34 protein-coding genes, 7 tRNA genes and 2 pseudogenes are annotated in these 40,921 nt (G+C 70.9%); 15 read left to right on the top strand and 28 right to left on the bottom strand.

Going from position 1 to position 40,921, the window contains the following annotated elements; all coding sequences use genetic code 11:
• The 4 genes and pseudogenes from B9S57_RS17475 to B9S57_RS17490 all read right to left on the bottom strand — a co-directional run.
• Positions 1-263, bottom strand: a pseudogene (locus tag B9S57_RS17475) (hypothetical protein); the annotation flags it as partial.
• Positions 264-379: 116 nt separating this feature from the next.
• Positions 380-763 (bottom strand): CrcB family protein, encoded by a 384-nt coding sequence (locus B9S57_RS17480; RefSeq protein WP_103516534.1) that lies wholly within the window; start codon positions 761-763, stop codon positions 380-382.
• Entirely contained in the window at positions 760-1,257 is a 498-nt protein-coding gene (crcB, locus tag B9S57_RS17485) for a fluoride efflux transporter CrcB (protein WP_103516509.1), read from the bottom strand. The genes B9S57_RS17480 and crcB overlap by 4 nt, the downstream gene beginning before the upstream one ends.
• Entirely contained in the window at positions 1,254-1,607 is a 354-nt protein-coding gene (locus B9S57_RS17490) for a metallopeptidase family protein (RefSeq protein ID WP_015578045.1), read from the bottom strand. The genes crcB and B9S57_RS17490 overlap by 4 nt, the downstream gene beginning before the upstream one ends.
• A 124-nt stretch (positions 1,608-1,731) precedes the next feature.
• Between B9S57_RS17490 and B9S57_RS17495 the strand changes: the two genes are divergently transcribed.
• From B9S57_RS17495 to B9S57_RS17510, 4 genes are all read left to right on the top strand, one after another.
• The gene (locus B9S57_RS17495; protein ID WP_103516510.1) at positions 1,732-3,261 is read left to right on the top strand and encodes a metallophosphoesterase; all 1,530 of its coding nucleotides are present in this window, start codon (positions 1,732-1,734) and stop codon (positions 3,259-3,261) included.
• An 80-nt stretch (positions 3,262-3,341) separates the two neighbouring features.
• Positions 3,342-3,414, top strand: a tRNA-Glu gene (locus B9S57_RS17500).
• 39 nt (positions 3,415-3,453) lie between these two features.
• A tRNA-Asp gene (locus tag B9S57_RS17505) sits at positions 3,454-3,528 on the top strand.
• Positions 3,529-3,550: 22 nt separating this feature from the next.
• A tRNA-Phe gene (locus B9S57_RS17510) sits at positions 3,551-3,627 on the top strand.
• A gap of 38 nt (positions 3,628-3,665) precedes the next feature.
• On the opposite strand, the gene B9S57_RS17515 is transcribed toward B9S57_RS17510, so the two are convergent.
• Both B9S57_RS17515 and B9S57_RS17520 read right to left on the bottom strand, forming a co-directional pair.
• On the bottom strand, positions 3,666-4,511 hold the full coding sequence (locus B9S57_RS17515; RefSeq protein WP_103516511.1) for a cytochrome c biogenesis CcdA family protein: 846 nt from the start codon (positions 4,509-4,511) through the stop codon (positions 3,666-3,668).
• Positions 4,508-5,284: a thioredoxin domain-containing protein gene (locus B9S57_RS17520; RefSeq protein ID WP_103516512.1), complete on the bottom strand. Its 777-nt coding sequence runs from the start codon at positions 5,282-5,284 to the stop codon at positions 4,508-4,510. Before B9S57_RS17520 ends, B9S57_RS17515 begins: the two co-directional genes overlap by 4 nt.
• 189 nt (positions 5,285-5,473) lie before the next feature.
• On the opposite strand from B9S57_RS17520, the gene hrpA reads away from it, so the two are divergent.
• The 3 genes from hrpA (at position 5,474) to B9S57_RS34490 (ending at position 10,121) form a co-directional block, all read left to right on the top strand.
• Positions 5,474-9,430, top strand: a complete 3,957-nt coding sequence (hrpA, locus tag B9S57_RS17525) for an ATP-dependent RNA helicase HrpA (protein ID WP_103516513.1) — start codon at positions 5,474-5,476, stop codon at positions 9,428-9,430.
• A gap of 116 nt (positions 9,431-9,546) precedes the next feature.
• Positions 9,547-9,621: transfer RNA gene (locus B9S57_RS17530), tRNA-Asp, on the top strand.
• Positions 9,622-9,761: 140 nt separating this feature from the next.
• A complete protein-coding gene (locus tag B9S57_RS34490; RefSeq protein ID WP_181011381.1) occupies positions 9,762-10,121 on the top strand; it encodes a DUF6274 family protein in 360 nt (119 codons plus the stop codon).
• 518 nt (positions 10,122-10,639) lie between these two features.
• Here the strand turns inward: B9S57_RS34490 and bldC are convergent.
• Both bldC and B9S57_RS17545 read right to left on the bottom strand, forming a co-directional pair.
• The gene (bldC, locus tag B9S57_RS17540) at positions 10,640-10,846 is read right to left on the bottom strand and encodes a developmental transcriptional regulator BldC (protein WP_003949541.1); all 207 of its coding nucleotides are present in this window, start codon (positions 10,844-10,846) and stop codon (positions 10,640-10,642) included.
• A 659-nt stretch (positions 10,847-11,505) separates the two neighbouring features.
• Complete coding sequence (locus B9S57_RS17545; protein ID WP_103516535.1) at positions 11,506-12,351, bottom strand: hypothetical protein; 846 nt, start codon at positions 12,349-12,351, stop codon at positions 11,506-11,508.
• Between the two features lie 177 nt (positions 12,352-12,528).
• Here B9S57_RS17545 and B9S57_RS17550 point away from each other — a divergent pair, with 177 nt between their 5' ends.
• Complete coding sequence (locus tag B9S57_RS17550) at positions 12,529-13,635, top strand: Glu/Leu/Phe/Val dehydrogenase dimerization domain-containing protein (RefSeq protein WP_103516514.1); 1,107 nt, start codon at positions 12,529-12,531, stop codon at positions 13,633-13,635.
• 350 nt (positions 13,636-13,985) lie between these two features.
• Positions 13,986-14,243, top strand: coding sequence for a DUF3073 domain-containing protein (locus B9S57_RS17555; protein WP_033296941.1), 258 nt, complete (start codon positions 13,986-13,988; stop codon positions 14,241-14,243).
• Positions 14,244-14,396: 153 nt separating this feature from the next.
• Here B9S57_RS17555 and purM read toward each other — a convergent pair whose 3' ends face one another.
• The 10 genes from purM to purS all read right to left on the bottom strand — a co-directional run bounded on the left by purM (position 14,397) and on the right by purS (position 25,298).
• The gene (gene purM, locus B9S57_RS17560) at positions 14,397-15,470 is read right to left on the bottom strand and encodes a phosphoribosylformylglycinamidine cyclo-ligase (protein WP_103516515.1); all 1,074 of its coding nucleotides are present in this window, start codon (positions 15,468-15,470) and stop codon (positions 14,397-14,399) included.
• A 60-nt stretch (positions 15,471-15,530) separates the two neighbouring features.
• Positions 15,531-17,057 carry an amidophosphoribosyltransferase gene (gene purF, locus B9S57_RS17565; RefSeq protein WP_103516516.1) on the bottom strand — a complete coding sequence of 509 codons (1,527 nt, stop codon included), beginning with the start codon at positions 17,055-17,057 and terminating at the stop codon, positions 15,531-15,533.
• Positions 17,058-17,601: 544 nt separating this feature from the next.
• Positions 17,602-18,456, bottom strand: coding sequence for an META domain-containing protein (locus B9S57_RS17575; protein ID WP_103516518.1), 855 nt, complete (start codon positions 18,454-18,456; stop codon positions 17,602-17,604).
• 38 nt (positions 18,457-18,494) lie between these two features.
• Positions 18,495-19,292, bottom strand: coding sequence for a maleylpyruvate isomerase family mycothiol-dependent enzyme (locus B9S57_RS17580; protein ID WP_103516519.1), 798 nt, complete (start codon positions 19,290-19,292; stop codon positions 18,495-18,497).
• 37 nt (positions 19,293-19,329) lie between these two features.
• The gene (locus tag B9S57_RS35545; RefSeq protein ID WP_258036422.1) at positions 19,330-20,592 is read right to left on the bottom strand and encodes a hypothetical protein; all 1,263 of its coding nucleotides are present in this window, start codon (positions 20,590-20,592) and stop codon (positions 19,330-19,332) included.
• Positions 20,593-20,633: 41 nt separating this feature from the next.
• Complete coding sequence (locus B9S57_RS17590; protein WP_103516520.1) at positions 20,634-21,461, bottom strand: M23 family metallopeptidase; 828 nt, start codon at positions 21,459-21,461, stop codon at positions 20,634-20,636.
• A gap of 30 nt (positions 21,462-21,491) precedes the next feature.
• Entirely contained in the window at positions 21,492-22,019 is a 528-nt protein-coding gene (locus tag B9S57_RS17595) for a helix-turn-helix transcriptional regulator (protein ID WP_103516521.1), read from the bottom strand.
• Between the two features lie 104 nt (positions 22,020-22,123).
• Positions 22,124-24,373, bottom strand: a complete 2,250-nt coding sequence (gene purL, locus B9S57_RS17600) for a phosphoribosylformylglycinamidine synthase subunit PurL (RefSeq protein ID WP_103516522.1) — start codon at positions 24,371-24,373, stop codon at positions 22,124-22,126.
• Entirely contained in the window at positions 24,370-25,050 is a 681-nt protein-coding gene (gene purQ, locus B9S57_RS17605; RefSeq protein WP_103516523.1) for a phosphoribosylformylglycinamidine synthase subunit PurQ, read from the bottom strand. Before purQ ends, purL begins: the two co-directional genes overlap by 4 nt.
• Positions 25,047-25,298 (bottom strand): phosphoribosylformylglycinamidine synthase subunit PurS, encoded by a 252-nt coding sequence (purS, locus tag B9S57_RS17610; protein ID WP_033296931.1) that lies wholly within the window; start codon positions 25,296-25,298, stop codon positions 25,047-25,049. The genes purQ and purS overlap by 4 nt, the downstream gene beginning before the upstream one ends.
• A 387-nt stretch (positions 25,299-25,685) precedes the next feature.
• Here purS and B9S57_RS17615 point away from each other — a divergent pair, with 387 nt between their 5' ends.
• The 6 genes from B9S57_RS17615 (at position 25,686) to B9S57_RS17640 (ending at position 28,689) form a co-directional block, all read left to right on the top strand.
• Positions 25,686-26,021: an Lsr2 family protein gene (locus tag B9S57_RS17615; protein ID WP_103516524.1), complete on the top strand. Its 336-nt coding sequence runs from the start codon at positions 25,686-25,688 to the stop codon at positions 26,019-26,021.
• A 152-nt stretch (positions 26,022-26,173) separates the two neighbouring features.
• Positions 26,174-26,245: transfer RNA gene (locus tag B9S57_RS17620), tRNA-Gly, on the top strand.
• A gap of 79 nt (positions 26,246-26,324) precedes the next feature.
• A tRNA-Gly gene (locus B9S57_RS17625) sits at positions 26,325-26,397 on the top strand.
• Between the two features lie 281 nt (positions 26,398-26,678).
• Positions 26,679-27,971 carry a sensor histidine kinase gene (locus B9S57_RS17630; RefSeq protein ID WP_258036423.1) on the top strand — a complete coding sequence of 431 codons (1,293 nt, stop codon included), beginning with the start codon at positions 26,679-26,681 and terminating at the stop codon, positions 27,969-27,971.
• Positions 27,968-28,591 (top strand): DNA-binding response regulator, encoded by a 624-nt coding sequence (locus B9S57_RS17635; RefSeq protein ID WP_103516526.1) that lies wholly within the window; start codon positions 27,968-27,970, stop codon positions 28,589-28,591. Before B9S57_RS17630 ends, B9S57_RS17635 begins: the two co-directional genes overlap by 4 nt.
• A 22-nt stretch (positions 28,592-28,613) precedes the next feature.
• Positions 28,614-28,689 (top strand) — tRNA-Gly (locus B9S57_RS17640).
• 41 nt (positions 28,690-28,730) lie between these two features.
• Here the strand turns inward: B9S57_RS17640 and B9S57_RS17645 are convergent.
• The 10 genes and pseudogenes from B9S57_RS17645 to B9S57_RS17690 all read right to left on the bottom strand — a co-directional run.
• Positions 28,731-29,657, bottom strand: a complete 927-nt coding sequence (locus B9S57_RS17645; protein WP_103516527.1) for a phosphoribosylaminoimidazolesuccinocarboxamide synthase — start codon at positions 29,655-29,657, stop codon at positions 28,731-28,733.
• Between the two features lie 117 nt (positions 29,658-29,774).
• Complete coding sequence (locus tag B9S57_RS17650) at positions 29,775-30,983, bottom strand: ABC transporter permease (protein WP_374935952.1); 1,209 nt, start codon at positions 30,981-30,983, stop codon at positions 29,775-29,777.
• A gap of 62 nt (positions 30,984-31,045) precedes the next feature.
• Positions 31,046-31,768 carry an ABC transporter ATP-binding protein gene (locus B9S57_RS17655; RefSeq protein WP_103516528.1) on the bottom strand — a complete coding sequence of 241 codons (723 nt, stop codon included), beginning with the start codon at positions 31,766-31,768 and terminating at the stop codon, positions 31,046-31,048.
• Positions 31,765-33,171 carry a peptidoglycan-binding protein gene (locus B9S57_RS17660; protein ID WP_258036424.1) on the bottom strand — a complete coding sequence of 469 codons (1,407 nt, stop codon included), beginning with the start codon at positions 33,169-33,171 and terminating at the stop codon, positions 31,765-31,767. Before B9S57_RS17660 ends, B9S57_RS17655 begins: the two co-directional genes overlap by 4 nt.
• A gap of 16 nt (positions 33,172-33,187) precedes the next feature.
• The gene (locus B9S57_RS17665) at positions 33,188-34,045 is read right to left on the bottom strand and encodes a hypothetical protein (protein WP_103516529.1); all 858 of its coding nucleotides are present in this window, start codon (positions 34,043-34,045) and stop codon (positions 33,188-33,190) included.
• Positions 34,046-34,155: 110 nt separating this feature from the next.
• Positions 34,156-34,485, bottom strand: a complete 330-nt coding sequence (locus tag B9S57_RS17670) for a hypothetical protein (RefSeq protein ID WP_103516530.1) — start codon at positions 34,483-34,485, stop codon at positions 34,156-34,158.
• Positions 34,486-34,762: 277 nt separating this feature from the next.
• Entirely contained in the window at positions 34,763-36,226 is a 1,464-nt protein-coding gene (locus tag B9S57_RS17675; protein ID WP_103516531.1) for a N,N-dimethylformamidase beta subunit family domain-containing protein, read from the bottom strand.
• A gap of 234 nt (positions 36,227-36,460) precedes the next feature.
• On the bottom strand, positions 36,461-38,188 hold the full coding sequence (locus B9S57_RS17680; RefSeq protein WP_103516532.1) for a hypothetical protein: 1,728 nt from the start codon (positions 38,186-38,188) through the stop codon (positions 36,461-36,463).
• Between the two features lie 610 nt (positions 38,189-38,798).
• Positions 38,799-40,052, bottom strand: a complete 1,254-nt coding sequence (gene purD / locus B9S57_RS17685) for a phosphoribosylamine--glycine ligase (protein ID WP_103516533.1) — start codon at positions 40,050-40,052, stop codon at positions 38,799-38,801.
• Between the two features lie 224 nt (positions 40,053-40,276).
• A pseudogene (locus B9S57_RS17690) lies at positions 40,277-40,921 on the bottom strand (DNA polymerase III subunit gamma and tau); the annotation flags it as partial.

Below are 40,921 nucleotides of genomic sequence, written 5' to 3' on the forward strand. Positions count from 1 at the left end.
GGAGCACGCCCCGGGGCCTTGGCGTCGGGCTTGCCGGAGGGGCCCCGGTCGGACTGCGCCTCGGCACGGCCGCCGCCGGAGCGGGACCCGCCGGTGCCGGACGCGGTGCCGCCGTCCGGCTGGGCCGGCGCACCCTTCCGGTCCGCGGCACGCGAGGGAGACGGCTTCCCGGCGTCGTCGCCGACACTCACACAGCCTGTGGACGCGGCGATCGTCAGCGCGGTGACGGCTGCCCAGCGGACGCGGGCGGACAACTGGCGCACGGGATGGCACCTCCGGGGAGGGGGACGGCGGGAGGGAGAGCGATGTGTTCAACTCCCCCGCACCCGCCGGGGACACGCCCGGACACACGTCCCGCACACCCACCGGCCCGGCGGACTCACCCGCCGGCGCCCCCGAAGCCTCCGGCCAGCTCCGCCCCCAGGAGCACCGCCCCGAGCCCCACCAGCAGGGACACCAGCACATTGGCCCCGGCCAGGAAGGAGCGGCCCGCCTCGGCCAGCCGCAGGGACTCGTACGAGAACGTCGAATACGTCGTCAGCGCCCCGCACAGGCCCGTGGCCAGCAGGGCGTGGACGGGTGTGGACACCGAGACACCCGTCAGCACGCCGAGCAGCAGACTGCCCGCCGCGTTGGCGGTGAGGGTCCCCCACGGGAACACGTACGGCACTCCCGCGCCGTGGTGCGCCTGCACCGCACGGTCCGTCAGATAGCGCAGCGGCGCCCCGACGGCGCCCCCGAGCGCGACGAGCAGCCAGTTCACGTCGCACGCCCCCACCGGTCCGCCAGCGCACGGGTGAGCGCGGCCGCCCCCCACACCGCGCCGAGCGCCGCCACGGCCGTCGCCGCCGCGTACACCAGGGCCGTCAGGACCTGCTGACGCACCAGCAGCCGGGTCACGTCGACGGCGTACGTCGAGAACGTGGTGAACCCGCCGAGCACCCCGACCCCCAGGAACGGCCGCACCAGCGGATGCGTGACCGCGCCCCGCTCGGCGGTCAGCACCATCAGCACACCGATCAGGGCGCAGCCCGTGACGTTGACGGCGAGGACCGCCCAGGGAAGGCCGTCGCCGCCGGCCGGCCAGGCCAGCATGGCCGCGTAGCGCGCCACGGCCCCCGCTCCGCCGCCCGCCGCGATCGCCGCCAGGACCCGCAACCCGGACGCGCCACCCATTTCCGCGCGCTGCGCGGGTACGGCGAGGTCGACGTCCGGGTCGATGGCCGGCGGTTCGGGCGGAGGGCTCTGCGTGCTCATCCGTACCCCAGTTCGTGCAGCCGCTCGTCGTCGATGCCGAAGTGGTGGGCGATCTCGTGGACCACGGTGATCTCGGTCTCGGCGACCACGTCCTCGCGGGTCTCGCACATCCGCAGGGTCGGCCCCCGGTAGATGGTGATCCGGTCCGGCAGGACCCCCGCGTACCACTCACCGCGCTCGGTGAGCGGCGTCCCCTCGTAGAGGCCCAGCAGCTCCCGGTCCTCCGGGTCCTCCGGCTCCTCCTCCACGAACACCGCGACGTTGTCCATCAGCCGCATCAGCTCCGGCGGGACCCGGTCAAGAGCCAGGCTCACCAGCTCTTCGAACTCCTCGCGCGTCATCTCCAGCACCCCGCCATTGTCACGTACCTCCGGCCGGAAGGGGCAGGCCCCACCCGCCCCGGAGGCCACCCGCCCGGTCCACCGCCGCCCGTCCGTCCGCATGTCTGCCGCCCGAACGGGGCATACGCGCCCAATGGCACGCCCGTTCCACGCCGCAGCCGTCCGTGTCCGCCGCCTCCGCCGTCCGCGCTCCACCGCCCCCGCCGGCGGGCTCGTCCCGGCCTCGCACCCCTGGAGGCGCGCGCTCGGCCTGCTGGCCGTGGTCGTGCTGGGCGCCTGGCTCGGTCTCCTGGTCGTCGGCAGCGTGCGTACGCCGGTGGGGCCCATGGACACCACCATGACCCTGCGGCCGTCGGTGAGCGGCGGCACCAAGATCAACGTGTCACCGCTCGGCGCCCTGGAGCTGGACTCCCACCACGCCCCGGTGCGGCTGGACGTGGACGTCGACCAGCTGGACCCGGAACGCTCGCAGGCTCTGGTCAAACACCCCGAGCGTCTCTCCGGTCTCCAGGACGAGGTCACCGAAGACGTCGCCGCCGGCACCCGGGAGCTGGCCGTCCGCTCCTGCGTGGCCGTCGTCTCCGGCGCCACCGCCCTCGGCCTCCTCGTCTACCGGCGGCCGCGCCGCGCCCTGGCCGCCGGAGGCCTCGCCCTGGCGCTGCTCGCCGCCTCGGGCGTCAGCGCGTACGCCACCTGGAACCCGAAGTCCGTCCTGGAGCCGAAGTTCTCGGGGCTGCTCTCCAGCGCCCCGTCGGTCGTCGGCGACGCCCGCTCGATCGTCACCGAATTCGATGTCTACCAGCAGGAACTGGCCCGCCTCGTCACCAACGTGACCAAGCTGTACGACGCCACGTCCACGCTCCCCGTGTACAAGCCCGACCCGGCGACCGTCCGCGTCCTGCAGGTCTCCGACATCCATCTCAACCCGGCCGCCTGGCACATCATCGCCTCGCTCGTCGACCAGTACGAGATCGACGTGATCATCGACTCCGGGGACACGATGGACCACGGGACGGCTGCGGAGAACGGCTTCCTCGACCCGGCCCGCGATCTCGGCGCCCCCTACGTGTGGGTGCGGGGGAACCACGACTCGAAGGAGACCCAGGCCTACCTGGAGAAGATGAAGAACGTGCACGTCCTGGACGAGGGGAAGGCGGTGACCGTGGCCGGTGTGCGCATCGCGGGCACCGGGGACCCGCAGTTCACCCCCGACCGCACGCTCCCCACCGGCGGCAAGGCGGCCGAGCAGCTCGCGGGCATGCGCCTCGCCTCGGCGCTGCGCGACCAGAGGCGGGCGGGCACCCCGGTGGACATCGCGGTCGCCCACGACCCGAACGCGGCACGGGAGACGGACGGAACGGTTCCGCTGGTCCTGGCGGGCCATGTGCACCACCGGGTGAACGAACTGCTGCCGCTGGGGACGCGGCTGAAGGTCGAGGGCTCGGCGGGCGGTGGCGGGCTGCGCGCCGTGCAGAACGAGAAGCCCGAGAAGGTGCGCGCCTCGGTGCTCTACCTGGACCGCCCCACCCGGCATCTGCAGGCCTGGGACGAGATCACCCTCGGGGGTCTGGGCCTGACGACGGCCGAGGTCAGCCGCCATCTCCCGGAGGAGAACCTGAAGAGTCCGTCCCCCTCGCCGAGCGTCTCGACGACCTCCCCGTAAACCGTTTTGGCGATACCTCCCCGCATCCCATATGCTTCTCACGTCCCCGACGCGCTGGAAAGCGCGCAGGTGGGCCCTTAGCCCTCATCGTCTAGTGGCCCAGGACGCCGCCCTTTCAAGGCGGTAGCACGGGTTCGAATCCCGTTGGGGGCACGCTTTACCGTGTGCGAGACTTGTCTCGCACATTAGCTAGGTCCTGTGGAGCAGTTTGGAGTGCTCGCCACCCTGTCAAGGTGGAGGCCGCGGGTTCAAATCCCGTCAGGACCGCTGCAGCCCTTGTGAGCTGCGTGGCTGGGTAGCTCAGTTGGTACGAGCGATCGCCTGAAAAGCGATAGGTCGCCGGTTCGATCCCGGCCCCAGCCACCACCCGAAGGCCCCGTCCCCAGGACGGGGCCTTCGTCGTGTCACGCCGCCTCCTCCTTCTCGCGCCCGGTACGCCTGCGCCACACCTGCACCGCGAGGATCAGCAGCACCACGGCGACCACGGCTCCCAGCGCAGCCATGTCCGGCACCCGCTCACCGACGCCCTGGGCCCACCGCTCGACGGCGAACGAGTCGTCCACGTCAAGGAGTCCGGGCAGCGCGGTCGTCCCGTCGTACGCGAGGAAGAGCACCCCGAGCCCGGTGAAGAAGAGACCGGAGAGCAGCGAGGTGCGGTGGACCTCGAAGCGCCCGACGCGCAGCGGCCGGCCCCTCAGCCAGGGCCTGCGGCCCAGGTCGAAGCGGTCCCAGAGCAGGGCGAGCACGAACAGGGGCGCCGCCATGCCGAGCGCGTAGACGGCGAGCAGCAGTCCGCCGTAGACCGGGCTGCCGCTGACGGCGGCCACGGTGAGGACGCTGCCGAGGATCGGGCCGGCGCAGAAGCCCGCCAGCCCGTAGACCGCGCCCAGGGCGTAGACGGAGAAGGCCTTCGTGGGCCGGATCCGGCCACCGAGCTCCACCATCCGCCGGGAGGCGAAGCCCAGCCCGGCGATCTGGGCGAGCCCGAGCCCGATGATCAGCCACCCGGCGCCGAGGACGAGCGCGTCACGGTGCCCGTGGAAGAGCCGCCCCGCGTAGGAGCCGGCGGCACCGAGCGGGACGAGCGTGGTGGCGAGACCGGCGTAGAAGATGCCCGTGCGCGCCAGGAGCCGGGAGGCCGAGTCGACCGAGTACGCGAAGAAGGCCGGGAGCAGCAGGGCGCTGCACGGGCTGACCAGAGCGAGCAGGCCGCCGAGCAGCGCGGCGAAGTACCCGATGTCCGGCGTCACTTCGCGGGCTCCCCGGCACTCCCGACGTTCGCTTCCTCCGCCGCCGCGGCCTCGATGGCCTGGGTGAAGACGGCCAGGGGCTGGGCTCCCGCCAGCGGGCGGCCGTTGACGAGGAAGGACGGGGTGGACGTGGCGCCGATCCTGTAGGCCTGCTCCCGGTCCTCGGTGACCGCCGCGGTGGCCGCGGCGCTCCCGGCGTCGCGTGCGAAGCGGTCGAGGTCCTTCACCCCGGCCTGCCGGGCGAGGGCACGCAGGCGCTCCGCACCGAACCCCTTGTCCTTGGCGCCCTCGGCGTAGGCGGCCCGGTGGAAGGCCCAGAAGCGGTCCTGCCGCCCGGCGGCCCAGGAGGCCCGGGCTGCCGCCTCGGACGCCTCACCGAAGATCGGGAAGTTCCGCCACTCGATGCGCAGGGTGCCGTCGTCGACGTACCTCCTGATCAGTTCGGGTTCGGTGTCCCGGGCGAACTTCCCGCAGTAGCCGCACTGGAAGTCGGCGTACTCGATGAGGACGACGGGGGCGTCGGTGCGGCCCTGCGCGAGCTTGTCGCCCGCCTCGCGCCGGGCGAGTGCCGCCAGCTCCCGGTGGACGTCCGCGTCGGGTCCGGTCGTCGCGGCGACGGCCGGGGTGTCGGCGGCGGGAGCGTCCGGCGCGGTCGCGCGGTAGGAGACGAAGCCGAGCAGACCGGCGGCGAGCACGACGACGACGCCGAAGAGCAGCGGCTTCCTCACTGAGGACGGCTTCCCGGGCGGGGGGCGGCGGGTGGGGGTGGTCATGCGGCGCTCCGTGCGGGTGCGTGGGGACGGGCGGGACCTGAACTGCCCGGAATGGTACGTCGTGTGACCGCGCGGAAGCGCTCCGTAACCGGCTTACGCCCGCGGAGCCCCCCGGGAGAGCGGCCTGACACGGCCAGGGGCGAAATAGGTTCGCCACTCCTCGCGCCCGGGTGAGATCCTGGGATCCGTATGTCTACTTCCTTCGCTGATCTCCAGACCCGGCTCGGGCAGCTCTCGCTCCGCGACGCGCACCGGCTCGGCCGCCGTCTCGAGGGTGCCCGCCGCATCCGCAAGCCCGAGGCCCGGCAGTCCGTGCTGGACGAGATCTCGGCCGAGGCCGGGAAGGCAGCCGAACGGCTCGCGGGACGAGCCGGGCGGATGCCGGCCCTGTCGTACCCGGAACAGCTTCCGGTCAGCCAGAAGAAGGACGAGATCCTCGAGGCGATACGCGACCACCAGGTCGTGATCGTCGCCGGTGAGACCGGCTCCGGCAAGACCACGCAGATCCCCAAGATCTGCATGGAGCTGGGGCGCGGCGTCCGGGGCATGATCGGGCACACCCAGCCCCGGCGGATCGCTGCGCGCACGGTCGCCGAGCGCGTCGCGGACGAGCTGAAGACCCCGCTCGGCGAGGCCGTCGGCTGGAAGGTGCGCTTCACCGACCAGGTGAATCCGGACGCGACCTTCGTGAAGCTGATGACGGACGGCATCCTGCTGGCCGAGATCCAGACCGACCGCGAGCTCCTCGCCTACGACACGATCATCATCGACGAGGCCCACGAGCGCTCCCTGAACATCGACTTCCTGCTCGGCTACCTGGCCCGGCTGCTGCCGAAGCGCCCCGATCTGAAGGTCGTCATCACCTCGGCGACCATCGACCCCGAGCGCTTCGCCAAGCACTTCGGCGAGGCACCGATCGTGGAGGTCAGCGGGCGCACCTACCCGGTGGAGGTGCGCTACCGGCCCCTCCTCGAGGGGGACGCCGAAGACGCTGCCGACACCGACCGGGACCAGATCACCGCGATCTGCGACGCGGTGGACGAGCTGGACCACGAGGCCCCCGGCGACGTCCTGGTCTTCCTCTCCGGGGAACGGGAGATCCGCGACACCGCGGACGCGCTGAACAAGCGCAGCCTCAGACACACCGAGGTGCTCCCCCTCTACGCGCGCCTCTCGCACGCCGAGCAGAACCGCGTGTTCCAGCGCCATACCGGCCGCAGGATCGTCCTGGCGACGAACGTCGCGGAGACCTCGCTGACGGTCCCCGGCATCAAGTACGTGATCGACCCGGGCAACGCCCGCATCTCCCGCTACAGCCACCGCACCAAGGTCCAGCGGCTGCCGATCGAGCGGATCTCCCAGGCCAGCGCCAACCAGCGCAAGGGCCGCTGCGGCCGTACGTCGGACGGCATCTGCATCCGGCTGTACTCCGAGGACGACTTCCTGACCCGTCCGGAGTTCACCGACCCCGAGATCCTGCGGACCAACCTCGCCTCCGTCATCCTCCAGATGACCGCGGCCGGCCTCGGCGACATCGAGAAGTTCCCCTTCATCGACCCGCCGGACCACCGCAACATCCGCGACGGTGTGCAGCTCCTCCAGGAGCTGGGCGCCCTCGAGCAGGCGGAGAAGTCCCCCCAGGAGGGGAAGCGGGGGCAGCGCCTCACCCCGCTGGGCCGCAAGCTCTCGCAGCTGCCGGTGGACCCCCGCCTGGCCCGCATGGTCATCGAGGCCGACACGAACGGCTGCGCCCGCGAGGTCATGGTCATCGCCGCGGCGCTCTCCATCCAGGACCCGCGCGAGCGGCCCTCGGAGAAGCAGACCCAGGCCGACCAGAACCACGCCCGGTTCAAGGACGAGACGTCCGACTTCCTGGCGTACCTGAACCTCTGGCGCTACATCCGCGAGCAGCAGAAGGAGCGCGGCTCCTCGTCGTTCCGCCGGATGTGCAAGCAGGAGTACCTGAACTTCCTGCGGATCCGTGAGTGGCAGGACATCTACACGCAGCTGCGGACCGTCGCGAAGCAGATGGGCATCGCCGTCCAGGAGCCCAAGGCCGACGAGGGCGTGCCCGAGCAGGCGGTCCACACCTCGCTGCTGGCGGGGCTGCTCTCGCACATCGGGCTGAAGGACACCGAGAAGAACGAGTACCTGGGTGCCCGCAGCGCCAAGTTCGCGGTCTTCCCGGGCTCCGCGCTCTTCAAGAAGCAGCCGCGCTTCGTGATGTCGGCCGAGCTGGTCGAGACGTCCCGGCTCTGGGCGCGGGTCAACGCGAAGGTCGAGCCGGAGTGGATCGAGCCGCTCGCCCAGCACCTGCTGAAGCGGACCTACAGCGAGCCGCACTGGGAGAAGGACCAGGCAGCGGTGATGGCGTACGAGCGGGTCACGCTCTACGGGGTGCCGATCGTCGCCCAGCGCAAGATCAATTTCGGCCGTATCGACCAGGAGGCGTCGCGTGATCTGTTCATCCGCAACGCCCTGGTCGAGGGGGACTGGCGCACCCCTCACCAGTTCTTCCATGACAACCGCAAACTGCTGGGCGAGGTCGAGGAGTTGGAGCACCGCGCCCGGCGCCGCGACATCCTCGTGGACGACGAGACGCTCTTCGACTTCTACGATCAGCGGATTCCGGAGCACATCGTCTCCGGGGCGCACTTCGACTCCTGGTGGAAGCACAAGCGCCGTGACGAGCCCGACGCACTCGACTTCGAGCGGTCCATGCTCATCAACGAGAAGGCCTCGGCGGTCACCAAGGACGACTACCCCGACTCCTGGCGGCAGGGGAAGCTCAAATTCCGGGTGACCTACCAGTTCGAGCCGGGCTCGGACGCCGACGGTGTGACCGTCCACATCCCGCTCCAGGTGCTCAACCAGGTCACCTCCGAGGGCTTCGACTGGCAGATCCCGGGCCTGCGCGAAGAGGTGGTGACCGAGCTGATCCGCTCGCTGCCCAAGCCGATCCGCCGGCACTACGTCCCCGCACCCAACTACGCGGACACGTTCCTCGACCGGGCCGTCCCGCTCCAGGAACCCCTGCCGTTCACGCTCGCCCGCGAGCTCCAGCGGATGGTCGGCGTCCCGGTCACGGCCGACGACTTCGACCTGTCCCGGGTCCCCGACCACCTGAAGATCACCTTCCGGATCACTGACGAGCGGCGCCGCAAGGTGGCCGAGGACAAGGACCTGGAGGCGCTGAAGATCCGACTGCGCCCCAAGGCCCGCCAGGCCCTCTCCCAGGCGGCCGCGGCCACCGCCGGGCCGTCGGGCGAGTCCATCGAGCGTTCCGGCCTCACGGACTGGACCATCGGCACCCTGAACCGCGTCTTCGAGACCCGGCGGGCGGGCCAGCCGGTGAAGGCGTACCCGGCCCTCTCCGACCAGGGGGAGACCGTCGCCGTACGCCTCTTCGACACGGAGGCCGAGCAGCAGCAGGCGATGTGGCGCGGGACCCGGAAGCTGATCCTGCTGAACATCCCGGTGAACCCGGCCAAATTCGCCTCGGACAAGCTCACCAACCAGCAGAAGCTGGCCCTGTCCCGGAATCCGCACGGCTCGATCCAGGCGCTCTTCGAGGACTGCGCGACGGCGGCGGCCGACCGGCTGATCGCCGCGCACGGAGGCCCCGCCTGGGACGAGGCGTCGTTCCGGAAGCTGTACGACAAGGTGCGCGCCGACCTCGTGGACCTCACCGTCCGCACCATCGGCCAGGTGCAGCAGATCCTGGCCGCCTGGCAGGCCTGCGAGCGCCGCCTGAAGTCGACGAACAGCCTGGTCCTGATCAACAACGTGACGGACGTACGGGACCACCTGGCCCGTCTCGTACCGCCGGGGTTCGTCACCATGACCGGACTGCGCAGGCTGCCCGACCTGATGCGCTACCTCGTCGCCGAGGACCGCCGGCTGCAGCAGATGCCGACGAACGTCCAGCGCGACACCACGCGCATGGAGAAGGTCCACGAGATGCAGGACGAGTACGCCTGGCTGCTCGAACAGCTGCCGCAGGGGCGGCCGGTGCCCCAGGAGGTCCTGGACATCCGCTGGATGATCGAGGAGCTCCGGGTGAGCTACTTCGCGCACGCACTGGGCACCGCACAGCCCGTCTCCGACAAGCGGATCGTGAAGGCGATCGACGCGGCCGCACCGTGAAACGACCCCCCACCGGGCCGTAGTGGCACCCGCACGGTGAGTGAGTTCGACCTGGCCCCGGGACCTCCTGTAGTGTCTGTCTTCGCAGCCAGCCGCAAGGCCGGAAGCGAAAACCTGGTCCTGTGGAGCAGTTTGGAGTGCTCGCCACCCTGTCAAGGTGGAGGCCGCGGGTTCAAATCCCGTCAGGACCGCAGTAGACGGAAGCCCGGATCCTCTGGATCCGGGCTTCCGTGCGTCTTGACGCCGACGCCCGCCGCCGGTAACCCCGTAGGACGGAGTCCGCCCCCTTCCCCCGATGCGGGGCGGCCGGGTCCACCGGGAGGCCGCACGCATGTCTGCGCCCACGGAAAGGCACGAGACCCGCGCGCTGCTGCGCGCCCATCTGGCGGCCGCCTCCGGCTACCGCCACCTCACCCAGCGCTGTCCGATCTGCCATCGCCTGCTGCGGCTCGCCATGGAGCCCCTGACGGCCCCACAGGCGCCGTACGCACCCGAGGAGTCCGGCAACCCGGCCGAGCCGCCCCACTCCCCGGAGACGGCCACCGGGGCCCCCGGGGCGGACGCCGGGGCGGCGCCCCTCCCGCACCGGACGCCACCGGCGCGGGACGGAACCGGCGCGGACCACCCCGAGGCACCCCTCGGAGCCCCGCCGGAGGCCCGCCCCGGGGACGAAGGTCCTCGCGCGAGATGACCGTCTCCCGCAGCGGAGCGCCGTCCCGCAGTGGCAGGCTCGTAGTTGGCAAGACCGCGCCGGTGTGACGGGAGTCACCTAATCAGTTCTGCGCGGGGGGCACTTTACGCACTTCCTACAACTGGCGAATTTAATATGTGCAATTGCACTGCCTTCGACGTACATCCCGGACCGTTCCGCCCGAGCCGTCCCAGGGCGTCCGGGACCCGGGCGAACAGTCCCGAACAGGCCCGCCCGGAGTCGCACGCGGTCGCCCCGCAAACCGACCCGTCGGCTGGTTCGGGCATCCGCCGGCGCCGTTCGGGCGGCCTCGGCCCCTTCCGCACCCCGCCAGGGCTCACCGGGCACAAAAAGATCGCGCTGGACCCGGCGGAGTCCAGCGCGATCAGACGACGAACCCGCTTGTCGCAGGCATGGCACCCGTTGGGGCGGGCACCCGTCGTGTGGAGCTATGAGTGGGACACCGGGGGTTGGGGGACCCTCCAGCGCCCTGTTGTGGCTGCGGCGACAGGGGTGTGTCAGGCCTCGCTGCGCTGCTGCGGAATACCCGCAAGCAGTGCGCGGACCTCTGCCTCGCGGTACCGGCGATGCCCACCGAGCGTGCGGATGGACGTGAGCTTGCCAGCCTTTGCCCAACGGGTGACCGTCTTCGGGTCCACGCGGAACATCGTGGCAACCTCAGCCGGGGTCAGCAGCGGCTCGGCATCAGGGGTGCGAGCGGTCATGAGCGGCCTCCTCGGGAGAACCGAACCATCTCGGTTCTTTCCTCTAAATTCTGCACCTTGACCCGCGTTGCCCGAAATGGCGGACGCGGGCCGAGTCGGTTATAGGACGAACGGCTTGTCTTCGGCACTACAACTACACCATCCGTCCAGCCACGTCGGCCAAACCGATGGAATTGCCCTCCCAGGTGTTCATCAGCGACGGAAGCCGATGGACCATGCCATAGCGGACAGTCACGCCCCAGTGACGATCAGTCACAGGACGATCTGGAGTCATCAGAAGTCATCAGACCCCCCATAGCGTGCAATGCTGAGCATTCCGCACATAGTTGGGCGGACAGAGCCCTCCCCGAACTCCTTGTCCTATTTTGGCATGAGGAGTAGGGAAGGGCGCAAGGGCCCCGTTAGTGCTATCCATCACGCTTGAGGCAAAGGCCCGGTTCGGGACGTAGGTCCCGGGCCTCGCGAGCAAGCTCCCGCCCCACCTGTCGCACGCGTCACATTCGACGCCGGTTCACAGCCCGTCAGTTCCCCTCAGGGCATCTCCGTTCACCTCCGTCGGACTCCCGGGTGCCTCCGGATGTCGGACACCTCACAGGATGTCTCTTCCCTGCGGATAGCCCCTCTATGCGACGGTGCGTTCACCTTCACACCGATTCGGGCTAGTTGGAGGATTGTAGGTCGCGCACCGCTCGCCAGCGGTCGGCCAGGCGCCCGTACGCGACACCCGCCGCGTCGTCGTCCCCCGACCGCAGCGCCGCGATGCCCTCGGCCACGTCCGCAGCCGACCGGTCCCCGGCCAGCTGCTCACCGCTCAGGGCATGGACCAGACCGCCGTAGTCCAGCTCGACCATGGCGCGCGGATGGAACTCCTCCAGCCAGCGCCCCACCTCCACGAGTCCCTCGGTGAGCGGCCCTTCGTCGACGGTCTCGCGCAGCGTCCGCAGCGCCCTCGCGAGCCGGCGCCGCGCCTGGACCATCGGGGTCCTGTACCGCAGCAGGGGCCGCTCCACGCCGGCACCGGCGGCGACGTACTCCCGTTCCTCGTCGTCGAAGAGGACGAACCAGCGCACCGGCACGTGCCACACCGTGGTCCGGATCCAGGGACGGGCGTCCGGGTTCCGCTCGGCCCACCGCTCGTGGTCCGCCTCCGCCTGACCCCGGACCACCGGGGGGAGAACCGCGTCGAGCACAGTGGCCGGAAACAGACCCCCCAGTTCACCCATGGCCAACCAGGCACGCATCCGGGTGCGCCACGGGCAGACGCAGATCGTGCCGTCGACCACCGCGACGAAGGCGTCCGCGCTCTCGTGCACCGGCACCGCCACGGGCGGGGTCGGAACCAGGTCGGCGAGCGAGCGACGCAGTTCGTCCTGGGCCGTGGGGAGCTCCGAGCGCCGTGCGTAACGCGTCCAGTGACCCCGTTCGGGTTCACGGAAGGCGGCGAGCGGCTCGTACACCCGCAGGTAGGACGCGTAAGGGACGAGCACCGAAGACACCACCGACATGCGGTAAATCGTGTCACGCCCGTACTCCACAGGGGGGTGATCCCGGGCACGGGAACAGATCTCCGTGTCCTGAGGACTTACGCTCTTGCCCAGTCGGACCGACCGGTGGCGGTCGGTCCGGGGCCCTCCCCACCTTCAGGAGGGTCTTCCGCCGCTTCGTACTTGGGAGTCACCACAGTGACCGATGTGACCGGCGTGCCCGCCTCTGCTGATGTCCTGCGCACCTTGTTCCACTCGGAGCAGGGAGGTCACGAGCAGGTCGTGATCTGCCAGGACCGTGCCAGCGGCCTCAAGGCCGTCATCGCCCTGCACTCCACCGCCCTGGGCCCGGCCCTCGGCGGGACCCGCTTCTACCCGTACGCCTCCGAGGAGGAGGCCGTCGCGGACGCGCTGAACCTGGCGCGCGGCATGTCCTACAAGAACGCCATGGCCGGCCTCGACCACGGCGGCGGCAAGGCCGTCATCATCGGCGACCCGGACGCGATCGAGGCCGGTCAGAAGGCAGAACTGCTCCTGGCCTACGGACGGTTCGTGGCCTCGCTCGGCGGCCGCTACGTGACCGCCTGCGACGTCGGCACCTACGTCGCCGACATGGACGTCGTCGCCCGGGAGTGCCGCTGGACCACCGGCCGCTCCCCCGAGAACGGCGGCGCGGGCGACTCCTCCGTACTCACCGCGTTCGGCGTCTTCCAGGGCATGCGGGCCTCCGCCCAGCACCTGTGGGGCGACCCCACACTGTGCGGACGCACGGTGGGCGTGGCGGGCGTCGGCAAGGTGGGTCACCACCTGGTGGAGCACCTGCTGAGCGACGGCGCGGAGGTCGTCGTGACGGACGTGCGCGAGGAGTCCGTGCGCAGGATCACCGACCGGCACCCCGAGGTCACGGTGGCGGCGGACACGGACGCGCTCATCCGCACCGAGGGTCTGGACATCTACGCCCCGTGCGCCCTGGGCGGCGCGCTGAACGACGAGAGCGTTCCCGTCCTCACCGCCAAGGTGGTGTGCGGCGCGGCCAACAACCAGCTCGCACACCCCGGCGTCGAGAAGGACCTGGCCGACCGATCGGTTCTGTACGCACCCGACTACGTGGTGAACGCCGGCGGCGTGATCCAGGTCGCCGACGAACTCCACGGTTTCGACTTCGACCGGTGCAAGGCGAAGGCCGCGAAGATCTTCGACACCACGCTGGCCATCTTCGCACGTGCGAAGCTGGACGGGATTCCGCCGGCCGCGGCGGCCGACCGGATCGCCGAGCAGCGGATGGCGGACGCCCGTCGTCGCTGAGAATTCACCCCCGCGTCAGCACCGCGCCCCCGTCACCGGTCTCCTAGGAGACGCCGGTGGCGGGGGCGCCGCGCGGTGGGACGACGCCCTGCGGGCGGCAGGGAGACAAGACTCACTCCGGTCGGCGGGTCGGCCGTCCACAAGAGGTTAAAATCGGGGTTGACCAGCGAGGACGGGCTCCTCTGCGGTCCTGCGCGGAGGCACGTGATGCGGGCGGCGTACCGTAGGGCCGAGGAAGCAGGTACCGTTAAAGCCACGGGCGCGGTCTCTCTGCCGAGAGTCCGTCCTGAAACATGAACGCGTGTCAAGACTCTGGGGCCGTCGAGCCCCGTCACCGAGGGGGTCGAGCCATGGGGCGCGGCCGGGCAAAGGCCAAGCAGACCAAGGTCGCCCGCCAGCTGAAGTACAGCAGCGGCGGAACAGACCTGTCACGTCTGGCCAATGAGCTGGGCGCATCACCTTCGAGTCAGCCACCGAACGCCGAGCCGTTCGAGGACGACGACGAGGAAGATGACCCGTACGCACAGTACGCGGATCAGTACAACGACGACGAGGACGCGGACGAGGACGACCAGTCCGGTCCGTCGTCACAGCGCCGCGGCGCTTGACCTCGCGCTGACACATCAACCCGGTCCGGGCCTGCCCGGACCGGGTTCTGTGCTGTCCCGCTCCGGGCGGAAGAGGACGTTCCGCGGCCGACCCGGCGGTCGGCGGCGTCGACCACCGGTCCGGTGGTGTCCCGGGCCGGTGGTCTTGACGTCCTACCGTGCGTAGCTGCCGGTCAGCTCGGCGCCCGTGGTGCGGTCCCCGCGCTCGGTGATCTCACCGGCGACCCAGGAGTCGACACCGCGGTCGGCCAGCGTCGTCAGCGCCGCGTCCACCGAGTCGGCCGGAACGATCGCGATCATGCCGACACCCATGTTGAGCGTCTTCTCCAGCTCCAGCTGCTCGACCTGTCCGGCCTTCCCGACCAGGTCGAAGACGGCGCCGGGGGTCCAGGTGGCACGGTCGACCGTGGCGTGCAGCCCGTCCGGGATCACCCGGGCCAGGTTGTTGGCCAGGCCACCGCCGGTGACGTGGCTGAAGCCGTGCACCTCGGTCGTGCGGGTCAGGGCCAGGCAGTCCAGCGAGTAGATCCTGGTGGGCTCCAGGAGCTCCTCGCCGAGCGTCCTGCCGAACTCCTCGACCTGGCGGTCCAGGGCCCAGCCGGCCCGGTCGAAGACCACGTGGCGCACGAGCGAGTACCCGTTGGAGTGAAGACCGGACGACGCCATGGCGATCACGGCGTCACCCGTACGGATACGGTCCGGGCCCAGCAGCCGGTCGGCCTCGACCACGCCCGTCCCGGCACCCGCGACATCGAAGTCGTCGGGGCCCAGCAGGCCCGGGTGCTCGGCCGTCTCGCCGCCGACGAGGGCGCAGCCCGCCAGGACACAGCCTTCGGCGATGCCCTTCACGATGGCGGCGACACGCTCGGGGTGCACCTTGCCGACGCAGATGTAGTCGGTCATGAAGAGCGGCTCCGCGCCGCAGACGACCAGGTCGTCCACGACCATGCCGACGAGGTCGTGGCCGATGGTGTCGTAGACACCCATCTGCCGGGCCAGGTCGACCTTGGTGCCGACTCCGTCGGTCGCGGAGGCGAGCAGCGGGCGCTCGTAGCGCTTGAGCGCCGAGGCGTCGAAGAGGCCGGCGAATCCGCCGAGACCGCCGAGGCCGGCGACCTCGGGGCGCTGCGTCTTCTTCACCCACTCCTTCATCAGCTCGACGGCGCGGTCACCGGCTTCGATGTCGACGCCCGCCGCAGCGTAGGAAGCACCTGTTGTCTCAGACATGGCCCGGGATCTTTCGTGTGGGAATACGGGGCTGGTGGGACGGCAGCCGGTCGGTCCGGGTCACGGACGACGCAGTGCGTCGGACGCCGCGGTCGCGGCGGGTCCGGCCGCCAGCTCGGTCTCCAGCAGCTGCTTGCCGAGCAGTTCCGGGTCCGGAAGCTCCATCGGGTATTCGCCGTCGAAGCAGGCGCGGCAGAGTTTCGGCTTGTCGATCGTCGTGGCCTCGATCATCGAGTCGATCGAGATGTAGGAGAGCGAGTCGGCACCCATGGAGGTGGCGATCTCGTCGACCGACATGCCGTTGGCGATCAGCTCGGCGCGCGTCGCGAAGTCGATGCCGAAGAAGCAGGGCCACTTCACGGGCGGGGAGGAGATCCTGATGTGGATCTCGGCGGCGCCCGCCTCGCGGAGCATCCTCACCAGGGCCCGCTGGGTGTTGCCACGGACGATCGAGTCGTCGACGACCACCAGGCGCTTGCCCTTGATGACTTCCTTGAGGGGATTCAGCTTCAGCCGGATGCCCAGCTGGCGGATGGTCTGTGAAGGCTGGATGAAGGTCCGGCCGACGTAGGCGTTCTTGACCAGTCCGGCTCCGAACGGAATTCCGCTCGCCTCGGCGTAGCCGATGGCCGCGGGAGTTCCCGACTCCGGTGTCGCTATGACCAGATCGGCCTCGACAGGGGCCTCGGCCGCCAGCTTCCGGCCCATCTCCACACGGGAGAGGTAGACGTTCCGACCGGCGATGTCGGTGTCGGGGCGGGCCAGGTAGACGTACTCGAAGACACAGCCCTTGGGCTTCGCTTCCGCGAAGCGCGTGGTGCGCAGCCCGTTCTCGTCGATGGCGACGAGCTCGCCCGGCTCGATCTCGCGGACGAAGCTGGCGCCGCAGATGTCGAGGGCGGCGGACTCGGAGGCCACCACCCAGCCACGCTCCAGGCGGCCGAGGACCAGGGGACGGATGCCCTGCGGGTCACGGGCGGCGTAGAGGGTGTGCTCGTCCATGAAGACGAGCGAGAAGGCGCCCTTGACGTCGGGGAGCACCTTGGCGGCGGCCTCCTCGATGGTCAGAGGCTTGTCGTCGCCGTCTCTCTGGCCGGCGAGCAGCGCGGTCACCAGATCGGTGTCGTTCGTCGCCGCGACCTGGGTGGCACGCCCGTCCTTGCGAGGAAGGTCGGCGACCATCTCGGCGAGCTGGGCCGTGTTGACCAGGTTGCCGTTGTGACCCAGGGCGATCGAGCCGTGCGCGGTGGCACGGAACGTCGGCTGCGCGTTCTCCCACACCGAGGCACCGGTGGTGGAGTAGCGGGCATGACCGACCGCGATATGGCCCTGGAGCGATCCCAGAGACGTTTCGTCGAAGACCTGCGAGACCAGTCCCATGTCCTTGAAGACCAGGATCTGGGACCCGTTGCTCACTGCGATGCCCGCGGACTCCTGTCCACGGTGCTGCAGGGCATACAGTCCGAAATAGGTGAGCTTGGCGACCTCTTCGCCCGGAGCCCAGACACCGAAGACGCCGCAAGCGTCCTGGGGGCCTTTCTCTCCGGGGAGCAGGTCGTGGTTGAGTCGTCCATCACCACGAGGCACGGCACCGAGTGTAGGCGAGATCGACCACCGGTCCGAATTGGACGGCCGCCGGAATGGGGCCGACGGGGCGTCGGCGGAGCACCCCCGGCGGGGCCCGGACCGGCATCGGGTGATCACTCCGGGTGATCACGGCGCGGATCGTTCTCCGGTCCCGAACGCCCTCGAGGCAGTCGACGCCCGGGATGGGGGCCGGTTACCGGCGGGTGGCGCGGTCTGCCCGATCCGCCCCTGCCGGGCGGCCGGAGAGCCGCGCCCGGCGCCCACTCGGGGGGTGGCCGGGCGCTCGTTTCGTGGTGAGCCTCACACTGCCGGGTGTCGGCGTGGACCCCCGTGAGCCGTTCCGGAGCGCTTCCGGCCGTCCGTTCGAGGCCGCCCCCTCCAGGCCGGCCGCCACTCGCGCACCGAGCGGTGCCGGCGGATCCGCCGGCGTGGGACGGATGTCCGAGCCGGCGGAGCTGCGGGCGTCGTGGGAGAGGGCGGACGCCGGCCTGCTCCCCTGTCCCACCGGCGCGTGAGCTGGTCGTAGCGGACGCGCCCCGGCCGGTCATCGCCCGGTCGCCGCCGGGGCGGACGCGTCGATTCCCTTGCCGCTCTTCGCCGCGACCGACAAGGAGCGGTGATCGATCGCGTACGTCGTCCTCCCGTCGAGCACAGCGAGCAGGGCGCGCTCCAGCTCCATCTCGGGGCCCGGGCACATCTTCCTGGTGGAGGTGAGCGGGCCGAAGGTCAGGGTGGAGCCGGAGACCTTCGCCGTGCCGTGGAAGGAGTTGCAGCCGAGACTGCCCTCAACCGAGCCGTCCTTGCCGAAGGTCAGGTGCGCCTTGTCCTCCGTGCCGGCGGGCAGGGAGGACGCGGTGCTGCCGGACACCAGGCCGGTGACCTTCCAGGCGGTGCCGGTGAGCGGGGCGGGCGGCTCGGAGGTGAGGGCCATCGCGTCGCCCTCGGGAGTGGTCAGGGTCAGGGTCTTCTCGTCGCTCCGGCCCGCCACGGCGGCCTTGAGCTCACCGCGGAAGGTGCGGCCCATCGCGGTCTCGAACCGCTGCACGTCCTCCTCGCACGCCATGTCGGTGGTCGTGCTCCGCCCGACGGTCATCCCGGCGCCGTCGACCCGGACGTCGGCGGTGAAACGGTTGCAGCCCAGACTGCCGGTGGCCTTCCCCTCGGAGTCGATCTCGACGTGGGCCCCCTCGGGTGCGGCGGTCCTCTTCCCGCCGACGGTCAGGGAGGACACCTTCCAGTGGACACCGGTCACGGGCACCTCCGTCCGCACGGTGCCGCCGCCGTCCCCGGAGTCCCCGGACCCCGCTCCGGAACCCGACTCCGTGCCGCAGGCGGCGAGGGGGAGGGCCAGAACACCGAGAACACCGAGAACACCGACGGTCATACGTTGTGTGCGCATGGCGTTGGGACGGAACGAGTGGGCGATCCGGTTCCCTCTCAGCCCATCAGCGGAAGGAGCGGTGCGAGGTCGGCCCGCTCGCCACTGGCGCTGACCTGCGCCGCTTCGAGAGCCTCCGCCCACCCCGTACGTCCTGTGGCCAGCCGGATCCAGGTGAGCGGGTCCGTCTCCACGACGTTGGGCGGCGTCCCCCGGGTGTGCTTGGGGCCCCCGATGCACTGGACGACGGCGAACGGGGGGACGCGTACCTCGACGGAGCCGCCCGGCGCCCGGTCCGCCAACGCGTCGGCGAGCAGCCGGGTGCAGGCCGCGAGCGCCTGACGGTCGTAGGGGATGTCGAGGCCGGTCGCCCGGTGGAGGTCGTCGGTGTGGACGACGAGCTCGACGGTGCGGGTGACCAGGAAGTCGCCCAGCCGCATCGTCCCCGACCGGGTCGTCACCAGCCGGTCACCGGCGTCCGCGGGCACCAGCTCGGCGAACCGGGCCGACGTCTCCTCGTACAGCGCGTCGAGGTCGGGCCGTCCCTCGGCCAGTTCCCGGGTGTGGTCGGCGATGCCCGCGGAGCCGCCGGTGGTGGAGAACGGCCACTCCAGCAGGGAGACCTCCGGCTTGGGGCCCCTCGGCGCCGGCAGCTCCATGGCCCGGCTCGCCCGCTCCAGGGCCATGATCAGGTGTGCCGCGAGCTCCCGCACCGTCCACTCTCCCAGCCCCGGCAGAGCGAGCTGCTCCGCCGTCAGGCCGCGCACGGCGTCCCTCACGTGAGCGAACTGGGCCAGGACGGCGGTCCTGGTCCGGGTGACGTCGTAGGCGCGGGGGCGCTTCTTGGCCGGTGGCATGCAGGCGAGACTAACCGGCGGGTCCGACAGCGCCCGATCACCTCCGGGCGAAGTCCGCCGCTTCGGGGAGGACGACGCCGGTGCAGCCACGACGCTCGGTCGCGTCCTCGACGTACGCGCGGAACAGGGGTTCGAGCCGGTCGCGGAGGATGCGGTCGTACGGATAGGACACCTGCATCAGGTGCAGGGCGGGTCGGCCGTCGCACACGGAGGAGGCCCACCAGGTGAACTCGTCCGTCCCCGCGGTGCCGGGACGGATCGAGGTCCTGTTCTGCAAGCCGGTCCGTATGCCTCGGGTGCCGTCGCCGACGACCGTCTCGGTCTTCACCCACAGGGGAGAGTTCGAGAGCACGATGCCGAGGTCCCGGGGACGCTCGGTGGTCTTCTCGTAGGCGGGCCAGATCCTCCGGGTCTCGTCCTCGCCGAGTGCGAGCAGGCAGGCGTCGTGGGCGCTCGCCTTCCCTGCCGGCGAGGCGAGTGCGCGGTCGGGAAGCGAACCGCGCCCCTCGGCGGCTATGAGGCGGCCGTACCAGGCACACGTGCCGCCCGCCCCGTCCGCCGGGGCGAGCGCGAAGACCGGCTCGGGGAACTCGGCCGGAAGCGCGGGGAGTTCGGACGGGCATCCCTGCTCCTCGGCGGCCCTCTCCACTGCCTGCCGCGCCAGACCGGCCAGCGTACGGCGGTCCTCGGGCGTCGCAAGGTCCGCGTACTTGGCGATGGCCGAGGCCTCGACGGAGGAGAGCCCGCCGCCGTCCGCGCACAGCGCCCTGGCCGTCACCATGTGGCTCTCGTACTCACCGAGACCGCCATCGCCCAGAGGGTGCGGCACCGCGTGGTCGGCTGCGGCCGTGATGTCGTCCACACCGCCGCGGCGCAGGTCGAAGGGGTCGTCGTCGAGAGCGGCCTGGCGTTCGTCGTCGTTCGGGTCGGCCGGATACATGGTGAGGGTCAGGGCGAAGTGCCCGTACGTCGTTCCCGGCTCGCCCACCCGGTACACGACGCAGTTGCTGACCCGCCGGGCGGTGTCGATCCGGTAGCGGTCCGCGAGCTCCACGCGGCCGACGTCACCGTTCAGCCCGAGCACCGCGTCCGGATCGACGAGGCCGCCGCACCCCGCCTCGATGCGCTCCCGGCTCTCGGACCGGGCGCGGAGATCGGACAGCTGTGTGACGACGGCCCAGACGCTCAGGCCGATTCCCGCCACGGCGACCAGGCAGAACAGCGCGTTCAAGACCTTCGGCGGGCGCCGGGACGGCTCCTCGGCAGGCCCGGACGCCCCGGCAGATTTCGTCTCGTCCATGACAGGCCCCCGTACGACGACAACGCGTGACGCCCGGCAAGCTACCAGGCGTCACGGACGGTCTCTCCGACCGTGAACGCCTCACCTCCGGCCGGTACGCCGATGCCCCGCCAGGTGAAGGGGATTCCGCGCGCCACGTCGAGGTCGGGGTGGTCCATCAACTGGAAGTGCACGTGCGGCTCGGTGGAGTTGCCCGAATTCCCGCAGTGGGCGAGCACCTGTCCGGCCCGGACGGTGTCCCCCGCCCCGACCTGGAGGGACCCGCGCCGGAGATGGGCGTACGCGGCGTACGTCCCGCCGCCGAGGTCGAGGACGACGTGGTTGCCGACGATCCAGCGGGCGCCCGCCATGTCGCGCAGGGACGCCTCCACCAGCATCAGATACGCCAGCGCCGGACCGGAGTTCCGGCTGAGGTGGTCGCGCCGGCCGTCGCTCGCGTGCACGACGGTGGCGTCCGCCACCGCGACGAGCGGGGCGCCGAAGGCCGGGAAGTCGCGGTTGGGCCGGGCGACCGGCCACAGCCACCGGAAGGGCGGACGGCCGCCCTCCTCGGGTTCGGCCACGATGTCGATCGCGTAGGTCTGCCCGTAGCCGTGGGTGCCGTGACTGGGGACCTTGTCGGCCGGGCTGTTGAGCGCGACCCAGCGCCCGGACACCGGGGCACCCACCTCGACGGCCGGCCGGTCCTGCGCGAGGCCCCGACGGCCGCGGCGGCCAAGCAGGAGGCCGATGAGGACCGCGGCCGCGGCGGGCACGAGGACCAGCCAGAACGGGATGGCCTCCCCGGTGAGGACGTCGGCCACCACCAGGGCGACGAACGCGAGCCAGCAGCAGCGGTAGAGGATCATCGTGGCCTTACGTGCGGACATGGTGTCCCCCTCGGTCTCGGCGTGCGGCTCTCACGGCCGGGCGGCCGTGAGCACCACCAGCAGCGGCACCACGCGGACACCGGGCACCTCGTAGCGACCGCGCCCCGTCGTGTGCAGCCAGCCCGCGCCGGTCAGCAGGCGCAGATGGTGGTAGATCTGTCCGGTCGTGCCCGTGTCGTCCGACTCGGCCAGCTCGGCGGCCGTGCGCCGGCCGCCGAGGATCTCGCGGAGCAGCCGCAGCCGGACCGGGTGCCCCAGCGCGGCCAGGGGCTCGGCGGCTTCCGCCCAGTCGGGACGGTCCTCGTCCGCGCTCCCCAGGAGTCCCGCGGTGAGCGCGCCGTACTGCCACTCGTAGCGCTCGCCGGCCGGCAGCTTCACCGCGCCCGTGAAGAGCACCCCGCCGTCGGCCGCGGCCTCCCCGACCTGTTCGAGCTGGTCCTTCAGCCCGTCCAGCGCCCAGAAGTCCCCGACCCCCAGCTCGGGCTTCCCGCCCCCGGCAGCCGACTCCAGCACCGCGAGGCGGCGCTCCAGTTCGGCGACACGGTCCTCGAGCTCCATTACTTCCACCTTACGTAATTACGTAATTTTAATCAACAGGTATCTCGGAAACGACGAAGCCCCCGTCCGGTCGACCCGGACGGGGGCTTCGGTACAGGCAGAACCTAGGCGAACAGACCCTCCAGGGTCCCCTCGTGCGCCGCGCGCAGCTCGCTCAGCGGGATGCTGAACTCGCCCTGGATCTCGATCTCCTCGCCGTCCACGACACCGATGCGGGCCACGGGCAGACCCCGTGCACCGCACATGTCGTTGAAGCGGAGCTCCTCGCTGCGCGGGATCGACACGACCGCGCGGCCGGCCGACTCCGAGAACAGGAAGGTGAACGCGTCCAGGCCGTCCGGGACGACCAGCCGGGCGCCCTTCCCGCCGCGCAGGCAGGACTCGGTGACCGCCTGGACCAGGCCGCCGTCCGAGAGGTCGTGCGCCGCGTCGATCATGCCGTCGCGGGAGGCCGAGATGAGGATCTCGGCGAGCAGCTTCTCACGGCCCAGGTCGACCTTGGGCGGCATGCCGCCGAGGTGCTGGTGGACGACCTCGGACCAGGCCGAGCCGCCGAACTCCCCGGCCGTGTCGCCCAGGAGGTAGAGGAGCTGGCCCTCTTCGGCGAACGCGACCGGCGTGCGCCGGGTGACGTCGTCGATCACACCGAGGACGGCCACGACCGGCGTCGGGTGGATCGCCGTCTCACCGGTCTGGTTGTACAGCGAGACGTTGCCGCCGGTGACCGGAGTCCCCAGCTCCAGGCAGCCGTCCGCGAGACCACGGGTGGCCTCGGCGAACTGCCACATGACGTCCGGATCCTCGGGCGAACCGAAGTTCAGGCAGTCCGAGATGGCGAGCGGCTTGGCGCCGGACGCCGCGACGTTGCGGTAGGACTCGGCCAGCGCGAGCTGCGCGCCCGTGTACGGGTCCAGCTTCGCGTAGCGGCCGTTGCCGTCGGTCGCCATGGCCACGCCCAGATTCGACTCCTCGTCGATCCGGACCATCCCGGCGTCCTCGGGCATCGCCAGCACGGTGTTGCCCTGCACGAAGCGGTCGTACTGGTCGGTGATCCAGGACTTGGACGCCTGGTTCGGGGAGCCGACCAGCTTGAGGACCTGCTCCCGCAGCTCCGCGCCGTCGGCAGGACGGGCCAGCTTGCCGGCGTCGTCCGCCTGCAGCGCGTCCTGCCACGACGGACGGGCGAACGGCCGGTGGTACGTCGGGCCCTCGTGGGCCACGGACCGCGGCGGTACGTCGACGATCTGCTCGCCGTGCCAGAAGATCTCCAGCTGCGTGCCCTCGGTCACCTCACCGATGACGGTGGCGATGACGTCCCACTTCTCGCAGATCTCCATGAAGCGGTCGACGTGCTGCGGCTCGACGATCGCGCACATGCGCTCCTGCGACTCGCTCATGAGGATCTCCTCGGGCGAGAGCGAGGAGTCGCGCAGCGGCACGGTGTCCAGCTCGACGCGCATACCGCCGGAGCCCGCGGAGGCCAGCTCGCTCGTGGCGCAGGAGAGCCCGGCGCCGCCGAGGTCCTGGATGCCCGCGACGAGCTTCTCCTTGAAGATCTCCAGGGTGCACTCGATGAGGAGCTTCTCCTGGAACGGGTCGCCGACCTGCACGGCGGGGCGCTTGGTGGGCTTGGTGTCGTCGAAGGTCTCCGAGGCCAGCACGGAGACTCCGCCGATGCCGTCGCCGCCGGTGCGGGCGCCGTAGAGGATCACCTTGTTGCCGGGACCGGAGGCCTGCGCCAGGTGGATGTCCTCGTGCTTCATCACGCCGATGCAGCCGGCGTTGACGAGCGGGTTGCCCTGGTAGCAGGCGTCGAAGACGACCTCGCCGCCGATGTTCGGCAGGCCGAGGCAGTTTCCGTATCCGCCGATGCCCGCGACGATGCCGGGCAGCACCCGGCGGGTGTCGGGGTGGTCGGCCGCACCGAAGCGCAGCGGGTCGACGACCGCGACCGGGCGGGCGCCCATGGCGAGGATGTCGCGGACGATGCCGCCGACGCCGGTGGCCGCGCCCTGGTAGGGCTCGATGTACGAGGGGTGGTTGTGCGACTCCACCTTGAAGGTGACCGCGTACCCCTGGCCGACGTCGACGACGCCGGCGTTCTCGCCGATGCCGACGAGCATCGCGTCGTTGACGGGGACCTTCTCGCCGAACTGCTTGAGGTGGACCTTGCTGCTCTTGTAGGAGCAGTGCTCGGACCACATCACGGAGTACATGGCGAGCTCGGCGCCGGTGGGACGGCGGCCCAGGATCTCGCGGATCCGGGCGTACTCGTCCTCCTTGAGGCCGAGCTCCTTCCAGGGCTGCCCGGCGTCCGGGGTTTCGGCCGCGTGCTTGACCGTGTCCAGGCTCATGCGTTGACCAGCTTCTTGATGATCGAGGTGAAGAAACCCAGGCCGTCGGTGCGACCGGTGCCGATCAGCGGCTCGACGGCGTGCTCCGGGTGCGGCATCAGACCGACGATGTTGCCCGCGGCGTTGGTGATGCCGGCGATGTCGCGCAGCGAGCCGTTCGGGTTGACGTCGGCGTAGCGGAAGGCGACGCGGCCCTCGGCCTCCAGCTCGTCGAGCGTGTGCTCGTCGGCGGTGTAGCGGCCGTCCACGTTCTTCAGCGGTACGGAGATCTCCTGGCCCGCCGTGTAGTCCGAGGTCCAGGCGGTCTCCGCGTTCTCCACCCGCAGCTTCTGGTCGCGGCAGACGAAGTGGAGGTGGTTGTTGCGCAGCATCGCGCCGGGCAGCAGGTGTGCCTCGGTCAGGATCTGGAAGCCGTTGCAGATACCGAGGACCGGCATGCCGGCCTTCGCCTGCTCGATGACGGTCTCCATGACCGGCGAGAAACGCGAGATGGCGCCGGCGCGCAGATAGTCGCCGTAACTGAATCCGCCCGCCAGGATGACCGCGTCGACCTGGTGGAGGTCCTTGTCACGGTGCCAGAGGGATACGGGTTCGGCACCCGCGATCCGCACGGCCCGCAGGCTGTCCTGGTCGTCGAGCGTGCCGGGAAAAGTGACGACGCCGATACGGGTGGTCACTTCTCCTCCTCCACCTTGACGGTGAAGTCCTCGATGACGGTGTTGGCGAGGAAGGTCTCGGCCATCTCGTTAATGCGGGCGAGGGCGGCATCGTCGACCGGCCCCTCGACCTCGAGCTCGAAACGCTTTCCCTGGCGAACGTCCGCGATTCCGTCGAAGCCGAGACGGGGCAGTGCGCGCTGCACAGCCTGTCCCTGCGGGTCGAGGATCTCCGGCTTGAGCATGACGTCGACTACGACGCGTGCCACTGGCACTCCCGATGTGGTGTGGTGCGGCTGTGTCTCCGAGGGGTTCCCCAGATCCCCGCGGGTCCACTCAGCGTACCTGGCCTGAAATTCTACGCGGGTAGATATCGGACGGGCGCGATCACGGCGAGATATCGGAAGGTGACGGCCCGGGAAAAGTCCTGGGAAAAAAATCTTCCCGCCGATTGCGGACGGGTGCACCTGGGCAACACGCTGATGCAATTGGCCGGGCTTCACAATGCGGCTCCCGCCGCTGTACAAATGAATACCGGAGAAAGCACGATTGCTCCGGAACAGTCGACACCTGTCGATCCGCATCCGCCCAGCCGCCGGAAGGCCGGCATCGACGCATGTCAGACGCGACGATGCCGCAGGAAAGGACCGATATCCGTGGCTCAGCGCGTCGTGGTCACACTCTCCGACGACATCGACGGGGGAGAAGCTGCGGAAACGGTCACCTTCTCCCTGGACGGGAAGTCGTACGAGATCGACCTCAATCCCGCCAATGCAGAGAAACTGCGTAAGGCGCTGGCCCCGTACGTCACGGCCGGCCGAAAGCAGACAAATACCGGCAAGGGCGGCAAGGCTCCGGTGGCGTACCACCACACGTCGCTCGCGCCGGACCCCGCGGCCGTGCGCGCCTGGGCCCGCTCGCACCGGATGGAGGTGCCGGCCCGCGGCCGGATCCCCAAGAAGGTCTACGAGGCGTTCGACGCCGCCAGTTGAGACCAGCGCCCGGAATGTTCTGTTCCGTCAGGGCCTCCGCGGACGCCCCGGACGACACCTCGGGGAGCCGACTTGCACAACACCCCTGCAGGTCGGCTAGAGTCTGGAGCACGCCGAAGGGCAAGGCCGAAAAGCCGGGCCCGACGCAGCGTGCGGGTGTAGTTCAGTAGTAGAACATCCCCCTTCCAGGGGGAAGGCGCAGTGTGCAATTCCTGTCACCCGCTCTGCATCGCCTTACCGGTCCACCCAGTGGATCAGGTAGAGTGATGGGCGCTCCACCGGTGAAAGCCGAGTGGCAGCAATGCGGACGTAGCTCAGTTGGTAGAGCGCAACCTTGCCAAGGTTGAGGTCGCCAGTTCGAACCTGGTCGTCCGCTCTTGATTCAAAGGCCCCGGTCATATCGACCGGGGCCTTTGGCGTGCCCGGCGCATGACGTTTGTCATGGGCACTGATGACACCACGCACTGCCCGCGGCCGGTAACGGGCGGAAGCCTTGGGCCATGACCGACAACGGCTTTCCCCCGGCTCGGAACGGGAGCGGCCGGTCCGGGGACGAGACGGGGCCCGGCGGTGACGTCCCCGGTGACGGTCCGACGGCACTGGCCCGGACAGCGCCCGCCGTGTTTGCTGGGCAGCGGTGGTTCCGAGGGGATCCGCGTGACTGAGCCCCGACGGGGCCGAGGGGGAGAGGCCGTGTGGGTGGGGGCGCAGGTGCGGAGATGGCGGGGCCGCAGCAGCTTCGGAAAGATCGATCTCTACACGCGCGGCTCCCTCCACTCCCTCGCGTGGGTGTCGGTCGTGCCCCCGGCCCTGCTGTCGGTGACGCGACCCGTGCGGGAGTCGGGCGCACCCGCCGCACTGATCGCCGGGACGGTGCTGGCCGCTCTGGGACAGGCGCTCTGCTCGAAGCCCCTCGTGACCCGCGCCCTCGACACCTACCTCGGCCGGCCGTCCGTCGACCGCCGGCTGGTCGCCCTGGGGGCCGTGCTGTTCCTCGCCACCGCGTCGGGTGTGGTGGCCCTGGGGGCGTACGCCGGGGCCGAGGAGTTCGCCGAACTTCCCCTGGCCCTCGGTGCGGCGGTCGTGCCGTTCATGATCTCCGTGACCCTCGTGGTCCCCGTGTGGGTGGGCGGCCTGCTGCAGGCGGTCACCGCTGCGGTCCTGTGTGGCGGTGTGGCGCTGGCGGGCGGGGACGGAGCCACCGTGCTGGGCGTGTTCCTCGGGGTCGCCTTCGGGAGCGCCCTGATGACGGGCACCACACGGCTCTCCGCCTGGTCCCTGGGCGTGATGGCGAAACTCCACGGAGCCCAGGAGGTGGAGACCCGGCTGGCGGTCGCCGAGGAACGGCTGCGGTTCGGGCGGGACATGCATGACGTCCTGGGCCGGAACCTCGCGGTGATCGCGCTGAAGAGCGAACTGGCGGTCGAGCTGGCGCAGCGGGGCAAGCCCGCGGCCATGGACCAGATGGTCGAGGTGCAGCGCATCGCGCGCGTCTCCCAGCAGGAGGTCCGCGACATCGTACGGGGATACCGGGAGGCCGACCTCGGCACGGAACTGCTGGGCGCCCAAGGGGTCTTGCGGGCCGCCGGCATCGAGTGCGACGTGCGCGGCGACGGCGGCCAGCTGCCCGCCGCGGTGCAGGCGGCGCTCGGCTGGGCCGTGCGGGAGGCCGCCACCAACGTCCTGCGGCACGGCGACCCCCGGCGGTGTGACATCCGGCTGGAGACCGCTCGGGACGGTGTCCGGCTGGTGGTGGAGAACGACGGCGTGCCCCCGGAGCAGGCCGCCGCCTCCGGCGGCTCGGGGCTCCACGGGCTCCGGGAACGGCTGGCCGCGGTCGGGGGTTCGCTGGTGGCCGGGCCGACGGGTGACGGACGGTTCCGTCTGGCCGCGGCCGTCCCGCTGCCCTCGCCACGGAACTCCGCACCCTCCCGGCTGGAGAAGAGATGACACCCACGACGGCGCCCGTCCGCGTCCTGCTCGCCGACGACGAGCACCTGATCAGGGGTGCGCTGGCCGCACTCCTCGCCCTGGAGGACGACATCGTCCTGGTCGCCGAGGCGGCGACCGGCCCGGAGGCGCTCGCCATGGCCCTGGCGCACCGGCCCGATGTGGCGGCCTTGGACCTGGAGATGCCGGGCGCGGACGGTGTGAAGGTCGCCACATCGCTACGGGCCTCTCTGCCCGGCTGCCGGACCATGATCGTGACGAGTCACGGCCGGCCTGGGCATCTGAAACGGGCGCTGGAGGCGGGCGTCCGGGCGTTCGTCCCGAAGACGGTCAGCGCCCGGCGGCTGGCCGAGATCATCCGTACCGTGCACGCGGGAAACCGCTATGTGGACCCGGAGTTGGCGGCCGACGCGATCTCCGCGGGGGACTCCCCGCTGACCGCCCGCGAGGCGGAGCTCCTGGGGCTGGCGGCGGACGGGGCGCCGGTCGCGGAGATCGCCGAGCGGGCGTCGCTGTCGCAGGGCACGGTGCGCAACTACCTGTCGGCGGCCGCCTCCAAGCTGGGTGCGGAGAACCGTCATGCGGCGGTGCGTCTCGCACGCGAGAGAGGTTGGGTATAGTAGGCACCGCGCTACGGCGCACGCGGACGTAGCTCAGTTGGTAGAGCGCAACCTTGCCAAGGTTGAGGTCGCCAGTTCGAACCTGGTCGTCCGCTCCAAGCAAGAAGGCCCCGGTCCTCAGGACCGGGGCCTTCTTCCGTCACATGCCCTGGGCCGGCCAGCTCGTGCCGGTCAGAAGCTCGTACGCGTCCAGGTACTTGGCCCGGGTGGCGTCGACGATCTCCTGCGGCAGCGCCGGGGGCGGCTGCTCGCTGCCGCGGTCCCAGCCCGAGGCCGGCGAGGTCAGCCAGTCGCGCACGAACTGCTTGTCGTACGACGGCTGCGCCTTGCCCGGCTCCCAGCTCTCGGCGGGCCAGAAGCGGGAGGAGTCGGGCGTCAGCACCTCGTCCGCGAGGAGCAGCTCCTCGCCGCCGTCCGCGGTGGGCGCGAAGCCGAACTCGAACTTCGTGTCGGCGAGGATGATCCCGCGTTCACGGGCGATGTCCCGGGCCCGGCCGTAGACGTCCAGCGTCGTCCGGCGCAGCACGGCCGCCGTCTCGGGGCCGACCTCACGGGCGACCTCCTCGTACGAGACGTTCTCGTCGTGATCGCCGACCGCGGCCTTCGTGGCCGGGGTGAAGATCGGCCCCGGGAGCTCGGATCCGTCGACGAGCCCCTCGGGCAGACCGAGACCGCAGACGGTCCGGGTGGCGTGGTACTCCGTCAGACCGGAGCCCGTCAGATAGCCGCGCGCCACGCACTCGACCGGAACCATCCGCAGCGAGCGGCAGATCAGGGTACGGCCCGCCCAGTCGGCGGGGGCCCCGGCGGGGAGCTCCGTCGACAGCACGTGGTTGGGGACGAGATCGGCGAGTTGGTCGAACCACCACAGCGACAGCTGGGTGAGCACGCGGCCCTTGTCCGGGATCTCGGTGGGCAGGACCCAGTCGTACGCGGACATACGGTCGCTGGCGACCATCACGAGGTCACCCGCCTCGTTCCGGTACAGGTCGCGCACCTTGCCGGTGTGCAGGTGGGTGAGCCCCGGCACCTGCACGGGCTCGGGCTTTTCTACGAAACCGGACACGCTGCCTCCGCGTAGGTTGATCCAGGAGTCGTTCCGATTGTCCCGCATGCGAAGGAGCCGCGACGACAGGGGTCGGCCCGTGACCAGAGATGGGGCCGCAGACAGGCGGGCCCACACTCAGCGGCGCAGAGCCTCCGCGGGTGCGATACGGCTGGCCCGCCAGGCCGGGTACGCGCCCGCCAGCAAGCCCGTCACCAGTCCGATCAAGGGTGCCGCCACCAGCGTGACGGGGTGGACGACCGGAGTCCACTGCCGTGCCACCGCGACGGCCACGACGGTCAACGCACCTGCCGCCGTCCCGACCAGGCCGCCGAGAAAGCCGAGAACGGCGGATTCAGCGAGGAACTGGCCGGTGATGTGCCGTCCCCTCGCCCCCAGGGCCCGGCGAAGACCGATCTCTCCGGTTCGTTCGAGGACGGCCACGAGCGTCGTGTTCGCTATGCCTACCGCTCCGATGATCAGACAGACGACGGCGAGCAGCAGGAAGAGCTGATTCAGGTCGGCGCCGACCGTGGTGCGCAGCGCCTTGGGGTCCGGCGGCGGAACAGACTTGAAGCGGTCCGGATGCGCCGGGTCGAGAGTGAGCGGCGCCTCATCGGCGATCTGCGCGGCGGCACCGAGTTCCGTGGAGACGAGCATCCTGGCAGGCGCTTCCGCCCCGGGCTCCCCCCACTCCTCCTTCGCGGTGCTGCCGGGGACGACGACGGACAGCAGCAGATCCTCCTTGCGCTGCACCTCGGCGATGATGCCGATCACCGTGAAGGGCCTGTCCCCGATGAATACCACCGGGCGGCTCTCCAGCGTGGTGATTCCCAGCCTTCTGGCCATGCCGGAGCCGACGACCGCCACGGGTACGGCGCCGCGTTCGTGGTACTCGTCGTAGAGCCGCCCTGCGCGGAGGGTCGGTTTCACCGCGGCGAGGACCCCCGGGGTGGCAGCCACGACCTGTGTCTCCTGCTCGGTGACGGCCGCGCCCACCGGGGACGAACGGACGTTTTCGGCGTCGGAGAGGCCCACCGGCCAGTACACACCGGCATGCGTGACGCCGTTCAGCGCCTCGATCCGGTCCGCGGCGTCGTCCGGGAAGGACATGCCGGTGAAGGATCCGTCGGCGGCCCCGACGTCCTCGACCGTCACCTCCGTCGCGGTGAGTGCGTTGAAGCGGCTGTCGACCTGGGAGGAGGTGGTCGCGGTCAGACCGAGAACGGCGACGAAGGCGCCGATTCCCAGCACCGTGCCCAGCGTGGTCAGGGCGGACCTGGCGGGGCGCTGGAGCATGCCGGCCACGGCTTCCGCCAGCAGGTCCCGGAAGGCCAGCCGCGACACGTCCGTCCCACCCGTCCGATCCCGCCGCCCCCTTTCCCGGCGCCCGGTACGCCGGTGGGCCGTCACGGTGATGCCCGGCGGTCCTGGACCGGAAGGTTCTCCGCGAGACGGCCGTCCCTGATGGACAGGGTGCGGCCGCCTCTGGCCGCGACCGAGGGGTCATGGGTGATGATGAGGATGGTCATGCCGTCCCTGTGCAGGTCGTCGAGGAGTTCCAGCACCGAGTTCGCTGTCGCGGTATCGAGGTTGCCGGTGGGTTCGTCGCACAGGAGCAACGACGGACGGGCAACCAGGGCGCGAGCGATCGCCACGCGCTGACGCTCACCGCCGGAGAGCGTGGTCGGAGTCGCGTCGATACGGTGGCCCAGGCCGACCCGCCGCAGTGCGTCGCGGGCCCGGCCGGACCGCTGCCGGCGTGGCACGTTGTTGTAGATCATGGCGAGGACGACGTTCTCCAAGGCACTGCGATGCGGCAACAGGTGGAACGACTGGAAGACGAAGCCGATTCTGGAGCCCCGCAATCCGGCCCTCTCGGCATCGGAGAGGGCCGTGGTGTCGGCGCCGTCGAGAAGGTAGCGTCCACACGTGGGCGCGTCGACCAGACCGGCGATGTTGAGGAACGTCGATTTCCCGGACCCGGACGGGCCCGTTATGGTCACGTACTCGCCGCGACAGACGTTCAGCTCGGTGGGTTGCAGCGCGGTCACCGGAGGTGGGCCCGGGTAGGTGAGCCCAACTCCACGGAAATCGATGACCGGTTCCCCGTGCCCGGGTCCGTTCTTCACTCAGCGGCGTCCTGCCCGGACGGGCCGTCGGAGTCCGTGCCGACAATCAGACGGTCCCCCTCGGCGAGCCCGTCCTTCCCGACAGGCGTCACCTGCACACTGCCGTCGCCTTCCAGACCCGGCCGCACACGCACGCGGCGGCGTTCCCCGTCGTCAGCGAGGACCGTGACCACGGTGCTGCCGTCGGCAGCCGCGGATACAGCCGAGAAGGGCACGACGAGAACCTTGTCCTCGGAACTCTTGATCTCGATGGTCAGACGGACCTCCTGTCCGACAAGTGAGGCGTCGATGCGCTCGTCCGTCTTCACCGCGAGGACCGAGAACCCGTCGGCGGTGTCCCCTCCCGTGCCTTCCCCTGTGCTCTCTTCGCCTTTCTCCGCGGCGGACAGGTCCTGCTCCCCAACCGGATCCCGCGTGCCGTCGCCGACGGAAACGGTGGTGCCGGAGAACTCGTCGCCGGTCGCCTCCGCAAGGATGTCTACCTTCTGCCCGGGTCTGACCATCTTGCGCTGACTGGGGGTGAGCGTCCCGCGCACACCGAGGGCTCCCGACGACAGCGTCATGACACTTCCCGGAGCCCGGTCGCCGACACCGGCGGCCACGGTCTCGACGCGGGCCGGAAAGTGGTCCAGAAACACGACCTCGGCAGCCGGAAGCATGGCCCCGGCCTGAAGTCGCGCGTCTGCCAGATGCTCCTCGGCAAGAGCGAGATCCTCCTCGGCCCGTGCCACCGCCGTCCCCTCCCCCTTTCCCGACCGGATGTCCTGCAGGGCCCTCGTGGCATCGGTCACGGCCGCTTCCGCGGCCTGCACCTGGGATTCCCCGTCGTCCGTGACGGGACGGGCGTCGTATCCGATCGACTGGTAGAACGCGCTCAGCGCCGACTGCGTCCCTGCTCCGAACTCGTCGCGACCGTCCGTTCCCGAACTGAATCCCAGCTGGGTCAGCGCCTTCTGCAACTGCGCCACGTCCGCACCATCGGCTCCGGGCTTCAGATCCCGGTAGGCGGGAAGAGCCCCGGGCAGGGCAAAGACCGGACGCCCGGAGATCTCGATCAGAACCTGCCCAGAGGTGACCTTGTCGCCACCCCGCAGGGGCGCCTTGGTGATCAGGGGGCTGCTTCCCTCAGCCGCGCTTCCGGCTGCTGCGGACACCATGACGCTTCTTTCGGCCGCCACCTGTCCGCGTACGACCAACGAGGCCCGCAGCTCTCGGTGCTCAACCACGGCGGTGAGTACGTCGGGCTCCGGTGCACCCGCGTCGGCCGCGGCCTGGGCCGGCGACTTGATCACGGTGGAGAGGGCGAATCCGACACCCACCATGGCGAGCGCGCCGATGACCACCGCGACAAGCAGTCGCTTGCTGCGAACCAGTGCCGACCCGGCCGCCCCCTCCGGTATCACGGCCGACTCACCGCGGTCAGCGTGTTTCGATCGCCTTGTTCGCATTCTCGATCCACCTGGCGGTCTTGTCCTTGGCGTCCTGAAGAACTTCGGCGCTCTCCTCGATCACACGTTTCTCGTGGACCGTCTCCACCGCGATGCCGACACCGAGGTAGTTGACCTTCTTCTTGCATCCCATGTCCGCGACAGCGACGGCGATCTCCCTCGCTCCGGCCCGGGACGCGTCGGCCCAGCTCTTGTCGTTCCACGCGCCACTCGGGGTGTCGTAGTCGTATCCCTGCTTCTTCATGCAGTCCGACCACGCCTCGCCGACCTCGGTGAAGCGGCTGTCCTCACGAGTTGCGGCCATGGCCTTTCCACGCGCGGCGGAAACGACGAGTTCGGCGTACCCTTCGCTGAAGCCGTCCTTCCCCGCGCCTGCCGCGGATCCGTCCGGGAGTTTGACCTCCTGGGACGTCCGCGCGCCGGCGGTAATGGTGCGCAGCGCCTCGCCCTCGCATCCACCGTGCGGAACTTTTCTGCCGTTGTAGGTCGTGGCCTTGCCGGTAAGCAACCCGCCCTGCGTCTCGGTGGTCTTCTCGCCGTATCGCGCGTCCACGTCGGACCCGCTGTCCTTCGCGTCCGGAGCGGGCTTGTACCCGTACTGCTCCGCCTGCGCGAGCGGCCTGACGAGGAACTCTCCGTGCTCCAGGTACGCCTTGCCGGTGAAGCGCCCCAGCGGCTGGGGATTCTGCGCGTATCCCAGATCCCGCATGCACGCGTTGACGAGAAGCACGCGCGCCTTCTTGAGCGTGTAGTTCTCCTCGGGCGTCGGAAGGTACGCGTCGAGAGGTGTGACTACCTGCGCCGAATCGAGGTGCCCGGGGGTGGGCACGGATCCGAGTTCCGGTTCCGCGCCCGATCCTCCCGCTGAAGAGCAGGCGCACAGCGTCAGAGCCAGCAGCAGGGATGGCCCGACGGTGTGCGAACGTGCCGTCACTTCTGTCAGCACCCAGTCTTCCGGAACGAGGAGAACTCGTTGTTGTTGTCATAGAACGTGAGGTATTGGAAGTTCCTGCTGGCGAAGTAGCTCGTTCCCCCGTACCCGGTGTCCCAGTAGAAGGTGAAGCCGGAACAGGACGTGAGCGCGGTCGCGTCGTTGGAGGCGGCGCCTATGGAATCCCCGAGGTACGCGGATTTGATCTTGTAGTACATGCCATGGAAGTTCGTGTGGGGATCGTTCAGGTCGTAGTAGCCCTCGTGGTAACTGGTGGGCTGTTGATAGTTGTAGACGCAAACGTTGCCCGCATTCGTGCAGTCGCCGTCGCCGTTCACCTACGCGGTCGCCGTCGTGGCAGCCATCAGCGCCGCCGCGATCACGGAAACCGTGGCGACTCCCTTCCATGCAGATCTCTTGGATTCCATCGGTTCACTTCTCCCCCACGGTCCCGCGGGCCGTGAAATCAGACAATCGGGACACACCAGGGATCCCCCCTAGGCAACGCCGAGCCGCACCAACTCTCGTGCAGGCAAGGGCAGTTGAAAGTTACACGCACACCTGTTCCCGTAGCAAGATCTCATGAAGGGTGCGTGAAGGTTTGGAACCTGGGCGTCAGTCGCGCTTGCAGATCCGGTCGAGCAGATTGGCCGTGGCCCGCTGGATGCGGGGGTCGACATGGCCGGGGCGGTCCAGCGCCGGGGACCAGGCGAAGGTGCCCGAGGCGAAGACGAGCGCTCCCGACGGGGCGCGGTAGAGCGAGGTCTCCTGATGCCGCGTGACCCCCTCGCCGTCGGCGTACGGGGAGTGCGCGAGCAGCATGCGGCTCTCGTGCTCGGGCAGCGCCGTGCGCGGGAAGTAGCGGTCGGCCTCACCGGCGACCAGCCCGTCGATCTCGTCGCCCTCGGTCGCGCCGGTGGCCTCCCAGAGCCAGTGCGAGGCGTTCCGCACGACCAGGGGGTGGGGGTCGGGGACCCGGCCCGCGTACTGGATGCCGAGGAGCTGCTGCTCGGGGCGGTCGATCTCGCGCCACAGCGCGGACTTGCCCGGGCCGCGGCGCTTGCGACAGGTGAGCAGGCGGTCGGGGACGCCGGAGGGCGACGGGCCGAGGCCGACCTGCCAGTACATGGTGTTGGCCGAGAGGAAGACGAGCGAGGTGCCGGTGTCCCGGGCCAGCTCGGCGGTGCGGCGCATCGGCACCGACCAGTACTCGTCGTGGCCGGGGAAGACGAGACCCCGGTAGCGGCTGGGGTCGATGCGGCCGGCGTGCAGGTCACGGGCGTCCGCGTACGCGAGGTCGTAGCCGTAGCGCTCGGCCCAACGGATGAAGTCGTAGGCGTGGCCGACGTGGAGGGGCAGGCCCGAGCCCGCGTAGGGGCGGTCGAAGGAGAGGGTGACCGCGGCGTCCTCCTCGCCCAGCAGCCGGCCCTCCTCGTCCCAGGCGTGGTAGAGGCTCGCGCCGGTGCGGCCGTCCTCCGGGTAGAGGTTGTAGGCCTGCCAGGTGACGTCGGGGAGCAGGAGCAGCAGGTCCGCGGGGTGGTCGTCGCGGACCGTGAAGGGGACGTGAGAGCGGTGGCCGTCGGCGGTGGTGAGCACGGCGACGTAGGCGCCGACCGACCAGTAGCTGGGGATCTGCAGCCGCCAGGAGAGCCACCAGTGATGGCAGGAGACCGTCCGCTCGGCGGCCAGCGGCGCCGGCTGGACGATCCCGGAGAGACGCGGGCTGGTGGTGATCTTGGCGGCGCCGTCGCCCCCGTAGTGCCCGATGCGGTAGACGTCCACGGAGAACTGCTGGGGCGGGTCCACGGTGATGTGGAAGTCGATCGCCTCGCCGGGTGCCGCGGCGCCGGGGGAGACGAACCCCTTGATCTGCTGGTGCACGTCGTCGGCGGTGCGCGTGCCGCCACCGCTCCCCCCTCGGCCGAGATCGGGGTCGGCGTACCAGGGGACGACATGGCCGGTGTCGTCGAAGTAGTTCTCGCTGCCCCGCAGCCAGGGCAGCGGGCCCTGCCCGAAGGGGTCGCTCACGGCGTGCGCGAGGGCACCCGATTCCCATCGCCGGATCTGCTCCGCCCCCATCCCGCGCCCCTCCCTCGTCCCCCGACACCTCTGGCTCGCGCCGGATGCCGGCGCCACCCCCAGCACATCACATTACGCACGCACTCCGTCACCGTTCGTCGTGAATCGACGGGAACGGAGCCTGATCTTCCATGCATTGAGGGGATATCCAGGACATTTCCCCATCTAGGTGGACGGACGACCGTTCAACTCGGACGACCGTTCAACTCGGACGGCCGTCGCCCCGGACGGCCGTCAGCTCAGGCGCACCGGCTTGTCGGTCCGCACCCCGACCGAGGTGAGCCAGGACAGCAGCGGCTCCGCGTCCCCGTCCTCGACGAGGCTGAGCACCGGGGAGCCGAGGTCGGACCGGCGGCCGCCGTCCACCAGCAGCGCGGGGCCGTCGAGCCAGTCGAGCCCGGGCGCGGCCCCCGCGGTGTCCACGGCGGCGCAGCACACCATCGCCACGACGTGGTCGGTGAGCAGCTCCGTGCCCGTACGCGGCGGCTGGAGCGGGAAGAGCGGGAGCGGGACAGGCCCCCAGAGATCAAGGGGGTCGGTGCCCGCCCCGGCCTGCCCGCTGTCCGCAGCGGCGCTCCCGGTCCGGGACCGCGGTTCCGCCGTCTCCTCGTCGCGGGCGAGGGCGGCGCCGATCCCCTCCGCGAGCGCCTCGCTGTCGGCGCCCGGGGTGGCGAGGTGGTCGATCACCCGCGCCAGCGTGGGGACCGCGGAACCGCCGGCGGCCGCCGCGCCCTGCGCCCCCACGGACACGCTCGCCGCGACCCCCATGGCGTCGAGCACCCGGTGCAGACGGGCGGCCTCCGTACGCCACTTCCGGTCCACGACCTCTTCCGGATACTGCTGCCAGTCGACGGGGGCCCAGCCGGGTCCGGTCTCGGCCGGTCCGCCGTGGAAGAGCCGGGCGGCGAGCAGGGAGGCCGCCTCGTCGGCCGCGCCGGGCTCCTCGATCAGATCGCAGGCGGGGCGCTCCCCCAGCCGCGAGGTGAAGCCGTCGGCGAGCCGGTCGCGCCGGGAGAGCTCGGTGAGCGCGGAGACGACGCCGGCGTCCAGCCTTGAGGGCCAGCGCCCCATCCGCCAGGCCGGCAGCGCGACCCGGGTCAGCAGCCGGTCCCAGCCGGCGTAGGCCAGTCCGACCTGCTCCTGGGCGGCGATCCGCAGCCCGTAGTCCACCTCCTGGGCGCGCCCCGACGCGGCGGCGGCGACGCAGCGCTCCATCTCCGCCGCGTGTACGCGGCAGCCGCGCAGCAGCATCCTGGCGATCCAGCCCACGCAGGCCGCGGGGATCCTCCGGACGAACACCTGGCCGGGCGCGGCGGCGTCGGCGACCGCGGCGTCCAGGCCACGGACGAAGCGGCGGGCGGCGGCTATGTCGGGGTGGGCGGACGGTCCGGTGCCCGCGACGACCGGGGCGAGGACCGCCCGCAGCTCGGCGACCCTCATCCACCACAGGAACGGCGACCCGATGACGAGCACGGGCGCCGCCGGGACCCTGCGGCCCCGCCGGGTCCCGCCGGGTCCCTTGAGAGCCTTCGCACCCGGCTGGGCGGCCGGGTGCGTACGGTCCTCCAGCCAGCTGTCGCAGTCCGGTGTCAGCTCTATGGCCGACGGCGCCGGGACGTCGAGCCGGTCGGCGAGGTCACGGACCAGCCGGTAGAGGTCGGGGGCAGCGGCCTCGGCGAGGGGCACGGTCGGGCTGACCGCGGGCCTCGCCCGGGCCACCGTGACGGCCACCGCCGCCGCCAGCAGCAGGACGACGACCGCGCAGGCCGCCACCGCCCAGCTGACCGTGGACCACACACCTGGGCCGATGTGCCCCTGGGCGCCCGCGACGAGCAGCACGACGGCCACGCCCGCCGGCAGGATCGCCAGGGCCGTGGCTCTGCTGCGGACGCGCAGCAGAGCCACGGCCCTGGCCCGCGCTGCGTGCGCACCCAGCTCCTCAACCGAACCGGTACCGGACACGGCTGGACGTCACCCCCTCTGCCCCCGCGACGGTAGTGGTCACTCCCCCACTGTGGCACCCGTCACCGACATCGCAATGCCGGTGGGCCAAGTGCCGGAACGCTTGCGCCGCACCCTAGTTGGGGCCCCGGCGGACGTCATCCGGATGGCCGAGCCGTCACCCGATGGAATGGCTTTGGGCAAAGCTGCTGACGTGCCGGCCCTCGGGCGTTCGGTGATACGCCGCGCGTTCGTGTGCGGAGTCGCGGGGCCCGCCGCCCCCTCGTGTCCCTGGTCGCGGGGCCCGACGCCCCGGCACCGGACCTCCGCGCCTGACCCGCCCGCGCCTCGTACGGGGCCTGCCCGCGCCTCGTACGGGGCCTGCCCGCGCCTCGTACTGGCCTGGCTGCGCCTCGTACGGGGCCTGCCCGCGCCTCGTACTGGCCTGGCTGCGCCTCGTACGGGGCCTGTCTGCGCCCGAGGGCCGGTGGCGGCCGGACATGGCTGCGCCCGGTGCCCGACGGCCTCCGGACACGCCTGTGCCTGCGCCCGGCGCACGGTGGCCTCGGGACACGCCTGTGCCCGGCGCCTCCGGGGAGGGCCGGGCACAGGGGCGAGCGACGAGCAGGGGTCAGGCCTCTTCGGCGGCCTTGCGGGCGATGTCCGTACGGTGCTGGGACCCGTCGAGGCGGATCCGGCCGACCGCGGTGTAGGCACGCTCCCGTGCCTGCCCGAGATCCTTGCCGGTCGCCGTCACGGAGAGCACGCGCCCTCCGGCGCTGACGACCCCGTCGCCGTCCTGCCGGGTGCCGGCGTGCAGGACGAACGCGTGCGGTGCATCCTGCGCCTCCACATCCGCGAGGCCCTCGATCAGGTCTCCCGTGCGGGGCGTCTCCGGATAGTTGTGGGAGGCGATGACCACGGTGACGGCGGCGTCGTCGCGCCAGGTCAGCGCGGGGACGACGTCCAGGGTGCCGTTGGCCGCGCCGAGCAGGACACCGGCGAGCGGCGTCTTCAGCCGGGCGAGGACCACCTGTGTCTCCGGGTCGCCGAAGCGGGCGTTGAACTCGATGACCCGTACACCGCGCGAGGTGATCGCGAGGCCTGCGTAGAGCAGGCCTGAGAACGGGGTACCGCGCCGGCGGAGCTCGTCGACGGTCGGCTGCAGAACGGTCTGCATGACCTCGTCCACCAGCTTCGGGTCGGCCCACGGGAGCGGCGAGTAGGCGCCCATGCCACCGGTGTTCGGGCCCTCGTCGCCGTCCAGGGCCCGCTTGAAGTCCTGGGCGGGCTGCAGGGGAAGCACCGTGGTGCCGTCGGTGATCGCGAAGAGACTCACCTCGGGGCCGTCGAGGAACTCCTCGATGACCACACGGTCACAGGCGAGGGCGTGGGCACGCGCGGCCTCGACGTCGTCCGTGACGACGACGCCCTTCCCGGCGGCGAGGCCGTCGTCCTTCACGACGTACGGGGCACCGAACGCGTCCAGGGCCTCGTCGATCTCGGCGGGTGTCGTGCAGACGTAGCTGCGGGCGGTCGGGACGTTCGCCCCGGCCATGACGTCCTTGGCGAACGCCTTGGAGCCCTCCAGCTGAGCGGCCTCGCGCGAGGGGCCGAAGCACGGGATGCCCGCCGCGCGCACGGCGTCGGCGACACCGGCGACAAGCGGTGCCTCCGGGCCGACGACCACCAACTCGGCGCCCAGCTCGGTGGAGAGGCGCGCGACGGCGTCGCCGTCGAGCGCGTCGACCGGGTGCAGTTCGGCCACCTCTGCGATTCCGGCGTTGCCGGGAGCGCAGTACAGAGCGGTGACATCGGGGTCGAGGGAGAGAGAGCGGCACAGGGCGTGTTCGCGGGCGCCGCCGCCGATGACGAGGACCTTCACGGGGTGCAGCCTAGCCGCCGGCGGCAGGACGCCTCGACGGGCGCCGCTCCGTGGACGCCGGGCCGACGGTCCCCCGACGGCACGGTGGGCCGTCGGGGGCAGGTGGTGCCGTCCGCGAGCGAGGCAGGGGCCGTCCTCGGGTCAGACGGGGTCGTCCTCGGGTCAGACGGGGCCGTCGTCCGTGCGCTCCGGGGCACGGACGGACCGACCTGGGCGCACGGCGCCTACTCGTTGGTGAACTCCTCGACGACCGTGGCGCCCAGCTCGCGGACGATCAGGTCGTGGCCGGAGAGCGCGGAGTCGACCAGGTCCGGATCGTCCGCCTCCGCTGTGTCGTCCTCGGGGGCGACGGACCGCGGCGGCTCCGGGGCCGAGCGGTCGTACGAGGACTGATCGGGCCGTCCTGACTGCTCCGGCGGGGGCTGCTGGGAGGGCGGCGGCTGGGCCGGGGCCGCGGGCCGCGGCTCGTACGACGGCGGGGCGGACGGCGCGGGCGGGGGCTGGTACGGGGCGGCGGGCGGCCTGCCTCCACCTCCGCCGCCACCGCCCGTCTGCGGGGGCTGACCGCCGCCTCCCGACGGATCGACGACCGATTCGACCCGCCACTTGGCGTTGAACTGCTCGGCGAGGGCCTGCTTGAGCACCTCCTCGCTCCCGCTGCTCGAGAACGTGTCGCGGGCACCGGCGTTGAGGAAGCCGATCTGCAGGGTGCTGCCGTCGAAGCCGGTGACCTGGGCGTTCTGGCTGAGCAGGATCCAGGTGAACCGGCGCCGGTTCTTCACGGCCTCGAGGATGTCGGGCCACATGGTGCGCACCTGGGCGGCGCCCTGCGCCATACCCGGCCCGCCGGGCGCGGGTGCCTGCGCGGC

Origin of the sequence: Streptomyces sp. SM10, assembly GCF_002910915.1 — a bacterium.
Classification (GTDB): domain Bacteria; phylum Actinomycetota; class Actinomycetes; order Streptomycetales; family Streptomycetaceae; genus Streptomyces.

Coding starts and splice junctions, on each gene's coding strand:
- B9S57_RS17675 (WP_103516531.1), bottom strand. CDS start 36,226: ATGGGGGCGGAGCAGATCCGGCGATGGGAATCGGGTGCCCTCGCGCAC.
- bldC (WP_003949541.1), bottom strand. CDS start 10,846: ATGACCGCTCGCACCCCTGATGCCGAGCCGCTGCTGACCCCGGCTGAG.
- B9S57_RS17575 (WP_103516518.1), bottom strand. CDS start 18,456: ATGCGCACACAACGTATGACCGTCGGTGTTCTCGGTGTTCTCGGTGTT.
- hrpA (WP_103516513.1), top strand. CDS start 5,474: ATGTCTACTTCCTTCGCTGATCTCCAGACCCGGCTCGGGCAGCTCTCG.
- B9S57_RS17635 (WP_103516526.1), top strand. CDS start 27,968: ATGACACCCACGACGGCGCCCGTCCGCGTCCTGCTCGCCGACGACGAG.
- B9S57_RS34490 (WP_181011381.1), top strand. CDS start 9,762: ATGTCTGCGCCCACGGAAAGGCACGAGACCCGCGCGCTGCTGCGCGCC.
- B9S57_RS17495 (WP_103516510.1), top strand. CDS start 1,732: ATGGCACGCCCGTTCCACGCCGCAGCCGTCCGTGTCCGCCGCCTCCGC.
- B9S57_RS17520 (WP_103516512.1), bottom strand. CDS start 5,284: ATGACCACCCCCACCCGCCGCCCCCCGCCCGGGAAGCCGTCCTCAGTG.
- B9S57_RS17595 (WP_103516521.1), bottom strand. CDS start 22,019: ATGGAGCTCGAGGACCGTGTCGCCGAACTGGAGCGCCGCCTCGCGGTG.
- B9S57_RS17590 (WP_103516520.1), bottom strand. CDS start 21,461: ATGTCCGCACGTAAGGCCACGATGATCCTCTACCGCTGCTGCTGGCTC.
- B9S57_RS35545 (WP_258036422.1), bottom strand. CDS start 20,592: ATGGACGAGACGAAATCTGCCGGGGCGTCCGGGCCTGCCGAGGAGCCG.
- B9S57_RS17555 (WP_033296941.1), top strand. CDS start 13,986: ATGGGGCGCGGCCGGGCAAAGGCCAAGCAGACCAAGGTCGCCCGCCAG.
- B9S57_RS17580 (WP_103516519.1), bottom strand. CDS start 19,292: ATGCCACCGGCCAAGAAGCGCCCCCGCGCCTACGACGTCACCCGGACC.
- B9S57_RS17545 (WP_103516535.1), bottom strand. CDS start 12,351: ATGTCGGTGGTGTCTTCGGTGCTCGTCCCTTACGCGTCCTACCTGCGG.
- purM (WP_103516515.1), bottom strand. CDS start 15,470: ATGTCTGAGACAACAGGTGCTTCCTACGCTGCGGCGGGCGTCGACATC.
- crcB (WP_103516509.1), bottom strand. CDS start 1,257: ATGAGCACGCAGAGCCCTCCGCCCGAACCGCCGGCCATCGACCCGGAC.
- purL (WP_103516522.1), bottom strand. CDS start 24,373: ATGAGCCTGGACACGGTCAAGCACGCGGCCGAAACCCCGGACGCCGGG.